This is a genomic window from Kluyvera sp. STS39-E (genome assembly GCF_040932435.1).
In the GTDB taxonomy this organism is placed as follows: Bacteria; Pseudomonadota; Gammaproteobacteria; order Enterobacterales; family Enterobacteriaceae; genus Kluyvera.
This window is the reverse complement of the sequence record NZ_JBFQGA010000013.1, coordinates 57,672-106,403: the sequence shown is the minus strand read 5'-3', so window position 1 is coordinate 106,403 and position 48,732 is coordinate 57,672. Positions and strand designations below refer to the sequence as shown.

Below are 48,732 nucleotides of genomic sequence, written 5' to 3'. Positions count from 1 at the left end.
CGCAGACGCCGATTCTGATGCAGACTCCGACGCGGACGCCGATTCTGATGCAGACTCCGACGCAGATGCCGATTCTGATGCAGACTCCGACGCAGACGCCGATTCTGATGCAGACTCCGACGCGGACGCCGATTCTGATGCGGACGCTGACGCCGATGCGGATTCTGATGCCGATTCTGATGCCGACTCCGACTCAGACGCCGACATTTCTCTCGACGCTAAATTTGACGTTTCGGATGGTACAAAAATCACCCAAGTCAATGGTGGGAGTTCAGATCCTAACGGCTTTGATGTTGATGAAAGCGGCAAGATTATCTCGGTGGGTGAGAACGTTGTGCTTTGGGTTTCGAAGGATGACATCGGAAAATACGTCTCCGAAGATATTCCGAAAGAAAATATCCATATTTATGACCAAGGCAACGCCCAAGGCACGCCGGGCAAATCTGACGTCTTCGTGCTCCACGACAGCAGTACCTACACGCAGAGCGATGGCAAAGAGCATCCGATGAATGCGGTCAACGGTAACCGCGAATCTGCAGGTAGTGACGCGCACGATTATATCTTTGTTGCGGGATCGTCAAACTGGAGCGCGAATGCGGGGTCCGCCAACGTCAATAGCAGCATCAACTATTTCGAAAGCATTTCCGTCACCATCAATGGCAAAACCTACCAGGGCAACAACCGGTTAACGGACGTTATCTCGGGGGACGGTAAAGAGGCGCTAGACCCAGGTCACTCCGATACCAAGACCTCGTGGCAATACGACCTGAATATCGATGCCGACCTTAACGGCGGTGCGGATGGCGACCATATTAAATCCGTTACGCTAAACGGATTGCCTGTCGGCTCGACCGTAAGCTATGTGGATGCGGACGGTAATACGGTGAGTATCGAGGTTAAAGACACTTCAGGTATCACCATTGACGTGGGTACAGATGCCAATCTCGACATGGGCTTAACCGTGACTTCACCGACAGAAATTACCGATTCAGGATCGATCAACATCGATATTACGGTTGAAGTGGGTGGGGAAGATCACAGCGCTGAAAACATCGTTGATGACGATAGTACGCATACTTTCCCGATTGAAAGCGGTGAAGATACGCATACCAACAGCGATGAGATAACGACGCTGGATGCCGAGCACGATGTAGCACATACCGATGTCGATCATACGGATACGGCAGACTCCACCGATAACGCGGAGGAAACTGCCTCTGCCGATCATGCCCAAAGCAGCGATTCGACGGACCCAACAGACAGCAACGCCAACGATAGCCATATTGTGGACGCTGATGAAACTAACCAAGCCGACGGCTCGGAGTCAACGGACGCGACGGAAGAGACCGCGTCCGTTAATGATGATGCATCGTCAGATAATGAGAGCGCCAGCCTGCTGGTTGATCACGATGACCTCGACCTGAGCGGCGTGGATAGCGACACTTCGTCGCTTTCTGTTGCCGAAGAGGGGCCGGAAAATTCACTCAACTTGCTGTTGGATGATATTGATAGCCAGCTCTCCGAGGCGGATAACGCCCAGAGCGCGGAGCCGTCAGCCGATACTTCGCTGGCGACGGCGGCATCGGAGCCCGATCAGCAAAGCGCGCTCGATCTGAGCGATATCATCCATGATGATGACGCAACGGATCTCAGTTCGCTGATTCAGGTTCCTGACGCGACGGAAAATACCGAAACGGTAGCGCAGGTTCAGGATGTACCGGCTGAAGGCGGAGGCGAACAAGGCGGCGAAACTTGGGCGGCTCCGGACGCCGCCGAGCTTGACCACTTAATTGCGCAACCGGATACGGATGCTTAAAACCGAGGGGGGCGGCGAAAGCCGCTCCCGTAAAATAACAACGCTTTTTCTTTTTTTCCAAAAATATTGCCTCTGGTCGACAACGTCATTAGCCAAGGAAATACATGCAAGGAAAGGACGACATCATGAATAAACACATTCGGGTATTAACAGGCATTTCCCTGCCGTTGTTGTTCGCGGGCACGGCAAGCGCCGCCTCGTTGGAACAGGCAGTCAAAGACAGTTTGCTGTGGCATCCTCAGGTGAGCGCTTCGGCCAACAGTCGCCACTCGGCTGACCAAGACTTACGCGCGGCAAAAGGTGGCTATCTGCCATCGTTGGATGTCTCGGCCGGCACCGGCTGGGAACAGACCGATAACGCCAGCACTCGCGCCGCCGACGATCATCGGCGTAACCTGAACCGCAGTGAGTCGAGCATCAACCTGCGTCAGAACGTGTTTAACGGTTTCGCCACCACCAGCGAAGTGGCCCGCCAGACGGCGACCGTCAACTCGCGCGCTTATTCGTTGCTGAACACCAGTGAAGTCACGGCGTTGTCGGCAATCCAAAGCTATCTTGACGTCCTGATGCGCCAGCGTATGGTGAAGCTGGCCGAAGATAACCTGAAGAACCACGAGCGTATTTTCGACCAGATCCGCTTGCGCACCGAGCAGGGCGTAGGGCGTACGGCCGACTATGAACAAGCGCAGGCGCGTCTGGCACAGGCGAAAAATAACCTGCTGACCGAGCAAACCAATCTCGAAGATGCGCGGGCTAACTACTACAGCGTGGTGGGCAAAGAAGCCGATGGGCTTTCCATGCCAATGATCACGAAAATCCCGACTTCTCAGACAGATGCTCGTAAGCAAATGCTGGAAAATAGCCCGTTGCTGAAACAAGCTGACTCGGATGTCGAGGCCACACGCCAACAGTACGAAGCGGCAAAATCACGTTTCTATCCTAGCGTAGATATCGATATTGGACGCCGGATGGATAACAATGTTGACGGCACTCGCGGTCACGACCAAGAGTGGCAGGCGATGGCACGTATGAACTATAACTTGTTCAACGGCGGCAGCGACAAGGCACAACTGTCATCTTATGCCTATAAAATCCAAGAAGCTCAGGACGTCAAACGCAACTCCCTGCGCCAACTGGATGAGGAGCTGCGCCTGTCTTGGAACGCCTGGCAGAACGCTAAGCAACAGGTGCCGATTGCCAAAGATTATGCCGATCGCAGCGCCGTGGTGCGTACCGCGTATCAGGAGCAGTTCAGCATCGGCGAGCGCAGTCTGCTCGATATGCTGGACAGCGAAAACGAAGTGTTCAACGCCCAGCGTCGTTACGTCGAGATGCAGTTCACGGAGATGTTTACCACCTACCGCATCAACGCGCGAATTGGCGATCTGTTAAAGCAGCTGAATATTCAAGCACCGTCAGCGGCACAACCGTTGGAAATGCAGCAAACGGCGCAATCCAGCCTACCTGAACTGAAATAACAGAATTTGGGTCTCCGGGTTATCTCGTCATGAGATGAGATAACCCATTGTATTCTTTTAGACTGCGCGAGCTTTTCGCTGGTATATAAGGTCTGACAATGGCGTCTTATACTGATCCACTTGAGCAAGTCCCCCCCGCAACTGATGAGAGCATCAGACACGATCCCCGTCAAAACCATGACGATCCCCTGCTCGACTCGCTGATGATCGTCTGCAAACTGCATAACATCATCACCAGCCGCAACGTCCTAACCGCAGGATTGCCTTTACAGGCACATCAGTTAACTCTCGGCGCTTTTCCACGGGCAGCGCAACGCGCCGGCCTTAAAGCGCGAGTGCTTCAGCGTCCGCTGGAGAAAATTTCCTCGCTGTCGCTGCCCGCGATAGTGCTGTTAAAAAACGATCAGGCGGCGGTGCTAATAGGCTGGGATGACCAGTCGCGCGCTCGCCTGCTGCCAACGGAAACGGAAGGCGGTGAGATCCTGCTGGAGCGCGAAGCGCTGGCCGAAAGCTACAGCGGTAAGACCATTTTTATTCAGCCGGAGCACGCCTACGACACCCAGCCAACGGCGACAATTCCGCAGACCAAATCCTGGTTTAAGGACACATTGAAGCTGTCGAAGTTTCTCTATCTCGACTCCATTGTCGCCAGCTTTATCATCAACATTATTGCCATCGCCACCCCGCTGTTCGTGATGAACGTTTACGACCGCGTGGTGCCAAACCAGGCAACGGCCACCCTGTGGGTGCTGGCTATAGGGATCTCTATCGCGTTTGTCTTTGACCTGATCCTGAAGATATTGCGCGGTATTTGCCTCGATTTGGCAGGTAAAAAGACCGATCTCATCGTTTCGGCAGCGTTGTTTGAACGACTTCTGGGCATGAAAATGAAGGCTCGCCCTGGCCGGGTGGGCGCCTTCGCGCAGAGCTTCCAAGAATACCAGTCGGTGAGAGAGTTCCTCTCTTCGCTGACGCTCACGGCGCTGATCGATTTTCCGTTTACACTGCTCATTCTGTTGGTTATTGCGATCATCGGCGGCCCGCTCGCCTTTATCCCGCTGCTTTGCTATCCCATCGCACTGCTGGTGAACTGGCTGATTCAAAAGCCGCTGTTGGCTCAGGTGCAAAAAACCTATCGCCTTTCCACCGAGCGCCAAGCCATGTTGGTTGAAACCGTGACCGGCCTTGATGCCATCAAGGTCAATAACGCGCAGAGCGAACGCCAGTATCAGTGGGAACAGATTATCGGCCAGCTCAGCAAGCTTGAGCTGCGGGTGAAATCGCTCTCTTATGTCGCCGTGAACTTTACTGCCTGGCTCCAGAAAATTGGCGGCGTGGTGCTGATTGTGGTCGGTGTTTACAGCATTATTGCGGGTAACCTGAGTATGGGTGGGCTTATCGCCTGCTACCTGCTTAACCGCCGCGCGGTGATGCCTATTGGTCAGTTCTGTAGCCTGATTACTCGCTATCAGCGCGCAAAAATGACCAAGGCCACCATCGACCGCATGATGGATCTTGAGCAGGAGGTGCAGGATGGCGAAGTACCGCTGAAGCGTGAAACGCTCTCTGGCGCCATTGAGTTCCGAGATGTCACATTCCGCTACCCGCAAAACCAGTATCTATCGTTGAACGGCATTTCACTCAAGATTGAGCCGGGTGAAAAAGTGGGGATCATCGGCCGCAGCGGATCGGGCAAAAGTTCGCTGGCTAAACTGCTGGTGGGCTTTTATCAACCGGACGGCGGCACCATTCTGATCGACGGCATTGACGCCCGCCAGCTCGACGTTAACGACGTGCGCCACAACATCGGTTACGCCCCGCAGGACATTCACCTGTTCAGCGGCACGCTACGCGATAACCTGCTCAGCGGTGCGGGCTACGTCGATGATGAAACCATGATTCGGGCCGCCACAATAGCCGGGGTACACGAGTTCGCCCGACGACATCCTTCCGGCTATAACATGCAGGTCGGTGAGCGCGGGATGAATCTTTCCGGCGGGCAGCGGCAGGCAGCAGCCCTTGCTCGTGCGCTGCTGCTCGACCCTCCGGTATTGCTGATGGACGAACCCACCAGCTCCATGGATAACACCAGCGAAGATTTGATAAAAAAAGCACTGACGCCAATGGTGAGCAATAAAACGCTGCTGCTTGTCACGCACCGCGCCTCGTTGCTGTCGTTGGTCGACCGTCTGATCATTCTCGATAACGGAAAAATTATCGCCGATGGTCCAAAAGAAAGCGTGATGACGGCACTGAAAAAAGGACAAATTCATGCGCAACGCTAAATTAAACAGCCTGCTGAAGTGGCTCTTTGGCGACAAAAACGGCGCATCAACGACCGCAAACGAAGTCAACAAAGCACTAATCGACGATTCACCACGGGTCATCCGCATCACCCTGTGGGCCATTCTAGGCTTCTTTATCATCATGATTGCTTGGGCGTCTTTGGCCGAAATTGACGAAGTGACGCGCGGCGATGGCAAGGCAATTCCGTCCTCACGCCTGCAAAAAATCCAGAACCTTGAGGGCGGTATCGTTGCCGAAGTGTTCGTTCATGAAGGGGAAGTAGTCAAAGCGGGCGCACCGCTGCTGCGACTTGATGACACGCGTTTTCGTTCCAATGCCGGAGAATCGGAGGCCGACCGCTATGCGCTGGAGGCTCGTATTCAGCGTCTGACCGCACAGTTGGCCGATAAAGAGTCCCTCACTCTGCCTCCGGATATTGTCGAAAAAGTGCCTGATATTGCCAACGGTGAACTGGAGCTGTTCGCCAGCATCAACAAGCGTATTCAGAGCGAACTGTCAGGGCTTAACGAACAGCTGGTGCAGAAGAAACAAGAGCTACTGGACTATCAGGCGAAAGCCGAACAGTACCGCCGCAGCCTAGGGCTGCTGCAGCAGGAAATCGGCATGTCCGAGCCGCTGGTCGCCAAAGGCGCTATCTCTCGCGTTGAGGTGCTGCGTCTGCGCCGCTCAGAGGTGGAAACCCGTGGCCAGCTGGAGTCGGTCACCCTCGCGGTGCCAAGAGCACAGGCGGCGATTAAAGAGATTGAGAGCAAGGTAGGCGAAACGCGCGGGCGCTACCGTAGCGAAGCGCTATCTCAGCTTAATGAGGCGCGTACCGATCTCAGTAAAATCGAAGCATCAGGTAAGGCCATTGATGACCGGGTAAACCGTACGCTGGTCACCTCGCCGGTACGCGGTATCGTGCAGCAACTGATGGTCAATACCATCGGCGGTGTTATTCAGCCGGGTAACGACCTTGTCGAGATCGTTCCGCTGGACGATACGCTGCTGATTGAGGCGAAGATTCGGCCACAGGATATTGCTTTCCTGCGTCCGGGCCAAGAAGCCATCGTTAAGTTCACCGCCTACGATTACACCATCTACGGCGGCATGAAAGGCAAACTGGAACAGATAAGCCCGGATACGGTGACGGATAAAGACGGCAAAAGTTTCTATGTGATCCGTCTGCGTACCGATAAGAACCATCTCGGTAGCGATGAAAAACCGTTGATTATTATTCCGGGGATGGTGGCGTCGGTCGACATTATTACCGGCAAGAAAACCATTCTGGCCTATCTGTTAAAACCGATTCTGCGGGCAAGAGCGGAAGCCTTCCGCGAGCGTTAAGCATAAAAAAACCCGGCGTTAATTGCCGGGTTTTTCATTTCACCGTAGGCCTGATAAGCGCAGCGCCATCAGGCAACTCGGTTCATCTGCCAGATGACGGCAAGACCTTATCCGTTTTACTCATTAATCTTCGGATGCTGCATCACCAGCTGCGAACGTCGCTCCTGCAATGCCGCAATCTCCGCATCGAGATCTTCAATCTTATGCTCGATGTGGTCGTGATGCTCCTGAAGAATCTCTTTCGCTTCTGCCATATCCGATGCCGCCGGGGTCGCCCCTTTCAGCGGTCGATTTGCAGTCTCTTTCATCATCACACCGGTGATAAGACCAATAACAGCCACCACCATCAGATAATAAGCCGGCATCATCAGATTCTGGGTCGATTCCACCAGCCAAGCGGCCAGGGTCGGCGTCAGACCCGCAATCAGGACCGAAATATTAAAGGCACTTGCCAGCGCGCTGTAGCGGATATGGGTCGGGAACATCGCCGGCAACGATGAGGCCATCACCCCGGTGAAGCAGTTGAGGATCACGGCCAGCAGCAGCAGGCCAGAGAAAATCAGGCCAATAACATCGCTGTTAATCAGCATGAAGGCCGGAATCGAGAATACCAGCAATGCCACGCTGCCAACCATCACAAACGGACGGCGACCAAAGCGGTCACTCAGCAGACCCATGACCGGCTGCACGAACAGCATACCAATCATGATGGCGATGATAATCAGCACGCCGTGATCTTCCGAGTAGTGCAGGTTATGCGACAGGTAGCTCGGCATGTAGGTCAGCAGCATGTAGTAGGTCACGTTGGTTGAGATAACCAGACCGATACAGGCCAGCAGACTACGCCAGTGCTTCGTCGCAATCTCTTTAAACGATACCTTCGGCCCGTCTTGCAGACCCTGGCGATCGCCCTGCTCAAGCTTATCAACGTGCTGCTGGAACGCCGGTGTCTCTTCAAGCGCATGACGCAGGTAAAGACCGATAATCCCTAGCGGTAAAGCAACGAAGAACGGTATACGCCAGCCCCACTCAAGGAATTTGGCCTCACCCATGGCGGTAGAAAGTAGAACAACCAGTCCCGCGCCCATAACAAACCCGGCTATCGAACCAAAGTCCAACCAGCTACCCATAAAGCCACGTTTACGGTCAGGTGAGTATTCGGCAACAAAGATAGATGCCCCGGTATATTCACCGCCTACCGAGAAGCCCTGTGCCATTTTACACAACAGCAGCAGGATAGGTGCCCAGATACCGATAGATGCATAGGACGGAATAAGACCAATACAGAATGTACTGATCGACATAATGATAATGGTGATGGACAGAATCTTCTGGCGACCGTATTTGTCACCCAGCATCCCAAAGAACAACCCACCCAGCGGACGAATTAGGAAGGGAACTGAGAATGTACCCAGCGCGGCAATCATCTGCACGCTTGGGTCGGCATCCGGGAAGAAGACTTTACCTAGGGCGTAAGCCACAAAGCCGTAGACACCAAAATCAAACCACTCCATTGCGTTACCTAAAGAAGCTGCGGTAATCGCCTTGCGCAATTTACCATCGTCGATGATGGTGACGTCACGAATCGTGATCGGTTTTACTTTTTTCCTTTTAAGCATGGTTTTCCTCGTTCAATTTCGCCTTGAACGCACACCCAGTGGCAGCAAACAGCACGATGCCGTTTACGAGGGCGCGTAATGGGAACCGTGGAGATGCTGGTTCCGCTTATCCAAGCGTAGCAGGTTTGCATGTCTCCGCTGGAGCCTGTTTCTCCAGACAACCAAACCTGTTGTGCCTGATGGCGAGTCAGTTAAAAAGGTAACCCTCGAAAAATGACCGCTTGAGGGCTAATCCTATTTACCCTAACAGCGATTAATATTGTGATCAACTTAACAAAACATTGATGCCTGTTACCTGCCTGAAATATTCCCCTGAAATTTACAGGCTGATTTCAGATCTTCCAACCGCTCTTCTATCGCCACTTGCCCCCCCATTTCCCCCCATGAAAGACGATAGTTTCCTCATAACATTTCACAAAACATTCACAGCTTTTTTATTTCTCACCAGATTTCAGATTTCACTTATGAAATATGTGATCCATATAACTAAAACGCCGTTTTATTTTCATTGAATCAATATTCCAGTAAATGCATTATAACGTCCGAAAACGCGTTATTGATGCCAGAAAACGCCGCCCACCACGGGTGATAACTGGGATGAAGACACCAGATGATAGCCATCTAACAGGCTGAAAATATTATACTTAACCTCTTCTATCACCGCATGGTGATACGAAGCGAGGACGCCGCATGAAAATCAAAGCAACTATGGAACGAATTCCCGGTGGGATGATGCTTATCCCGTTACTGTTAGGCGCAGTATTAAATACATTTGCACCAACAACTGGCGAATACTTTGGCTCTTTCACTAAGGGAATGATTGGCGGAACGGTACCTATTCTGGCGGTATGGTTCTTCTGTATTGGGGCATCCATTGATTTACGCGCCACCGGTACGGTATTACGTAAATCCGGCACGCTGGTACTGACCAAAATTGCCGTGGCTTGGGTCGTTGCAATGATTGCTGCAACATTTATTCCAGACACTGGAATTCAGACCGGCTTCTTCGCGGGCCTGTCCGTTTTGGCTATTGTCTCCGCAATGGATATGACCAACGGCGGTCTGTACGCCAGCCTGATGAATCAGTATGGCACCAAAGAAGAATCGGGCGCATTTGTGCTGATGTCTCTGGAATCCGGTCCGCTGATGACCATGGTGATCCTCGGTTCCGCAGGTCTAGCCTCCTTTGAACCACACCACTTTATCGGCGCCGTACTGCCGTTCCTGATCGGCTTTACGCTGGGCAACCTCGACCACGATCTGCGTTCTTTCTTTAGCAAAGCAACGCCGGTTCTGATCCCGTTCTTCGGCTTCGCGCTGGGTAACACCATCAACCTGAACGTGATCCTCGACACCGGTCTGCTGGGTATCGTGCTGGGCGTCGCGGTTATCATCATCACCGGTATTCCACTGATTATTGCCGACCGCGTGATTGGCGGTGGTAACGGAACGGCAGGCGTCGCCGCCTCTTCCGCTGCCGGTGCTGCGGTTGCTAACCCGGTTATCATCGCGCAGATTAACCCGTCATTTGCGCCGGTTGCCGCCTCCGCTACCGCGCTGGTTGCCGCAAGTGTCATCGTCACAGCGATTCTGGTACCGATAATTACCGCGCTGTATGCCAAACGTTACGGGGCGCCAAAACCGGTGGAAACCGAAGAAACAGTCGTGTCACAGGCCGCTCATCACTAATCTTTCGCCCCCCTCGCCCGAGGGGGGTTTACGTTTTGCCCTTCTTCTTCTTCCGCAAGCGTCCGGGATAACACCGACAAATGCAGGGTTTTGTTGTATCATTAAGGCCATTTTCGGCGATTTGCCGTTTTACAGGCCTTTGCCTTTCGCACTGCACTTTTGAGGATACTCCCCATGTCATTACCCCATTGCCCACAATGCAATTCCGAATACACCTATGAAGATAACGGCATGTTTATTTGCCCGGAATGCGCGCACGAGTGGAACGATGCTGAACCCGCGCACGACAGCGATGAGCTGATTGTTAAAGATGCCAACGGCAACCTGCTGGTCGATGGCGACAGCGTCACCGTGGTTAAAGATCTGAAGGTGAAAGGCAGCTCTTCAATGCTGAAGATTGGCACCAAAGTGAAAAACATCCGTCTGGTGGAAGGCGACCACAATATCGATTGCAAAATCGACGGTTTCGGCCAGATGAAGCTGAAATCCGAGTTCGTGAAAAAGAACTGATTGAGTTTGTTGCAGGGCATTGCCGGATGGCGCTTCGCTTATCCGGCCTACAGGATGCACTGCTCGTGGTAGGCCGGATAAGATGCGTAGCGTCGCCATCCGGCAATACTCTCCCCGCCCCGCTTCGCCCCCTGAACCGACACGCACTACACTTAATGAGCACTTCTTACCTGAGGTAACGATCATGCCGTTAAGTCCCTATCTCGCCTTTTCCGGAAACTGCGCCGATGCCATTGCCTATTATCAGCAGGCGCTGGGTGCGGAACTGCGCTACAAAATCACCTTCGGCGAAATGCCGCCCTCATCCATGGATGACGAAGGTGGTTGCCCATCCGGTCTCAAATTTCCTGACAGCGCCATTGCTCACGCGAACCTATTCATCGCGGGCAGCGACATCATGATGAGCGATTCCACTTCGGCCGATGAACTCAGCTATGCCGGCTTTACCCTGGTGCTCGACACCCAAGACGTGAAGGAAGGCAAACGCTGGTTCGATAATCTCGCCGCCAACGGCAAGGTCGAGATGCGCTGGCAAGAAACTTTCTGGGCGCACGGATTTGGTCGCGTCATCGACAGATATGGCGTGCCATGGATGATTAACGTCGTCAAACAACAGGAACCCACCCTGTAATTCCATGGGAGGCCCCGCCTCCCATGCTGTCATCAAATACCCGCCAAGAATTCATCCCGAAGCAACCGTTCTTTAACCGAAACGTCATATTAATTCGCCACGATGGGGCCACTTTTTTGAAGGGGTTCCAGCATGCAAACGATTATTCGCGTTGAAAAGCTCAACAAGACGTTCAATCAGCATCAGGTGCTTCACGACGTCTGCCTGAACGTCCACGCCGGTGAGATGGCCGCTCTGCTTGGGCCATCGGGTTCTGGCAAATCCACCCTCTTACGTCATTTAAGCGGCCTGATTGTCGGTGATAAAACACCGGAGTGTCGCGTCGAACTACTCGGTAACACCGTCCAGCAGGCGGGCCGTCTGGCGCGCGATATCCGCAAAAGCCGCGCCCATACCGGCTACATCTTCCAGCAGTTCAACCTGGTCAACCGCCTGAGCGTGATGGAGAACGTGCTGATTGGCGCGCTCGGCAGCACGCCCTTCTGGAGAACCTGTTTTAGCTGGTTTACCCGCGAACAAAAACAGCGCGCTCTGCAAGCCTTAACCCGCGTGGGTATGGCGCATATGGCCTACCAGCGCGTCTCCACGCTTTCCGGCGGTCAGCAACAGCGCGTGGCAATTGCCCGAGCGCTGATGCAGCGGGCCAAAGTGATCCTCGCCGATGAACCGATAGCCTCGTTGGACCCGGAATCCGCACGCATCGTCATGGATACCCTGCGTGACATTAATCAGACCGATGGCATCACCGTGGTGGTGACGCTGCATCAGGTTGACTACGCGCTGCGCTACTGCGAACGCATCGTTGCGCTGCGTCAGGGACACGTGTTCTACGACGGCAGCAGCCAACAGTTTGATAACGAACGTTTTGACCATCTCTACCGCAGCATTAATCGCGTCGAAGAGAACGCGCAGGCTGCCTGACTCTCCACAATGAGGAATGGAAATGAGCTATAAAACGGTTGCCGCGCTGGCCTTTACCAGCATGTTCAGTCTCAGCACCCTGCTTGCCCCGGCTCACGCCGAAGAGCAGGAAAAAGCGCTGAACTTCGGCATTATTTCGACGGAATCACAGCAGAACTTAAAGCCACAATGGGAACCGTTCCTGAAGGACATGGAAAAGTCGCTGGGCGTCAAAGTTAACGCCTTCTTCGCACCGGACTATGCGGGCATCATCCAGGGGATGCGCTTTAATAAAGTCGATATTGCTTGGTACGGCAACCTCTCCGCCATGGAAGCGGTGGATCGCGCAAACGGTCAGGTATTCGCTCAGACCGTCGCCGCCGACGGTTCGCCGGGTTACTGGAGCGTACTGATCGTCAATAAAGATAGCCCAATCAACAACCTGCAAGACCTGCTTGCCAAGCGTAAAGAGCTGACCTTCGGCAACGGTGACCCGAACTCTACCTCCGGCTTCCTTGTCCCGGGTTATTACGTCTTCGCTAAAAACAACGCTTCCGCCAGCGACTTCAAGCGCACGGTCAATGCCAGCCATGAAACCAACGCCCTGGCCGTCGCCAACAAGCAGGTCGATGTTGCCACCAACAACACTGAAAACCTCGACAAGCTGAAGACCTCCGCGCCGGCCAAGCTCAAAGAGCTGAAGGTTATCTGGAAGTCACCGTTGATCCCAGGCGATCCGATTGTATGGCGTAAAAACCTGTCAGAAGCCACCAAAGACAAGGTGTACAGCTTCTTTATGAACTACGGCAAGACGCCAGAAGAAAAGGCCGTGCTGGAGCGTCTGGGTTGGGCACCGTTCCGCGCCTCCAGCGACCTGCAGCTGCTGCCGATTCGCCAGCTGACGCTGTTTAAAGAAATGCAGACCGTGAAAGGTAACGGCACGCTGAATGATGGCGAAAAAGCCGCGAAGACCGCCGATATTCAAGCGCGTCTGAACGACCTTGACCGCACCACGGCGGCGATCGGCGCGATGACGTCGGTGACCAAAGCAGTGCAGTAATCTTTCCCCCTCTCCCTCAGGGAGAGGGCCGGGGTGAGGGAATATCGGCACGGAGCTGCCCCCTCACCCTAACCCTCTCCCCGCAGGGGAGAGGGTACTCAGGAACTACGGAGCCCAATCATGCAACACACCATCACCGTACCCCCACCCAAGCGCAGCTGGTTCTCGCTGATTAGCTGGGCCATTTTGCTGGCGGTGCTCGTCGTCTCTTGGAAAGGGGCGGAAATGAATCCGGTCACCCTGTTCACCGACGCAGGCAACATGGCGACCTTCGCCGCAGACTTCTTCCCGCCGGACTTTAGCCTGTGGCAGGACTACCTCAAAGAAATGGCCGTGACGTTGCAAATCGCCGTGTGGGGTACCGCGCTGGCGGTGGTTCTCTCTATCCCCTTTGGCCTGATGAGCGCCGAAAACCTCGTGCCGTGGTGGGTATACCAGCCCATGCGCCGCCTGATGGACGCCTGCCGCGCGATTAACGAAATGGTCTTCGCCATGCTGTTCGTCGTGGCCGTTGGGCTAGGGCCATTTGCCGGGGTGATGGCGCTGTTTATTCACACCACCGGGGTGCTTTCTAAGCTGCTGTCCGAAGCGGTAGAGGCCATTGAACCCGGCCCGGTTGAAGGCATTCGCGCCACCGGCGCTAACAAAATTGAAGAGATTATCTACGGCGTCCTGCCGCAGGTGATGCCGCTTTTAATCTCCTACTCGCTGTACCGTTTTGAATCGAACGTCCGTTCGGCCACCGTCGTCGGCATGGTCGGCGCAGGCGGTATCGGCGTGACCTTATGGGAAGCTATTCGCGGCTTTCAGTTCCAGCAAACCTGCGCATTGATGGTGCTTATCATCATCACCGTCAGCCTGCTGGATTTCCTCTCTCAGCGTTTGCGTAAGCACTTTATCTGATTAGCGAGGTCTTGTTGGCTATGCACTTGTCTACACATCCGACCAGTTATCCCACGCGTTATCAAGAGATTGCCGCTCGCTTGGAACAGGAGCTGCGTCAGCACTACCGCTGCGGCGACTACCTGCCCGCCGAGCATCAGTTGGCGGCACGTTTTGAAGTCAACCGCCACACCCTACGCCGCGCCATCGATCAGTTGGTGGAGAAAGGCTGGGTTCAGCGTCGTCAGGGCGTTGGCGTGTTGGTGTTGATGCGCCCATTTGATTATCCGCTGAACGCCCAAGCGCGCTTTAGCCAGAACCTCCTCGATCAGGGCAGCCATCCCACCAGCGAAAAGCTGCTGTCGGTACTGCGTCCTGCCACCGGGCATATTGCCGACGCGCTGGGCATTAGCGAAGGCGACAACGTTATCCACCTGCGCACTCTGCGCCGGGTTAACGGCGTGGCGCTGTGCCTCATTGACCACTACTTTGCCGATCTCTCCCTGTGGTCAACGTTGCAAAGCTTCAGCAACGGTTCGTTGCACGACTTCCTGCGCGAGCAGTCCGGTATTGCGCTTAGCCGCAGCCAGACCCGCATCAGCGCCCGCCGGGCGCAGGCCAAAGAGAGTCAGCGGCTGGAAATTCCCAATATGGCGCCTCTGCTGTGTGTGCGCACCCTGAACCACCGTGAAGGCGATGATCAGGTGATGGAATATTCCGTCAGCCTGACCCGCGCCGACATGATTGAATTTATTATGGAGCACTGAATGCAGGCCAATAACGCTCTCCGTCAGCACTGGATATCGGTGCTATCCCACAGCGACCCCGCAAGCCTCGCGGCAAAAATGGTCGCTCTGAATATCGACGCCGAGTACGACGTCATTCGTCCCGCAGAAACCGGGCTGGTACAGATTCAGGGCCGAATGGGCGGCACCGGCGAACGCTTTTTTGCCGGTGACGCCACGCTCACCCGCGCCGCCGTGCGCTTGCGCTGCGGCACGCTGGGCTACAGCTGGGTACTGGGACGCGATAAGCCGCACGCCGAACGCTGCGCGCTGCTCGATGCCCTGCTCCAGCAGCCCGCGCATTATCAAACATTATTAGAAACCCTCATTACCCCGTTGGAAGCTGACCGCACGACGCGCCTTGCCGCCCGTCAGGCCGAAATCAATACCAGCCGGGTCGACTTCTTTACTCTGGTTCGCGGAGATAACGCATGACCCTGGAAACCGCTTTTTCTCTTCCCGTGCAGGATGCCCAACACAGTTTCCGTCGCCTGTTAAAAGCGATGAGCGAGCCGGGCGTGATTGTCACGCTGCATCAGCTCAAACACGGCTGGCAGCCGCTGAACGTAGCCACCACCAGCGTCCTGCTGACGCTGGCCGACAACGACACTCCGGTCTGGCTGGCTGGCCCGCTGTGTAACGATATCGTCAGCCAGAGCCTGCGTTTTCATACCAACGCGCCGCTGGTCGAACAGCCGCAGTTGGCGACTTTCGCCGTGTCGAACGACGCCATCAGTGCTGAACAGCTTAACGCCCTGTGCGCCGGCAGCACGGTGGCCCCGGAAACCAGCGCCACGCTGATTGTACAGGTCGGAAGCCTCAGCGGTGGACGCATGCTGCGCTTGACCGGTGCAGGCATTCAGGAAGAGAGGATGATTGCCCCGCAGCTACCGAACTGCATTCTGCATGAACTTACCGAACGCCCGCACCCGTTCCCACTCGGAGTGGATCTCATCCTCACCTGCGGCGATCGTCTGCTGGCGATCCCGCGCACCACCCACGTGGAGGTTTGCTGATGTACGTAGCCGTCAAAGGGGGCGAGAAGGCGATTGACGCCGCCCACCAGCTCCAGGAAAACCGACGCCGGGGTGACACCTCGCTCCCCGAGCTGTCCGTCGCGCAAATAGAGCAGCAGCTGAATCTGGCGGTTGACCGGGTGATGACCGAAGGCGGCATTGCCGACCGCGAACTGGCGGCACTGGCGCTCAAACAGGCAAGCGGCGATAACGTCGAGGCCATCTTCCTGCTGCGCGCCTATCGCACGACGCTAGCAAGGCTTGCGGTCAGCGAGCCGATAGATACCCGCAAAATGCGTCTTGAGCGCCGTATTTCCGCCGTCTACAAAGACGTGCCGGGTGGCCAACTGCTTGGCCCAACCTACGATTACACCCACCGTCTGCTGGACTTCACGCTGCTGGCAAACGGCGAGGCGACAACCTTGAAAACCACCGACGCGGAGCAGGTTGCCGCGCCACACGTTTTCAGCCTACTGGCGGCCCAGGGACTGGCAAAAGCCGAAGAGGATAGCGGCGCTACGCCAGACGACATCACCCGCATGCCGCCGGTTTACCCCTGCTCACGCTCGTCCCGCCTGCAACAGCTGATGCGCGGCGACGAAGGCTACCTGCTGGCGTTGGCTTACTCCACCCAGCGCGGTTACGGGCGTAACCACCCCTTCGCCGGTGAGATCCGCAGCGGCTATGTCGATATGGAAATTGTGCCGGAAGAGCTGGGATTTGCGGTGAACGTCGGTGAATTGCTGATGACGGAATGTGAAATGGTTAACGGGTTTGTCGATCCGCAGGATGAGCCGCCCCACTTTACCCGCGGCTACGGCCTGACGTTCGGCATGGGCGAGCGCAAGGCGATGGCGATGGCGCTGGTTGACCGCGCGCTGCAAGCGCCGGACTACGGTGAGCACACCGTCGGCCCAGCGCAGGATGAGGAATTTGTCCTCTCACACGCCGATAACGTCGAAGCTGCCGGTTTCGTTTCGCACCTCAAACTCCCCCACTACGTCGATTTCCAGGCCGAGCTGGAACTGTTGAAACGCCTGCAACGGGAGCACAAAAATGGCTAATCTCAGCGGCTATAACTTTGCCTATCTTGATGAACAGACCAAGCGCACGCTGCGCCGCGCGATCATGAAAGCAGTGGCCATTCCCGGCTATCAGGTGCCGTTCGGTGGCCGTGAAATGCCCATGCCCTACGGTTGGGGCACCGGCGGTATCCAACTTACCGCCAGCGTGATTGGTGAGGCGGACGTGCTGAAGGTTATCGATCAGGGCGCAGATGACACCACCAATGCCGTGTCGATCCGCAACTTTTTTAAGCGCGTGACCGGGGTCAATACCACCGAAGCAACCTGCGATGCCACATTGATCCAGACCCGTCACCGGATCCCCGAAACGCCGTTGACTGAAGATCAGATCCTGATCTTCCAAGTGCCGATCCCCGAGCCGCTGCGTTTCATCGAGCCACGTGAAACCGAAACTCGCACCATGCACGCGCTGGAAGAGTACGGCGTGATGCAGGTAAAGCTGTACGAGGATATCGCCCGCTTCGGCCACATTGCCACCACCTACGCCTATCCGGTGAAGGTCAATGACCGCTACGTGATGGACCCGTCGCCAATCCCGAAATTCGATAACCCAAAGATGGACATGATGCCCGCACTGCAGCTGTTTGGGGCCGGACGCGAGAAACGCCTCTATGCGGTGCCGCCGTATACCCGCGTGGAAAGCCTCGATTTCGATGACCATCCTTTTACCGTGCAGCAATGGGACGAGCCCTGCGCCATCTGCGGTTCAACGCACAGTTACCTCGATGAAGTGGTGCTGGATGACACCGGCAAACGGATGTTTGTCTGCTCCGATACCGACTACTGCCGCCAACAAAGCGAGGCGAAAAACTCATGAGCCAGCCATTACTTTCCGTTGACCGCTTAACCCACCTGTACGCACCGGGTAAGGGTTTTAGCAATGTCTCGTTTGATTTGTGGCCCGGTGAAGTGCTCGGCATTGTCGGCGAGTCCGGCTCCGGCAAAACCACGCTATTAAAGTCCATTTCTGCACGCCTGACGCCGCAAGAAGGCGCTATCCGCTACCAGGACCAGTCGCTGTACACCATGAGCGAGGCCGAACGCCGTCGCCTGCTGCGTACCGAGTGGGGTGTGGTACATCAGCATCCGATGGATGGCCTGCGTCGTCAGGTGTCGGCGGGGGGCAATATCGGCGAACGGCTGATGGCAACCGGCGCACGGCACTACGGCGATATTCGCGCCACCGCCCAACGCTGGCTTGAAGAGGTTGAGATCCCGGCCTCACGCATCGATGACCTACCCACTACCTTCTCCGGCGGGATGCAGCAGCGTTTGCAGATTGCCCGCAACCTGGTTACCCATCCCAAGCTGGTGTTCATGGATGAACCCACCGGTGGGCTGGACGTATCGGTGCAGGCGCGCCTGCTCGACCTGTTACGCGGCCTGGTGGTAGAGCTAAACCTCGCGGTGGTAATTGTGACCCATGATTTGGGCGTCGCGCGACTGTTGGCCGACCGTCTGCTGGTGATGAAACAGGGTCAAGTGGTGGAAAGTGGGTTAACCGACCGGGTGCTCGACGATCCGCATCATCCGTATACCCAACTGCTGGTGTCGTCGGTGCTACAGAACTAACCCACGGAGCCATTGCCGGATGGCGGCTACGCCTTATCCGGCCTACGAAACCGTATCGCTTGCGCCGGATGGCGGCTGCGCCTTATCCGGCCTACGAAATCGTATCGCTTGCGCCTTATCCGGCCTACGAAACCGCGCCATTTGTAGGCCTGATAAGCGAAGCGCCATCAGGCAACCGGGCGCACAAATGTCAAAGAGGCAAAAAATGAACGCGATCCGCGTCGAAAACGTCAGTAAAACCTTTGTTCTGCACCAGCAAAACGGTGTCCAGCTTCCGGTACTGCGCGAAGCCTCGCTCACCGTCAACGCCGGAGAGTGCGTGGTGCTGCACGGGCACTCCGGCAGCGGGAAATCGACCCTGTTGCGCTCGCTATACGCCAACTACCTGCCGGACGAAGGGCATATTCATATTAAACACGGCGATGAATGGGTCGACCTGGTCAGCGCCCCGGCGCGTAAGGTCGTCGAAGTGCGCAAAGCCACCGTTGGCTGGGTAAGTCAGTTCCTGAGGGTGATCCCGCGCATTTCCACGCTGGAAGTCGTGATGCAGCCGCTACTCAACACCGGCGTGCCGCGTGAAGCCTGCGCCGCGAAAGCCGCTCAGTTGCTAACGCGCCTGAACGTGCCGGAGCGCTTGTGGCACCTCGCGCCATCAACCTTCTCCGGCGGCGAGCAACAACGCGTCAACATCGCTCGTGGCTTTATCGTCGACTACCCGATTCTCCTGCTCGACGAACCGACCGCCTCGCTGGACGCTAAAAACAGCGCAGCGGTGGTGGATCTGATTAATGAAGCCAAAGCCCGCGGCGCGGCCATCGTTGGCATCTTCCACGATGAAGCCGTCCGCAACCAGGTCGCTGACCGCCTCCACCCAATGGGTACACCTACATGATTATCAATAACGTAAAGCTGGTTCTTGAGAACGACGTGGTTCACGGTTCCCTAGAGGTACAGGACGGCGAAATTCGCGCCTTTGCCGAAAGCCAAAGCCGCTTGCCCGAAGCGATGGATGGCGAAGGCGGTTGGCTGCTGCCGGGGCTGATTGAGCTGCATACCGATAATCTGGATAAATTCTTTACTCCCCGCCCGAAGGTTGATTGGCCCGCTCACTCGGCGATGAGTAGCCATGACGCGCTGATGGTGGCCAGCGGCATCACCACCGTGCTGGACGCCGTGGCGATTGGCGATGTGCGCGACGGCGGCGACCGTCTGGAAAACCTCGAAAAGATGATCAACGCCGTCGAAGAGACACAAAAACGCGGCGTTAACCGCGCCGAGCACCGTCTGCATCTGCGTTGCGAGCTGCCGCATCACACCACGCTACCGCTGTTTGAAAAACTGGTCAGCCGCGAGCCGGTGTCGCTGGTCTCCTTGATGGACCACTCGCCGGGCCAGCGCCAGTTCGCCAACCGCGAGAAGTACCGGGAATACTACCAAGGCAAGTACTCGCTGACCGACGCGCAGATGCAGCAGTATGAAGAAGAGCAGCTCGCCCTCGCCGCGCGCTGGTCGCAGCCTAACCGCAGCGCCATCGCCGGGATGTGCCGTGAACGCAACATTGCTTTAGCCAGCCACGACGATGCGACCCACGATCATGTCGTCGAATCACATCAGTTGGGCAGCGTGATCGCTGAATTTCCAACGACCTTTGAAGCAGCGGAAGCTTCGCGTCGCCACGGCATGAACGTGCTGATGGGCGCCCCCAATATCGTGCGCGGCGGCTCGCACTCCGGCAACGTTGCAGCCCACGAACTGGCACAGTTGGGGCTGCTGGATATCCTCTCCTCCGACTACTACCCCGCAAGCCTGCTGGATGCGGCATTTCGCGTCGCGGATGACAGCAATAATGCCTTTACGCTTGCGCAGGCCATTGGTCTGGTGACGAAAAACCCGGCGCGAGCGCTTAACCTCCACGACCGCGGCGTCATTGCCGAAGGCAAGCGTGCCGACCTAGTGCTGGCGCATCGTAAAGGTGAGCACATTCATATCGACCACGTTTGGCGTCAGGGAAAAAGGGTGTTCTGATGATGGGAAAACTTATCTGGTTGATGGGGCCCTCCGGCTCTGGCAAAGATAGCCTGCTGGAGGTGTTACGCCAGCAGGAGCACAGCGATCTGCTGGTCGCTCATCGCTACATCACCCGCCCTGCGAGCGCGGGCTGCGAAAACCATATTGCGCTGAGTGAGCAGGAGTTTTTCACCCGCGCTGGACGAAATTTACTCGCGCTAAGCTGGCATGCCAACGGCCTGTACTACGGTATCGGCGTGGAGATTGATGTGTGGCTGCATGGCGGATTTGACGTGGTAGTCAACGGTTCCCGCGCTCATCTGGCGCAGGCAAAAGCGCGTTACGCCAACGCACTGCTGCCGGTTTGTTTACAGGTGACGCCGGAAATTTTGCGCGAGCGGCTACAGGCCCGTGGACGGGAAAGCGGGGCCGAGATTACCGCTCGTCTGGAGCGCGCCGCGCGCTATACCCCCTCGGAATGCCACACGCTCAATAACGACGGAAGTCTGCTACAGTCGGTGGAAAAACTACTCACCCTGATGGGACGAAAGGAGAGAAGCCATGCCTGAGTGTGAACTGCGCCATGCCACATTTGACGATATCGATGATGTCTACGCGTTAATGTGCGAACTCAAACAGGCCGAATTCGACCGTGATGCCTTTTATACCGGCTTCGCCGCGAACCTTGAAGATCGTAATCTGCATTACCAGCTGGCACTGGTTGGCAACAACGTCGTTGGCATGATTAGCCTGCATTTACAGTTTCATCTGCATCACGCCAATTGGATAGGCGAGATCCAAGAACTGGTGGTGATGCCAAAGGTGCGCAGTTCAGGCGTCGGCAGCCAGCTGCTGGCCTGGGCTGAAGCAACGGCGCGTGACAGAGGGGCCGAGATGACCGAGCTATCGACCAGTGCCAAACGAATTAACGCCCATCGTTTTTATCAGCGTGAAGGCTACGCTCCCAGCCACATTCGTTTCACCAAAACCTTATGAGCCTGACACTCACCCTTAGCGGTACCGGCGGCGCACAGGGCGTGCCCGCCTGGGGTTGCCATTGCCCGGCCTGCACCCGCGCCAGACGTGCACCGCAATATCAGCGCAAAGCCTGCAGCGGCGTAGCCCGCTTTAATGACGCAGTGACCCTGATCGACGCCGGACTGCACGATCTCACCGATCGCTGGCCCGCCGGATCATTTCAGCAGTTTTTACTCACCCACTACCATATGGATCACGTGCAGGGGCTGTTTCCGCTGCGTTGGGGCGTGGGCAGCCGCGTTCCAGTCTACGGCCCACCGGACGATCAGGGCTGCGACGATCTCTTTAAGCATCCCGGCCTGCTGGATTTCAGCCATACCGTGGAACCGTTCGTGGTCTTTGATTTACAGGGATTACAGGTCACGCCCGTGCCGCTTGAACACTCCAAGCTCACCTTTGGCTACCTGCTAGAAACGCCGCACAGCCGCCTTGCCTGGCTTACTGACACCGCTGGATTGCCGGAAAAAACGCTGACTTTTTTAAGTAATAATCGCCCGCAGGTCATGGTGATTGATTGCAGCCATGCGCCACAGAAGCAAACGCCCCGCAACCATAGCGATCTTGCGACAATTCAGATAATTAACGACGAGATCCGCTGCCCGCGCGTCATCCTGACGCATATCAGTCACCAGTTTGATGAATGGATGATGACCCACCTGCTGCCACCCGGCATCGAGGCGGGCTACGACGGTATGGAAATCCGTCTGGATTAGCGGTCGTAATCGTCGTCGAGACGGCGCTCATCGTCAGACAATTGACGGCGTTCTTGATCAAGCTGATTTTGCCGATCGTTAAGCTGTCGGCGGCGGTCATCAAGTTGCCGACGACGATCGTTGTATTGTTGGCTGCTCTGCGTGCCGCGCCGATCGTCATAGGCGCGATCGTCCTCATCACGATCGCGACTGGATCGATCGCTATTCGGATTGTAAGCATCGCTGATCGCCTGCTGGATATTGCCGATCGCGTCATCGATGATATCGGCATGGGCGGTCAGCGAAAACAGACAGAATAAACAGACGGTGAAGTAGCGTTTCATAAGCCCATCTCATCGGTAGAGTGGCATTACGTTAATAAATGGTTAAAGCCGACTGTAGTGGAGGAATCTCAAATTCGGTAAGGCCAAGGAACCTCCCTACCTGCTCATCCCCGCCATCATGCCTGTCGCTTTTCCCCTTCGACACGTCAAATATGACGACAGCCTGCTTTTCGTCAGGGTTTTGTCCAAATTTCACCCGTAATATCAGGGAATGACCACAATAAAAAAGTGGCATAAAAGATGCATACTAAGGACGACAGCGCGTATGCGCGATTTGATTAACTGGAGCGAGACCGATGAAAAAAGTCGTCACGGTTTGCCCGTATTGCGCATCAGGTTGCAAAATCAACCTGGTGGTCGATAACGGAAAAATCGTCCGGGCAGAGGCGGCTCAGGGGAAAACCAACCAGGGTACCCTGTGTCTGAAAGGCTATTACGGCTGGGATTTTATTAACGATACCCAGATCCTGACGCCACGCCTTAAAACCCCAATGATCCGTCGCCAACGTGGCGGCAAGCTGGAATCCGTCTCCTGGGACGAAGCGCTGAATTACGTGGCCGATCGCTTAAGCGCTATCAAAGCGAAATACGGCCCTGATGCTATTCAGACTACCGGTTCTTCACGCGGGACAGGTAACGAAACCAACTATGTAATGCAAAAATTCGCGCGCGCCGTTATTGGTACCAATAACGTCGACTGCTGCGCTCGCGTCTGACACGGCCCTTCGGTTGCAGGTCTGCACCAATCGGTCGGTAACGGCGCAATGAGTAATGCGATTAATGAAATTGATAACACCGATTTAGTGTTTATCTTCGGGTACAACCCGGCGGATTCCCACCCTATCGTGGCGAATCACGTGATTAACGCTAAACGTAACGGGGCGAAAATCATCGTCTGCGATCCGCGCAAAATTGAAACCGCGCGCATTGCCGACATGCACATCGCGTTGAAAAACGGCTCGAATATCGCGCTGCTCAACGCCATGGGCCACGTCATTATTGAAGAAAACCTGTACGACAAGGCGTTCGTCGCCAGCCGTACTGAAGGTTATGAAGAGTACCGCAAGATTGTCGAAGGCTATACGCCGGAGTCCGTCGAGGCGATTACCGGCGTCAGTGCGCAGGAAATTCGTCAGGCCGCCCGTATGTATGCGTCGGCTAAAAACGCGGCCATTTTGTGGGGCATGGGTGTAACCCAGTTCTATCAGGGTGTGGAAACCGTGCGTTCACTGACCAGTCTCGCGATGCTGACCGGCAACCTCGGTAAGCCAAGCGTTGGCGTAAACCCGGTTCGCGGCCAGAACAACGTTCAGGGTGCCTGCGATATGGGTGCGCTGCCGGATACCTATCCGGGCTATCAGTACGTGAAGTTCCCGGAAAACCGCGAGAAGTTTGCCAAAGCTTGGGGCGTGGACAGCCTGCCGGAACACACCGGCTATCGCATCAGCGAGCTGCCACACCGTGCAGCGCACGGCGAAGTGCGCGCGGCGTACATCATGGGTGAAGATCCGTTACAGACCGATGCCGAACTCTCTGCGGTTCGTAAAGGCTTCGAAGATCTGGAACTGGTTATCGTCCAAGATATCTTCATGACCAAAACCGCTGCTGCCGCAGACGTTATTTTACCGTCTACGTCATGGGGCGAGCATGAAGGCGTCTTCACCGCCGCTGACCGTGGTTTCCAACGCTTCTTTAAAGCCGTTGAACCGAAGTGGGACCTGAAAACGGACTGGCAGATCATCAGTGAAATCGCCACCCGTATGGGCTACAAGATGCACTACAACAACACCCAAGAAATCTGGGACGAGTTGCGTGGTCTGTGCCCTGATTTCTACGGTGCCACCTACGACAAAATGGGCGAGCTGGGCTATGTGATGTGGCCATGCCGAGATGAGTCTGACGAAGACCAAGGGACCTCGTATCTCTTCAAAGAGAAGTTCGATACCCCGAATGGTCTGGCGCAGTTCTTCACCTGCGACTGGGTTGCGCCTATCGATAAACTCACCGAAGAGTACCCAATGGTACTGTCGACGGTGCGTGAAGTCGGCCACTACTCTTGCCGTTCAATGACCGGTAACTGTGCGGCACTGGCAGCGCTGGCGGATGAACCGGGCTATGCCCAGATCAACACCGCCGATGCCGCGCGTTTAGGCATTGAAGATGAAGCGCTGGTGTGGGTGAACTCCCGCAAAGGCAAAGTCATCACCCGTGCGGCAGTCAGCGATCGGCCGAACAAAGGCGCGATTTACATGACCTATCAGTGGTGGATTGGTGCATGTAATGAGTTGGTAACCGAAAACTTAAGCCCGATTACCAAAACGCCTGAATATAAGTACTGCGCCGTACGCGTCGAGCCGATTGCCGATCAGCACGCCGCCGAGCAGTATGTTATTGATGAGTATACGAAGCTGAAGGCCAGTCTGCGCGAAAGCGCGATGGGTTAAGCGGACTCGTTTCAACGCCCCCACTCGGGGGCGTTTTTTTATCTTCGCTTTATCTTTATACTGCCCTCTTCCTCGACTACCCGCATATATAAATGAAACGAATTTTTGCATTGTTATGGCTGATAGCGCTATCCGTACACGCGGAAGAACCGGGCAGCCAATATCAAAAAGCCGCAGACGCCGGTGACGCGCGCGCGCAATACTTTCTGGCCGATACCTGGTTTAGCTCCGGTGATTTGAGCCAGGCTGAGCACTGGGCGCAAAAATCCGCTGACGGTGGCGACGCAGATGCTTACGCGCTGCTGGCACAGATTAAAATTACCAATCCGGTCAATCTCGATTATCCCGCCGCCAAGGCGCTGGCGGAAAAAGCCGTTAAGGCGGGTAGCAAAGCGGGTGAGGTTATCCTTGCGCGTATACTGCTAAACAGCCAGGCCGGGCAGACCGATTCCCCGCGCGCAATCACGCTCTTAGAGCAGGCTTCAGCCAACGCTGAGAGCGATTTTGCCGTCGATGCGCAGATGCTGCTGGGGCTGGTTTATGCCAACGGCGTCGGCGTGAAAGAAGACGATGAGAAAGCCACGGATTACTTCAAAAATAGCTCCATGCTGTCGCGTACCGGCTACGCCGAATACTGGGCCGGGATGATGTTCCTGGGCGGCGAGAAGGGCTTTATTGTGCCGAACAAACAAAAGGCGCTGCAGTGGCTAAACCTGAGCTGCGTTGAAGGGTTCGATACCGGATGTGAAGAGTTTGATAAGTTAGGCGCACAGTAGGCCGGATAAGGCAACGCCGCCATCCGGCATGGTGCCAAGGTCTGCCTAATAGCGCTGCGCTTATCAGGCCTACGGGCGAGTACAGCAGCCTCGGGAAAAGGCTAAGCCAAAAATAATAACGCCGGGCAAGCCCGCCGTTATTGTTCTTTCTATTATTGATCGGCCGTTTTATCAAACTTGCCGAGCATCTCGCGTTCATACGCGCGCGCTTTTTTGTGGTCGAACTTATGTTCCCACTTAGCAATCACCAGCACCGCCAGCGCGTTACCTACCACATTCAGCGCGGTACGCGCCATATCGAGAATACGGTCAACGCCGGCAATAAACGCCAGACCTTCCAGCGGAATACCTACACTGCCCAGCGTTGCCAGCAACACCACGAAGGAAACACCCGGTACACCGGCGATACCTTTGGAGGTCACCATCAGCGTCAGCACCAGCACGATTTCCTGCCAGATGGACAGGTCGATACCGTAGAGCTGGGCGATGAAGATGGCCGCAATACTCTGGTACAGCGTCGAACCATCGAGGTTGAAGGAGTAGCCCGTCGGCACCACGAAGCTGGTGATTGACGCCGGTGCGCCATACGCTTCCATCTTCTCAATAATACGCGGCAGCACGCTCTCGGAGCTGGCGGTGGAGTAAGCCAGAATCAGTTCGTCTTTCAGAATTCGGATAAGGATCCAAATACTCAGCCCGCAGATTTTCGCCACGATGCCCAGCACCACCAGCGCAAAGAACAGAATCGCAAAGTGAACCAACAGCACCAGCTTCGCCAACGGCCACAGCGAGGCAAAACCGAAGTTCGCCACCGTCACGGCAATCAGCGCAAACACACCGACCGGGGCGTAGCGCATCACCATGTGGGTCACTTTAAACATGGTTTCAGAGATGGAGCGGAACACCGTGACCAGTGGTTCGCGATGCGCAGCAGGCAGCGATGATAGCCCTAAGCCAAACAGCACCGAGAAGAAGATAATCGGCAGCATATCGCCTTTCGCCATCGATGCGACAATGTTAGTCGGCACCAGCGACAGGATTGTTCCCATCAGCCCATGAGAATGGCTTTGCACTTCTGCGGCCGTGCTCTGGTACTTCGAAATATCCACCGCCGCCAGCTGCGACATATCGATCCCAGCACCTGGCTGGAATACATTTGCCATAGTGATACCGATGATAATGGCAATCGTGGTGATGACTTCAAAATAGATGATGGTTTTAGCGCCAAGCCGACCCAACTGCTTTGCGTCACCGACGCCGGCTATTCCCACCACCAGCGTGGAAATAACAATTGGCACAACGATCATTTTTATCAAATGGATAAAAATATCGCCGGCAGGAGATAAGAGATTGATAACCAGCCAGTCCCGGCTATCACTGTGATAATGAAGATAACTACCCAGAATAATACCTAGCACCAAGGCAATGAGAATTTGCCATGCTAGGCTGATTCGTGTTTTTTTCATAACTGCAGACTTCCTCAATGAAAAATACCATACCGAACGGGAATGGTACCCATTTGAAAGGGGGTGATTTGTGTTGCGTTTACTTTTAGAGGTTTTTAACGCGCAGTATCAGTATCATTTGCACGGTGTCCCGCGCAACCCTTTCAGAACAGGGCTTTTCACCACAAAAATCCACATTACTACTGATTTCCACCAGTAATTATTTATAAGTTTTTGTTATAAAAACGAAAATAAATCACTTTTTTCTATAAATCCCCTTCCGTAATTATTTTCGTTCAAAGAATCAAATGAACGTTATTTGAACAATTCCAATAATGCGTGATCTGCCGCGCAAATAGTAAACAAAGCGCCTTTACCCTCTGTTATTAACTTTTTTGAGACATATTATTAACATCTTACATGGAGAAAAAAAGCATGAGCCAAATACACAAACACTCTATTCCTGCAAATATTGCAGAACGCTGCCTGATAAACCCAGAACAATATCTGACCAAATACCACCAATCAGTCACCAACCCAGACGCGTTCTGGGGGGAAGAGGGAAAAATCCTCGACTGGATGCAGCCCTATAGCAAAGTCAAAAACACCTCCTTTGCGCCTGGCAACATCTCGATTAAATGGTACGAAGACGGCACCCTAAACCTAGCGGCAAACTGCCTAGATCGCCATCTGCAAACCCGTGGCGACCAGACCGCCATCATCTGGGAAGGCGACGACGCCAGCCAAAGCAAGCACATTACCTATCGCGAACTGCATCGCGACGTGTGCCGTTTTGCTAACACCCTGCTCTCTTTGGGCGTGAAGAAAGGCGACGTGGTCGCTATCTATATGCCAATGGTGCCGGAAGCGGCGGTGGCGATGCTGGCCTGTGCCCGTATTGGTGCTATCCACTCGGTCATTTTTGGCGGCTTCTCACCGGAAGCCGTGGCGGGCCGCATTATCGACTCTAGCTCACGCTTGGTTATCACCTCTGATGAAGGCGTGCGCGCCGGACGCAGCGTTCCGCTGAAGAAAAACGTCGATGACGCGCTGAAAAATCCGAACGTCAAAACCGTCGACAACGTGGTGGTGCTAAAGCGCACCGGCGGCAACATTGACTGGCAGGAAGGACGTGACCTGTGGTGGCACGATCTGATTGAACAAGCCAGCGACCAGCATCAGCCGGAAGAGATGAAGGCCGAAGATCCGCTGTTTATTCTTTATACCTCCGGCTCCACCGGCAAACCAAAGGGCGTGCTGCACACCACCGGCGGCTATCTGGTGTATGCCGCAACTACCTTTAAATATGTGTTCGACTACCATCAGGGCGATATCTACTGGTGTACCGCCGACGTGGGCTGGGTCACCGGCCATAGCTATCTGCTGTATGGCCCGCTGGCCTGCGGTGCGACCACGCTGATGTTTGAGGGCGTGCCAAACTGGCCAACGCCTGCGCGTATGTGCCAGGTGGTTGATAAACATAAAGTGAATATTCTGTATACCGCACCGACGGCGATCCGCGCGCTGATGGCGGAAGGCGATAAAGCCACCGCTGGCACCGATCGTTCCTCTCTGCGTATTCTTGGCTCCGTGGGCGAACCGATTAACCCGGAAGCCTGGGAGTGGTACTGGAAGCAGATCGGCAACGAGAAGTGCCCGGTGATGGACACCTGGTGGCAGACCGAAACCGGCGGCTTTATGATCACCCCACTGCCTGGCGCAATTGAGCTGAAAGCCGGTTCCGCCAGCCGTCCATTCTTCGGCGTGCAGCCGGCGTTGGTGGATAATGAAGGCCATCCGCAGGAAGGGGCTACCGAGGGCAACCTGGTGATCACCGATTCCTGGCCGGGTCAGGCGCGTACGCTGTTTGGCGATCACGAGCGCTTCGAACAGACCTATTTCTCTACCTTCAAAAATATGTACTTCAGCGGTGACGGCGCTCGTCGTGATGAAGACGGTTACTACTGGATAACCGGCCGCGTCGATGACGTACTGAACGTCTCCGGCCACCGTCTGGGCACCGCCGAAATCGAATCGGCGCTGGTGTCGCATCCGAAGATTGCTGAAGCCGCCGTTGTTGGCATTCCGCACAGCATTAAGGGCCAGGCTATTTATGCTTACGTCACCCTGAACCACGGTGAAGAACCCACGCCTGCACTGTACACCGAAGTGCGTAACTGGGTACGTAAAGAGATTGGCCCGCTGGCGACGCCGGACGTGCTGCACTGGACCGACTCCCTGCCAAAAACCCGTTCAGGCAAGATCATGCGCCGCATTCTGCGCAAGATAGCCGCGGGCGATACCAGCAACCTCGGTGATACCTCAACCCTCGCCGATCCTGGCGTGGTGGACAAACTGCTCGAAGAGAAGCAGTCCATCGCGATGCCGTCATAACCAGAATTTGCCCGGTGGCGCTGCGCTTACCGGGCCTACATCTGTAGGCCCTAAGACGCCAGCTGCCATCCAGCAATAGACAACACAATAACAACAACCCTACCTGTACCTCTGGAGACTCTGTGATGAATGATCAAATTTGTCAGCAGATAGAAGATAGTGCGCATTTCAGGGAACTCGTCGAAAAACGGCAACGGCTTGCCACCTTCTTATCGCTGATTATGTTAGTGGTTTATGTTGGTTTTATTTTACTCATCGCTTTTGCCCCCGGCTGGCTCGGCACGCCGTTGCATCCTGGCACCAGCGTCACGCGCGGTATCCCTATCGGGATCGGCATTATCGTTATCTCCTTTATCCTGACCGGTATCTACGTCTGGCGGGCTAACAGCGAATTTGATCGCCTGAACAAGGCCGTACTGCGTGAGGTAAAAGCATTATGAAGAAGGTCCTGACGGCGCTAGCCGCCACACTGCCTTTTGCGGCGAATGCCGCCGACGCTATCAGCGGTCACGTTGAGCGCCAGCCGACCAACTGGCAGGCCATCATCATGTTCCTGATTTTCGTGCTTCTCACGCTCTATATCACCTACTGGGCCTCCAAGCGGGTCAGATCGCGTAGCGACTACTACACCGCGGGCGGCAACATCACCGGTTTCCAAAACGGGCTGGCTATCGCCGGTGACTTTATGTCGGCGGCGTCGTTCCTTGGGATCTCCGCGCTGGTCTACACCTCCGGCTACGACGGTCTGATCTACTCGCTCGGCTTCCTCGTCGGCTGGCCGATTATCCTGTTCTTGATTGCCGAACGCCTGCGTAACCTTGGCCGCTATACCTTCGCCGATGTTGCCTCCTATCGACTCAAACAAGGGCCGATTCGCATGCTCTCCGCCTGCGGTTCGCTGGTGGTGGTGGCACTGTATCTGATTGCCCAAATGGTCGGCGCCGGTAAGCTTATTGAGCTGCTGTTCGGCCTTAACTACCACGTCGCCGTGGTGCTGGTGGGCGTACTGATGGTGATGTACGTGCTGTTTGGCGGCATGCTCGCCACCACGTGGGTACAGATTATCAAAGCGGTTCTGCTGTTGTTTGGCGCGAGCTTCATGGCCTTTATGGTGATGAAACACGTCGGTTTCAGCTTCAATAACCTGTTCAGCGAAGCGATGGCGGTACATCCGAAAGGCGCAGCCATTATGAGCCCTGGCGGGCTGGTGCAGGATCCGATATCGGCTCTGTCGTTGGGTCTGGGCTTAATGTTTGGTACCGCCGGACTGCCGCATATCCTGATGCGTTTCTTCACCGTTAGCGATGCCAAAGAAGCGCGTAAAAGCGTGTTCTACGCCACCGGTTTTATGGGCTACTTCTACATTCTGACCTTTATCATCGGCTTCGGCGCGATCATGCTGGTTGGGGCGAACCCAGCGTTTAAAGACGCGGCGGGCCAGCTGATTGGCGGCAACAACATGGCGGCGGTGCATCTGGCTGATGCCGTCGGCGGCAACCTGTTCTTGGGCTTTATCTCAGCGGTCGCCTTCGCCACTATTTTGGCGGTGGTCGCAGGCCTGACGCTGGCGGGTGCCTCAGCGGTCTCTCACGACCTGTACGCCAACGTGTTTAAGAAAGGTGCAACCGAGCGTGAAGAGCTGAAAGTCTCGAAAATCACCGTGCTGGTGCTGGGCGTGGTGGCGATTCTGCTGGGCATTCTGTTCGAGAATCAGAACATCGCATTCATGGTGGGTCTGGCGTTCTCCATCGCGGCAAGCTGCAACTTCCCGATAATTCTGCTCTCCATGTACTGGTCGAAACTGACCACGCGTGGCGCGCTAATCGGCGGCTGGCTGGGGCTGTTGACGGCGGTGATTCTGATGATCCTTGGCCCAACCATCTGGGTGAAGATCCTTGGTCACGCCACCGCTATCTTCCCGTATGAGTACCCGGCGCTGTTCTCCATTGCTGTCGCCTTTGTCGGTATCTGGTTCTTCTCTGCCACCGACAACTCAGAGGAAGGTAATCGCGAACGCGAGCAGTTCCGCGCTCAGTTTATTCGCTCACAAACCGGCATTGGTATCGATCAGGGCCGCGCGCACTAAATCCCCCCTCCCCGGCCTCTGGTCGGGGATCACATTTTTTCCCCCTTCAGGTGACGTTTATCACGTCAGCAAAATAAAAAAAGCCGACGCTCATCACAGGCTTTATCTGCGATTCGCCAACATCATCACACTTTTCTCGCTTTCACGCCGTTCCCGACGTTTAGCTCTGCGACGTTTACAGACATTCTGCGCCGCAGTTTTTATGCTTTATTCACGACGACTTACCAAGGCTTGTAGCAAATCGGGTCAATCTTTCCGGGCTTAGCAGCAAAGGGAGGAACAGCGGGCTACCGGCAGGCGGATTCGCCAGCCAGCGTTCTAGGGTATCCGCGTAACGCAGGAGCGACTGCTGATGTTTTGCCAGCGTATCGGCTGGCAGGCTTTGCGGGCCGTAGTGCTCCAGCCACAGGATATCGCTCACAGCCGCGGCAACCCGCGAGAACATCTGGCTGTAGATTTCCGCGCTGCGCCAGGCGGCGAGCAGGATCTCCAGAGAGTCGTTGGGGCAGGAAATACGCGGCATCAGCTCACGCAGGCTCTGTACCGTGTGCGATGCCAAAAAGCAGGAGGCCTCTTTTTCCAGCGCCACCCGCTCGCGTTGCTCCTTGCCAAGCAGCGGAGAATCAGCAGGCATCAACGGCTGCCAGGCGTGCATCCAGTTGGCGCTGCGGGTGTCCATATGCAGCAATTGCTGCGCCTGAGCGACGCTTTCTGGGATCTGGCTTTGGTAGTGAAGCCGTCGCCCGAGGAAGTTAGGCGTTTTACACAGCCAGTCGTAGCTGCCGTGCATGATGGTCGATAGCTGATGTTTGTCCTGCGCCGAGCGAAAACCGAGCTGCTGATGGTCAACCCAGCGCTCAAAGGCTGAGAGCGGCTGCGCATCGGCAGTCTGATTGGCAGCGGAAAGGCCAAACAGGTTGATGGCGTTGGCGGAGTCCATCACCCGGCTATCGGGCAGCCACTGCCAGCTAACCCGCGACGTGATGGCTTCCACTTCGTTGCCGGTAGCGCTGAGCGCCCAGCTTAAACGGCCACTGATTTCATCGGCCAGATAGCACGGCAGTGCGGTCCAGCCGTAGCCGGTGCCAAACAGGTCGTATTCGATCCACTTTTTGTGCCCTGGCAGCGTGGCGATATGGGGATGATTGGCGAAGCCGGGATGATAGTCGAGCTCGGTGGCTTTGACCGAGGCGCGTACGTCGTCCGGCAACGTTGCCAACAGGTTGGAGAGCTGCTGGCGCGGCCAGCTGTCATCAATATAGTCGCGCAGCACCAGCTTTTTACCTTGGGCGCGCAGCAGGCTCCAGACATCGTGCAGGCTTTGCTGCCAGCGGGCAGTTTGAAAGTCCGGCGTGGTCAGGCTGAGAATGATGCCGCTGAGATGCGGCAACGCCGGTAATAACGGTTCTAAGATCGCCGCATAAAAATGCTGCCAGAAATCCGGCGCGCTTTTTTCAGCGAAGGTCAGTTCGGGAAATTTACGCTTAATAATATCGTCACTCGGCGCGGCTTCGCCTTGCAGCCAGAACGATAAATTATTTTCCGCCAGATAACGGTCGACGCGTTTTAAATACTGCAATGCGTAATGTTGTTGATGAATAAGGTTCTCGACGCTGAGTTTTTGACTGAGCGGCGAGGGCGTCGCCAGAAAAGAGAGCAGTTCCTGTTGGTGCAGGATGATGCCGGTGAAACCGTGCTGCTTCGCGCTTGCAACGCCCTGAATAAGCCAGGGCCAATGCCAGATAAAAGTGCTATTCAGCTCCATCAATTGATGCGGAATACGTTTCATTGCCTCGCCCTGCGAATATTTGAATTTCTATATTAATCGAGGATGCCATGAAAAAATATGCTCTGGTCGGTACCGGGGGTCGTGCGGGTTTATATATTTCAGCTATTGCTGGAACCTGGCGCAATAATGCCAGATTGGTTGCCTTTTGTGATACCAACCAGACGCGCATGGACTACGCCAATCAGCTATTAAAAAATGAAGGTGCCGAGCCGGTCTCTACCTGGAAAGCGGCGCAGTTCGAGGAGATGATCCGCGAAACGCGGCCGGATATTGTTATCGTCACCACCATGGATCGCACCCACGATGACTATATTGTTCGCGCGTTACACGCCGGCTGCGATGTGATCACCGAAAAACCGATGACCATCGATGAAAATCGCGCCCTGCGCATTCTCGACGCTATCGAAGAAACCGGCCATACCGTCCGCGTGGCCTTCAACTACCGCTATGCGCCACACCATAGCAAAGTGCGCGAACTGCTGATGCAGGGCGTGATTGGCCGCGTTACGTCGGTGCACTTCGAGTGGTTGCTCAATACCGAACACGGCGCTGACTACTTCCGTCGCTGGCACCGTGAAAAACGCAACAGCGGCGGCCTGCTGGTGCATAAATCAACCCACCACTTCGACCTGATGAACTTCTGGCTGGGCAGTTATCCGGAGCGCGTTTACGCCGAGGGTAGCCTGCAGTTCTACGGCAAAGAAAACGCCGAAAAGCGCGGCGTAAGCCAGTTCTACCCACGCGCGCACGGTTATGCAGAAGCCCAAAACGACCCGTTTGCGCTGCATATGGCGGAGAACCCACAGCTTAAAGCGCTGTATCTCGATGCCGAGCACGAAGATAACTATTTCCGCGACCAAAGCGTGTTTAGCGACGGCATCACCATCGAGGACACCATGTCGGTGCTGGTGAAATACCAAAACCAAGTGCAACTCACCTACTCGCTCAACGCATATCTGCCGTGGGAAGGATTGAACGTGGTGTTTAACGGCACCGAAGGGCGTCTGGAGATGAAGATCATCGAGAAATCCTACGTTAACGCCGGAGGAGAGCGAGAAAACGAAGGCAGCCTAGAGCACTGTGATATCACCGTGTTCCCGATGTTTGCCGAGCCGTGGAAAGCGCAATTCAATCTCGGTGAAGGCGGTCACGGCGGCGGTGATAACGCCATGCTGGCGGATCTGTTCGGCGAGCCGGGCCACGATCCGCTCAAGCGTGCCGCTGACCATCGAGCGGGCGCCATGTCTATTCTCACCGGCATCGCGGGCAACATCTCGATGCAGCAGCAGCGTCCAGTGAACTTTAAAGAATTTGAGCTGGTTTCTCGGTTAGCGAAATCCTAACCCCCCCACCCGGTGCGGCAGGAGGCCGCGCCGGAACCGTTGGTCAGTATTATGTCGTTACTCACCTGTTTAATAACAAAATTTGTGCCTCTATCGCGGAGACAATAATGAATAAACTTGCATCAGGTGTTATCGCATCACTGTTATTTTCCTGTACCTCGGTCTGGGCGCAGCAGCCCGTTGAGTTACGCATGTCATGGTGGGGCGGCAACAGCCGTCACCAAGCCACGCTGAAGGCGCTGGAAGCCTTTGAGAAAACCTATCCCGATATCAAAGTGAAGGCTGAATATACCGGCTGGGACGGTCACCTTTCGCGTCTCACCACCCAAATGGCCAGCGGCACCGAGCCGGATGTGATGCAAACCAACTGGCCGTGGCTGATTCTTTTTTCCAAAAACGGCGCGGGGTATTACGACCTCAACAAGCTGAAAGATGTGCTGGATTTGAGCCAATATCAGGCCAAAGATCTGCAATCTACCACCATTAATGGCAAGCTCAACGGCCTGCCGATTTCGGTCAATGCCCCAGTGTTCTACTACAACGACGTCAGTTGGAAAAAAGCCGGTCTGGCCTATCCGAAAACGTGGGATGAATTTTTTGCCGCCGGCAAAGTGTTCCAAAGCAAACTCGGCAACCCATATTACCCGTACGCCATGGTCGATCAGGACGTTATCTTGCTGCTCAACGCCTACATGATGCAGAAATATCAGAAGCCGATGTTTGCCAGCGACGGCAAGTTCACGTGGAATGAGGCGCAGTGGAATGAAGCATTTAGCTTCGTGAAGCGTCTGAGTGACGATCATGTCGTCCCCTCACCGAAAACCTACTCCTCTTACGGCAAGGGCAATTTATACGAGATGAAGCCGTGGATCGCCGGAGAATGGGGCGGGACATTCACATGGAATATTTCCATTCGAATGTACATCAACAACCTCACGCCACCGGCGAAGCTGGTGCTGGGCGATTATGTGATGCAGCCGGGTAGCGAGGAATCTGGCGTCTATTTTAAAACGGCGCAGATGTTCTCGGTGGCGAAGTCCAGCAAGCATCCACGAGAGGCAGCGATGCTGGTGAATTTCCTGCTTAACGATCCGCAAGCGGTTCAAGCGATGGGGCTGGAGCGCGGCATTCCACTGAGCAAAGCCGCCGAGACATTGTTAATCGACAAGGGAGTCATAGACCCGAACGATCCAGTGGTTGCCGGTCTGCGTCAGGCGCAGAACCTGCACACTACGGCGGTCGCGACGCCGTATATTGAGGATTTGCAGGTGGTCGATCAGTTTATGTCGGCCCGCGAAAAGCTTGACCAAGGCAAGCTGACACCTGCCGAAGTCGCCGCGGATTTCCGTCAGCAGGTGGAGCGGATTGTGCGTCGGTTGAATCGTTAGCATTGCACTGCCTGATGGCGCTAGCGCTTATCAGGCCTACAAACCGCACCATCGTGTAGGCCGGGTAAGCGCTAGCGCCACCCGGCATAACCGACGGCTCAAAACATCAACCATCCAACCAACGGTGCCACCAGCACCATCACCACGCCGGAAAGCATCATCACTAAGCTGGCGACAACCCCTTCCTGCGGCCCCAATTCATACGACCGCGCGGTTCCCGCCCCGTGCGAGGCGGCGCCAAATCCCGCGCCTTTCGCCATGCCTTCACGAATCGCCAGACGTAAGAACAGCACGTCGCCAATCGCCATACCAAATACCCCGGTCACCACCACGAACAGCGCCACCAGCTCCGGCTGGCCGCCGAGCGATTTTGCCGCCGCCAGCGCAAACGGCGTGGTAATGGAGCGCACTGCGAGGCTACGTTGAATTTCATCAGACAAGGTAAACAAGCGAGCCAGCCACACTGAACTGGTGACCGCCACTACCGTCGCCGTAATCACACCGGCGGAAAGCGACATCCAGTGGCGTTTGATTATCGCCAAGTTGTCGTACACCGGAACGGCAAACGCAATGGTTGCCGGGCCCAGCAGCCACAGTAGCCAGTGGGCTTCACCCATGTAGTTTTGATAAGAGATATGGCCGAACACCAGCAATAGCACCAGTAGAACCGGCGTCAGCACCAACGGCATCAGCGGCAGTTTGCGAAAGCGGCGATACAGGCGTTTGTTGGCAAAATAGAGCACCAGCGTGACAACCAAACAGGCGACGCTCAGCTGAAAGTTAGTCATGGCGCATCCGTTTCATTTCAAAGCGATACACTTTATCGACCACCCAGGCCGTCGCACCCAGCACCATCATGGTGCTTAGCGCAATCACCAAGAAAATACGCCAGCCATCAATCATCAGTAATTGCGCGTAGTTCACCACCGCCACCACCGCCGGAACGAAAAACAGCAGCATCTCTGCCAGCAACCAGCGCGACCCGGCGCGAACCCACTTCAGCGGCACAATGTGGCAAACAATCAGCGCCAGCAGCAGCACCATCCCCACCAGATTGGCGGGCAGCGGCAAATGCCACCAGCTCACCAGATATTCGGCAAATACAAACAGTCCCGCATACAGCACAACCTGTACCGGTACCTGTAGACGGTTCAAAACGGAGGGCACTACGCGCCCTAAGGCCTCAGCCATGGAGGGATGTCCAGAAAAAATCACAGGCGCACAGTATAGTGAGGCCGCGATGATGACAGAAATGAATTAAACTCATCGGTAGCATAGTTTAGAGGCATACTTATGGACATCAGAACGCTGCGCTACTTTGTCGAAGTCGTTCGCCAGCAGAGCTTTACCCGCGCGGCGGAGAAGCTTTTCGTCACCCAACCCACCATCAGCAAGATGCTCAAAAACCTAGAAGATGAGCTGAACTGCACGTTGCTTATTCGTGACGGGCGCAAGCTACTGATGACCGATACCGGGCAGGTGGTGTTTGAGCGCGGGCTGGCGATCCTTGATGAATTTCGCCAGCTTGAAGCCGAACTTAGCGATATCAATCATCTCAACAAAGGCGTGCTGCGGCTGGGCATTCCACCGATGGTCGGCATGCTGATGGCCGGGCCGATTGGTCTGTTTCGCCAGCGCTATCCCGGCGTAGAGCTAAAAATTTCCGAGTTTGGCGGCTTAACGGTGCAGCAGGCGGTGATGAACGGCGAGCTGGATATCGCCATGACCGCGCTGCCGGTCGAGGAAGAGAGCGCGCTCACCACCCTACCGCTGTTCAGCCATCCGTTATGCGTGCTGGTGCCACGCTCCGGCGACTGGCTGGAGCAAACCACGGTGTCACCGCAGCAGTTAGCGGCTCATCCTTTGCTGATTTATAACGAAGATTTTGCCCTGAGCCGCCAGCTGATGCAGCTGTTCGCCCGTCATGATGTGAAACCACGGATTGCGGTGCGCAGTGGGCAATGGGATTTTCTCGCCGCTATGGTGCAGGCGGGCGTCGGCGTGGCGATTTTGCCGGAGCCGATTTGCCGACGTCTGGATGCCAAAACCCTACGCTGGCTGCCGCTGGAAAGCGAACTGCGCTGGCAGTTGGGGATGATCTGGCGCGAGGGAGTGTATATGTCGCACAGCGCCCAAGCGTGGCTGAAATGCTGCGAGGGGTTTACGTTGCCGGAGTAGAAATTTAGGCACGGTGCGCTCCCTCTCCCTTTTTAAGGGAGAGGGTTGGGGTGAGGGTTTATGCTCCGAGCCATCCCCCTCACCCTAGCCCTCTCCCCATTGGGGAGAGGGGACTGAACGGCGCACGCTTTATCCGTATTACGCATCTTCAATCAACAGCGCTTCCAGCAGGTCGAGATCATGCAGCAGCTTCTGCAAAGTCTCGTTGCTGATTTGCCTTGTTGCGCGCAGGTGGTATAGCTCGCCGCGTTCCGAACGCAGCGCGGCCAGGCGGAAGCGGCGTTCGAGCTGCTCTTCCAGCATCGACGTTTCGACATCATTACGCCCATCCACTCGACGACGCAGGTTACCGATGACGCGGGAGCTGACCTCGGTCAGCAGCTGGTTATCGATATTCTCTTCCGTATCCGCCGCCAGACGCTCCTCCATTTTCTGGATAGCGACAATCGCCACGTCCGCCGTCGCTGCGCGCGCCAGACGCTCTTCTTTACGCTGCTGGACGTTATCGGTGGATTCGATATGACGCAGCAAAATCGGCAGCGCAATCACGCCGACAAACAGCGAGAACAAAATCACCCCGGCGGCAAGGAACACCAGCTCATAGCGCGCAGGGAACACATCACCGGACGGCAACAGCAGTGGTATCGATAGCACACCGGCTAGCGTAATCGCCCCGCGCACACCCGCCACCGAGGAAATCAGCAGCTCACGGGTGGTCCAGGAGCCAAACTCCATCGGTTTCTTTTTCAAGAAGCGCTGGCTCAATTTGCGCATCGTCCACAGCCAGCCAAAACGCACCAGCATCAGCGCCGCGTAAATCAGGATGATATCGGTAAACAGCATCCAGGTTTCCACGTTCGGATCGGCTTCCGCCGCCACCAGCGAGCTTTGCAGAATGTCCGGTAACTGCAGGCCCAACAGCAGGAACACCATGCCGTTAAACACAAACTCCAGCATCGCCCAAGTGCTGTTGGCACGCAGACGCATCGCCAAAGGCGCAGTGCGCATCACGCCTGAACGAGTGATGGTCATCCCCGCCGCCACCGCCGCCAGGATACCGGAAACACCGATATGTTCAGCAATCAGGTAAGAGGCGAACGGCAGGAGGAACAGCAGGACAATTTGCGTGGCTGGCTCATCGCCGCCCCAACGGCTGAGAAAGCGCATTGAGCGACCATACGACCAACTGACCACGAAGCCCGCTAAGATGCCGCCAATCGCCACTTTGAGGAACTCAACCGTGGCCCCGCCGACGGTAAAGACCATCGTCCCCATCGCCACCGCGACGGCAAACTTCAACGACACCAGGCCTGAGGCGTCGTTCATCAGCGCCTCGCCCTGCAAAATGCCCATGATTTTTTTCGGAATGCGGCCTTCACCCACAATCCCCGAGAGCGCCACGGCATCGGTTGGCGAGAGCACCGCCGCCAGCGCGAACGCTGGAATGAGCGGAATGCCTGGGACAATCCAGTAAATCAGGAAGCCAATCCCCACTACCGTCACCAGCACTAACGCCAGCGCCAGCCCGAGGATCTCCCTGCCGTGCTCAATAAACTCACGCGTTGGCGTCTTCCAGCCATCGGCGAACAGCAGCGGCGGGATGAACAGGACGAGGAACAGCTCCGGATCAAATTCGACGTGCAGACCGAAGGTCGGCCAGGCGAGCATCGCCCCGATGGCGATTTGCATTAACGGTAGTGGAACTTGGAAGGGCAGTACGCGTGTAACCACCCCAGAGAGCGAAACCACGAGGGTCATGATGAGTATGGTAAAGAAGATTTCCATGCGATCCCTGTTTACAGCGTTGTCTTATTATTCAAAACGTGAAGCGTCGTGCTTCTTATTATACGGATACCAGAGTAACGCAAAAGGAAACGAGTCGTGGCTGAAAATGGAAAAAAAGTGCCAGCCCGCCTTTGTGCCTTTCGTCTTGCCAAGGCACAAACAACAAACCCGCCATTAGGCGGGTTTGTTGTGCTGCAGAGGTGCGATTAAATCGCCCAGCCGCCTGCATAGAAGATAACCAGCGCCGCAGCGATAACCACAGTGCCGATATTCAGCTTACGCCATTCGCCGGAAACCACGCGGCCAATCACCAAGGTCGCGAAGCCAATCATGATGCCGGTTACGATGTTACAGGTCAGGACAATCATCACCGCGGTGATGAGGCCGGACATGGCATCAACGAAATCGTTGAAATCAATACGCGCCACGTTGCTCAGCATCAGCAGACCGACATACATCAGCGCAGGCGCAGTAGCATAACCTGGGACCAAGTAGGAAAGCGGAGAGAGGAACAGAATCAGCAGGAACAGCACGCCAACGGTCACCGCGGTTAAACCGGTTTTACCACCTGCCGCAGTACCCGCTGCCGACTCAATGTAGACCGCCGCAGGAGCTGCACCCACTACCGCCGAGAACACGCTGCTCAGGGAGTCAGTGGTCAGCGCTTTGCCGCCGTTAATGATCTGACCGTCTTTATCCAGCAGGTTTGCCTGACCGGCTACCGCACGGATAGTCCCGGTGGCGTCAAACACCGCCGTCATCACCAGCGCCAGTACGCTTGGCAGAACCACAGGGTTCAGCGCCCCCATGATATCCAGGCTACCAATCAGCGAGTGGCCGTTTTCATCGCTCAGCGATGGCATCGCAAAAACACCGGAGAAGTGCACGTTCGGGTCAAAAATCAGACCGACGATAGACACGCCGATGATGGTCAGCAGAATGCCGCCCGGCACCTTCATTTTTTCCAGACCGATAATCATCGCCAGCCCCACCAGCGTCATGATGACCGGGAAGCTATCGAATTTACCCAGCGCAACCGGCAAACCTTCAATCGGGTTTTTCACAACCATGCCGACGCCGTTGGCGGCAATCAACAGCAGGAACAGGCCGATACCAATGCCTGTGCCATGCGCAATGCCCTGCGGCAAATTGCGCAAAATCCAGCTACGGATACCGGAAGCGGAGATGACGGTAAACAGCACGCCCATCAGGAATACTGCGCCGAGGGCAACCGGAATGCTGATTTGCTGGCCGAGCACCAAGCTAAACGCGGTGAAGGCGGTCAGTGAAATGGCGCAACCGATGGCCAAAGGCAGGTTCGCCCACAGACCCATCACGATAGAGCCAACGCCTGCAACCAGACAGGTGGCGACGAATACCGCAGCAGGAGGGAAACCGGCTTTGCCAAGCATGCTCGGCACGACGATAACCGAGTACACCATCGCGAGGAAGGTCGTAAGACCGGCGACAATCTCCTGACGAACAGAGCTACCACGTGAAGAAATTTTAAACCAAGCGTCTAACGAACCGCCGGTACGCGCTGAAGGCGTAGACATAGAAAACATCCCCTGAGAGTTTTTATCATTCGTTCGTCTGCGTGGTGGAACATCCACTGCCAGCTAAGCGTCATCTCCATGTGCTACGTTGCGGCAATAGGGGAGCCACAAAAAAGCAAACGATTAACTCCGCGCAGACAATACAAGAATCGGAATACCTCATTTACGCGGGTGCGTAATAAGGTGAGCCTGGTCATTTTCGCCGCCAAAAGCGGTCGAAAATTCAAGGCAAACGATTATCTGGCTTTTACACCCTCTTTTTCAACTGAAGTTTGCCTGGGTTTATCAAAATTAACGATTGCCGATGAAGAATTGCTCAACCCATGCGCAAACGTTATCGTGAATGCGCAATCTGGCAACAATTCTGTGGTAAAAATCGTCACATCTTTGAGGGGATTGTTATTTGTAGCCCGATAAGGCGAAACTGCCATCGGGCATCATGCAAAACCGCCGGATGGCGCTGCCGTTTATCCGGCCTACGGTTATTCTTCTTCCAGCAAACGCGCCCCGGTGCCCTCTTCGCCCAGCTTGTCGCCAGGGTTACGCAACGGGCAGTCGCGCAGCGACATACAGCCACAGCCGATGCAGCCGTTTAACTGATCGCGCAGCGCCTCCATTGCATGAATACGTTTATCCAACTCTTCACGCCATTGAGTGGTGAGATGCTTCCAGTCCTTCGCCCCCAAAGTGTGGTTTTCAGGCAAAACGCTGAGAGAGTCACCGATGGTTGCCAGCGGAATGCCCAACCGTTGGGCAATTTTAATAATCGCCACGTAGCGCAGCACATCGCGCTTATAGCGCCGCTGATTGCCACTATTTCTTGTGCTACGAATCAGCCCCTTGCTTTCATAAAAGTGTAGCGCTGATACCGCAACGCCAGTTCGTTTCGCTACTTCACCGGGTGAAAGCAACGTTTTTATGCGTGTCGATTTTTTTTCCATTATCCGCTTTACCTCAAGTTAACTTGAGGAATTATACTCGCCAGCAGAACAGAAATCGACGCAAAAATAGACAACGGGGAGTGCCTTATGTCCCATCGGGAAATTATTCAAACGCTAATTGAATGGATTGATGAACATATCGAGCAACCGCTTAATATCGATATCGTGGCGAAAAAATCCGGCTATTCGAAGTGGTACCTGCAGCGTATGTTCCGCGCAGTGATGCATCAGACACTGGGAGATTATATTCGTCAACGACGCCTGCTGCTGGCGGCGGAAGCGCTGCGCACCACCCAGCGGCCAATTTTTGATATCGCGATGGATCTGGGGTATGTCTCGCAGCAGACCTTCTCTCGCGTGTTCCGCCGCGAGTTCGACAGCACGCCGACGGCCTATCGTCACCAAATCTCCGCTTAGGTTTTCCTCTTTGCTGTCGTTGCGCTCAGCGCGACAGCAACATTTCCATACTATTAATATGGTTAATGTGTTGACAAAAATCCTGCACCTCCCTCTGGTGAATAAAGCAACAAATGTGATATAGTTCACAAAATAGATTGAAACAGAAACGGTGTTTCATCTCAATTTTGACTGCCCCCAGATAGCCAGAGTGCCTTGAGCCTCATTAAACAATGCGCTGTCAGGGCACTGTATTGTTTATCTCCGAGGATAAGGTCTCATGGTTTCAATTACCGCGGGCGTCGCGTTGTTACGCTGGCCGCTAACCAGCGCGGTGCTGATGTTTATCGCCAGTACCCTTAAGATTCAACTTCGTAAATCAGACTACGCCGGGCTGGCGGTCATCAGCGGCATGCTCGGTGTGGCAGCAGCCTGTTGGTTTGCGACCGGTTTACTGGGCCTTACGTTGGTAGACATTTCGACCATTCTGAACAATATCAAAGATGTGATGGTTGAGGTCATGAGCCACGCGCCGCCGGAATGGCCTGTTGCAATGTACTAAGCGCCACAACGAATACATGAGCCCCGATTTATCGGGGTTTTTTATTGCCTGAAACCCTAGATAGCCCCCGCTCAGAAAGCCTCTCTTTTAGCGCCGCTCGACTAAAATAAGAAGATGTGCCCTGCGGAGTGCCGCACCATGAACGCCATCCCTTTCCATCACCTTCTGATCCCCTGTCTTAGCGCTCTGATGCTTTCCTTCACGGTATATGCCGCCCCGGCAAAAAACGAGGCGCCCGATACGCTGGAGGTTAATACTGAAACCATCATGCAGCCGTGGAAAGGCGATCTTTCCGGCATGCTCGACCGACGGGTGATCCGGGTATTGACGACCTACAGTAAGACTTTCTTTTTTATCAATAAAGGCCAACAACGTGGGGCAACGCACGATATTTTTGCCGCCTTTGAGCGCAGCCTGAATGAGCAACTGGCAAAAGAGAACAAGCTCAAGCAACGACACCTCAAGGTACGGATCATCTTCGTCCCGGTCACGCGGGATACCCTTTTTACGGCGCTTAACGAAGGCAAAGGCGATATTGCCGCGGCCAATCTCACCATCACGCCTTCGCGGCAAAAAGAGGTCACCTTTGCCGACCCACTCTATACCGGGATCCAAGAACTGTTGGTCTCAGGCCCCGCCTCTCCACTGGTCAAAAGCCTAGACGACCTCAGCGGCAAAACGGTATTCGTGCGCCTCTCATCAAGCTATTACGAGAGCCTGCTCGCTCAGAATGTCCGCTTGAAAAAAGAACAACGGCCACCGATCGTTATCAAACCGGCCCCCGAAGTGCTGGAGGATGAAGATCTGTTGGAGATGCTCAACGCTGGGCTAATCCCGCTGATCGTTGTCGATCGCCACAAGGCCATATTCTGGAAACAGATGTTTCCAAAAATCAGCGTGCATGAAGATATAGTGCTGCGCGATAACGGCAGCATCGCTTGGGCGGTGCGTAAAGATAATCCGCAGTTATTGGCCGCGTTGAACGGTTTTGTGAAAGACCACCGCCAGGGCAGTACGCTGGGGAATACGCTGCTGCTGCGCTATCTCAAGAGCGCAGACTACGTTAAAAACGCCGCCGCCGAGAAAGAACGACGCAAGTTTTTAAAAATGGTCGAAGTCTTCAGAAAGTATGGCGATCGCTACGATGTCGACTGGCTGCTGATGGCGGCGCAGGGATATCAGGAGTCGAAGCTCGATCAATCTGTGCGTAGCCACGTTGGGGCAATCGGCGTCATGCAGGTCATGCCGAAAACCGGCAAAGAATTGCAGGTTGGTGATATCAAACTGTTGGATCCAAACATTCACGCTGGAGTGAAATATATGCGCTGGATGATCGATCGCTACTACAGCGACGAGCCAATGACGCAGCTAGATAAAGCCCTGTTCTCATTCGCCTCTTATAACGCAGGCCCGGCGCGCATTGCCCGGCTACGTGCAGAAACGCTAAAGCGCGGTTTTGATCCTAACATCTGGTTTGGCAACGTTGAGAACCTCGCCGCCGAGAAAATTGGTGCCGAAACGGTGACCTACGTGAGCAATATCTATAAGTACTACATCGCCTACCGGCTGATTCTCGATGAGATGAACCGCAAGCGGGCGGCGACGGGCAAGCCGCCGACGCTCCCAGAGATAGAAAAACGGACCTGACGCAGCGCTATCAGCGTATTTGTGTCGCTCGAACGCCCTGCAAGCGTCGCAGGGTGATCGTACTGGCACCTTTATAAGCATCGGTAATATGAGCAGAAATGAGCGCCACCGCCCTTTCTTCATCCCGTTGCTCTATCGCCTCTAGCAGCTCAGCATGCTCCTTATAGGTCTGCGCGACACGCGTTTCATACTCAAAATCGAGCCGTCGCATAATACGGATACGGTTGGTGATATTCGTCAGGATATTGGCCAGCTCGCGGTTACCGGCAGCCTCCGTCAGGGCAATATGGAACTGCTCATCCAACGACGCAATATCGTCGCATGCCAAAAGCTGGGCCTGGGGCGCAACCTGCCAGATGGCCTTGAGGCTAACCAACACCTCACGGTTCACCTTTGGCGAGGTTGAACTGCACAAACTCCTGACCGAATTCACCTCAATCAGCGCGCGGGTCTCATAGAGATCTTCGTACACATCAAAATCAATGGGAAAAACTTCCCAGCCGTTACGTAAGCAGCGCCGCAGCAGGCCTTCATTTTGCAGCAGTAGCAGCGCTTCTCGAACCGGCGTGCGGGAGCATCCTAGGCGACGGGCAATGTCCACCTCCGTAAAGCGGTCACCGGGCAGGAGGACGAACTGGTAAATCTCCTGCCGTATCTGCAGATAAACACGTTCCGAATGCGCAAGCAGCGGCGTGGGTTCAGATGTCATTGCCGTCATGGAAAACTCCGCTATTAGCTATGTTGGCGGATAAACCGCGCACGCCAAGGTTTTAACACACACAGTGCCAGCCCGGCCGTAATGAAATCAAGCGCTATTGCGCAGCCGAAGACCACGTGCCATCCCTGCGTATGTTGATACAGCAGCGCCGCCAACGGGCCGCCGAAAATCGAGCCAATGCCCTGTGAAATATACAGCCAGCCGTAGTTCGATGCGGCGTGTTCGCTGCCAAAGGTATCGGTTAACGTGGACGGGAACAGGGAGAAAATTTCGCCCCAGCCGAAAAACACCACCCCCGAGAGCAATACGAAAAGCAGGGGATCTTCACGGCACGCCAGCCACAACGTCATGGCGCAGCCTTCCAGTGCAAAGGCGATAAACATGGTTTTCTCACGGCCATAACGGTCGGAGATAAAACCAAACAGCGGGCGTGTTAGACCGTTGGTAAATCGGTCAATGGTTAATGCCAACGGAAGCGCCGCCATCCCGAAAACTACCGCCTTGCTGATCCCAAAATCTTCGGCAAATACCGCCATCTGCGAAGTCACCATCAACCCAGAAGTCGACATCATCGCCATCATGGCAAACATCAGCCAGAACAGCGGTTGGCGTAGCATTTCCCGGGAGGTGAACTGGCGCGTACTCTGCGCCACTTTATGGCTAACCGACCGTGCCGTCATGTTTGGCGGCAAACTCAAACCTTGGCTTGCCAGCAGCCCCACGGCGGCAAAGATAAGGCCAAACACAGTCATGGTCTGCTCGAGGCCGTAGTTGCCAAGTGAGATGGCAATTGGGAAGGTGGTTAAAATCGCCCCCATTCCATATCCCGCTGCCACAGCCCCCGCCGCAAAGCCACGGTTTTGCGGGAACCATTTCACCATTAGCCCCACCACCCCAATATAGACAATCCCGGTCCCCAAACCGCCGATGCAGCCATACACGATATACAGCGCCACCAGACCATTAATATGCGCCGACAGCACCCAACTCAGCCCCGCCATCACGGTGCCAATGGAAATCAAAAGACGCGGACCAAACCGCTCAACCAGACGCCCTTGGAACGGTGAAAAAAAGGTCTGCAGAATGATAAGCAGAGAGAATGTTACCTGCAGTTCCGGCAGCCCCACGCCCAGCTTTTCAGTCAGCGGTTTGGTTAATAACGTCCAGACATACTGCGGGCTGGAAATAGATGCCATGCAGATAAGCCCGAGGACAAGCTGCGTCCATTTGCCAAATTTTGGTGTCACCAACGGTTCTCTGAGAACGGTCATATTACGCTCCAATAGACGAAAAAATGCCGCCAGAATGCGCAACGCCTTTGTGCGTCGCGGCATTCTAGGAATGTTTCTTTTGGAAAATGCTGGCGTTACCAGCGGGCTACGCCGCCGTCACTTCGCGGGTCGCTGCCGCCTTCCAGCATGCCGTTGCGATGCCGAAGTATTGCTCCGGCATGCCCCATGAGGTCGTCATAAGGGGGGTAAATCTCGACGTCATGGCCGTACTGTTTGAGGGTGTCGGTAGTCTCCGCTCTAAGGCGGCTTTCTATCTTGAGAGTGTCGCTGCTTTCACCCCAAGTGCGGCCTAATAGCCAGCGCGGGGCGGTAATAGCCGCCTGAGGCGTCATGTTCTGGTTAACGATACGGTCAAAAACCGCCGCCAGCGTTTGCGGTTGTCCATCGCCGCCCATGCTGCCGTAAACCAGCAGCCCACCGTCTGTCAGGCGAGCCAGCGCGGGGTTGAGGGTATGAAACGGCAAGCGCCCCGGCTGAAGCGGATTGGTTGCTTTTGGATCCAGCGAGAAGCTGCTGCCACGGTTTTGCCAGATAACGCCGCTGTCCGGCAGAATCACCGCGCTGCCGAATTCGTGGTAAATGCTCTGGATAAAACTCACCGCAGTGCCCGAACCATCGATAACGCCCATCCAGATGGTATCTGCAGGGCCGCGCCCTTTTCCCCACGGCAGCGCGCGGTCTGCGGCTATCTGGGAACTTAGATCGGCAATGTTTTCGGCAGTAAGTAAGCACTGCGGATCAAGCGTCATGTGGGCCGGATCGGTGATATGGCGATCCCGTAGATTGAACGCCAACTTGGTCGCTTCGACGCAGTGGTGCACAAAGTCGGCCTCATCGCGGATAACGCCCTTTTTCCGCTGCTGCTCAAGAATGCCGGTGATCAGCAATGACACCAGCCCCTGCGACGGCGGCGGCAGGTTATATACCGTGCCCGCGTCCGTGTGCAGCGCCAGCGGCTTGACCTGTGAAGCACTAAACCGGTCGAGATCGTTAAAGCGCAGTAGGCTGCCCGCAGCTTCCAGCTCAGCGCTCATCAGGCGTGCGGTTTCACCGTGATAGAAATCGCCAAGCCCGTTGCCAGCCAACCTTTCAAGGGTATTTGCTAGGGCTGGCTGGAACAGTAATTCATTTACGCCCAGTGCCTCACCCGCCGGGGCAAACAGACCGCTAAAACCAGGATACTGGCGCAGTTGTTCCAAACGCGAGGCAATTTGTTGGTGCAGGCCCGGCGAGAC

General features: G+C 55.3%; 45 protein-coding genes (1 of these 45 cut by a window edge). 33 read left to right on the top strand and 12 right to left on the bottom strand.

All coding sequences use genetic code 11. The features are described from left to right. The 4 genes from AB4K05_RS22925 to AB4K05_RS22910 all read left to right on the top strand — a co-directional run. Positions 1-1,816 (top strand): hypothetical protein (locus AB4K05_RS22925; RefSeq protein WP_368482008.1); only part of this gene is annotated, 1,816 nt, incomplete at its 5' end. Between the two features lie 125 nt (positions 1,817-1,941). Beyond that, positions 1,942-3,294, top strand: a complete 1,353-nt coding sequence (locus tag AB4K05_RS22920; protein ID WP_368482007.1) for a TolC family outer membrane protein — start codon at positions 1,942-1,944, stop codon at positions 3,292-3,294. Positions 3,295-3,392: 98 nt separating this feature from the next. Continuing rightward, positions 3,393-5,579 carry a type I secretion system permease/ATPase gene (locus AB4K05_RS22915; RefSeq protein WP_368482006.1) on the top strand — a complete coding sequence of 729 codons (2,187 nt, stop codon included), beginning with the start codon at positions 3,393-3,395 and terminating at the stop codon, positions 5,577-5,579. Next, positions 5,566-6,927 (top strand): HlyD family type I secretion periplasmic adaptor subunit, encoded by a 1,362-nt coding sequence (locus AB4K05_RS22910; protein ID WP_368482005.1) that lies wholly within the window; start codon positions 5,566-5,568, stop codon positions 6,925-6,927. Before AB4K05_RS22915 ends, AB4K05_RS22910 begins: the two co-directional genes overlap by 14 nt. 116 nt (positions 6,928-7,043) lie before the next feature. Here the strand turns inward: AB4K05_RS22910 and proP are convergent, their stop codons facing one another. After that, complete coding sequence (gene proP / locus AB4K05_RS22905; protein ID WP_368482004.1) at positions 7,044-8,546, bottom strand: glycine betaine/L-proline transporter ProP; 1,503 nt, start codon at positions 8,544-8,546, stop codon at positions 7,044-7,046. 690 nt (positions 8,547-9,236) lie between these two features. Here proP and kdgT point away from each other — a divergent pair. From kdgT to phnP, 17 genes are all read left to right on the top strand, one after another. Continuing rightward, positions 9,237-10,235, top strand: coding sequence for a 2-keto-3-deoxygluconate transporter (gene kdgT / locus AB4K05_RS22900; protein WP_368482003.1), 999 nt, complete (start codon positions 9,237-9,239; stop codon positions 10,233-10,235). 174 nt (positions 10,236-10,409) lie between these two features. Beyond that, complete coding sequence (locus AB4K05_RS22895) at positions 10,410-10,745, top strand: zinc ribbon domain-containing protein YjdM (protein ID WP_035891906.1); 336 nt, start codon at positions 10,410-10,412, stop codon at positions 10,743-10,745. Between the two features lie 184 nt (positions 10,746-10,929). Then, positions 10,930-11,376: a VOC family metalloprotein YjdN gene (gene yjdN, locus AB4K05_RS22890; RefSeq protein WP_368482002.1), complete on the top strand. Its 447-nt coding sequence runs from the start codon at positions 10,930-10,932 to the stop codon at positions 11,374-11,376. 132 nt (positions 11,377-11,508) lie between these two features. Then, positions 11,509-12,297 (top strand): phosphonate ABC transporter ATP-binding protein, encoded by a 789-nt coding sequence (gene phnC, locus AB4K05_RS22885; protein ID WP_368482001.1) that lies wholly within the window; start codon positions 11,509-11,511, stop codon positions 12,295-12,297. A gap of 22 nt (positions 12,298-12,319) precedes the next feature. Continuing rightward, on the top strand, positions 12,320-13,336 hold the full coding sequence (gene phnD, locus AB4K05_RS22880; protein ID WP_368482000.1) for a phosphonate ABC transporter substrate-binding protein: 1,017 nt from the start codon (positions 12,320-12,322) through the stop codon (positions 13,334-13,336). A 120-nt stretch (positions 13,337-13,456) separates the two neighbouring features. Further along, positions 13,457-14,239, top strand: a complete 783-nt coding sequence (gene phnE / locus AB4K05_RS22875) for a phosphonate ABC transporter, permease protein PhnE (RefSeq protein ID WP_368481999.1) — start codon at positions 13,457-13,459, stop codon at positions 14,237-14,239. 20 nt (positions 14,240-14,259) lie between these two features. Further along, on the top strand, positions 14,260-14,985 hold the full coding sequence (phnF, locus tag AB4K05_RS22870; protein WP_368481998.1) for a phosphonate metabolism transcriptional regulator PhnF: 726 nt from the start codon (positions 14,260-14,262) through the stop codon (positions 14,983-14,985). Continuing rightward, a complete protein-coding gene (phnG, locus tag AB4K05_RS22865) occupies positions 14,986-15,438 on the top strand; it encodes a phosphonate C-P lyase system protein PhnG (RefSeq protein WP_368481997.1) in 453 nt (150 codons plus the stop codon). It begins immediately after the preceding gene. Beyond that, a complete protein-coding gene (gene phnH, locus AB4K05_RS22860) occupies positions 15,435-16,019 on the top strand; it encodes a phosphonate C-P lyase system protein PhnH (protein ID WP_368481996.1) in 585 nt (194 codons plus the stop codon). The genes phnG and phnH overlap by 4 nt, the downstream gene beginning before the upstream one ends. Then, on the top strand, positions 16,019-17,083 hold the full coding sequence (locus tag AB4K05_RS22855; RefSeq protein ID WP_368481995.1) for a carbon-phosphorus lyase complex subunit PhnI: 1,065 nt from the start codon (positions 16,019-16,021) through the stop codon (positions 17,081-17,083). Before phnH ends, AB4K05_RS22855 begins: the two co-directional genes overlap by 1 nt. Further along, positions 17,076-17,921: an alpha-D-ribose 1-methylphosphonate 5-phosphate C-P-lyase PhnJ gene (gene phnJ / locus AB4K05_RS22850; RefSeq protein WP_368481994.1), complete on the top strand. Its 846-nt coding sequence runs from the start codon at positions 17,076-17,078 to the stop codon at positions 17,919-17,921. Before AB4K05_RS22855 ends, phnJ begins: the two co-directional genes overlap by 8 nt. Next, positions 17,918-18,676: a phosphonate C-P lyase system protein PhnK gene (gene phnK / locus AB4K05_RS22845; RefSeq protein WP_368481993.1), complete on the top strand. Its 759-nt coding sequence runs from the start codon at positions 17,918-17,920 to the stop codon at positions 18,674-18,676. Before phnJ ends, phnK begins: the two co-directional genes overlap by 4 nt. Before the next feature lie 205 nt (positions 18,677-18,881). After that, a complete protein-coding gene (gene phnL / locus AB4K05_RS22840; protein WP_368481992.1) occupies positions 18,882-19,568 on the top strand; it encodes a phosphonate C-P lyase system protein PhnL in 687 nt (228 codons plus the stop codon). Continuing rightward, positions 19,565-20,701 carry an alpha-D-ribose 1-methylphosphonate 5-triphosphate diphosphatase gene (phnM, locus tag AB4K05_RS22835; RefSeq protein ID WP_368481991.1) on the top strand — a complete coding sequence of 379 codons (1,137 nt, stop codon included), beginning with the start codon at positions 19,565-19,567 and terminating at the stop codon, positions 20,699-20,701. Before phnL ends, phnM begins: the two co-directional genes overlap by 4 nt. Then, positions 20,701-21,252 carry a ribose 1,5-bisphosphokinase gene (gene phnN, locus AB4K05_RS22830; protein WP_368481990.1) on the top strand — a complete coding sequence of 184 codons (552 nt, stop codon included), beginning with the start codon at positions 20,701-20,703 and terminating at the stop codon, positions 21,250-21,252. Before phnM ends, phnN begins: the two co-directional genes overlap by 1 nt. Further along, positions 21,245-21,679 carry an aminoalkylphosphonate N-acetyltransferase gene (gene phnO, locus AB4K05_RS22825; RefSeq protein WP_368481989.1) on the top strand — a complete coding sequence of 145 codons (435 nt, stop codon included), beginning with the start codon at positions 21,245-21,247 and terminating at the stop codon, positions 21,677-21,679. Before phnN ends, phnO begins: the two co-directional genes overlap by 8 nt. Then, the gene (phnP, locus tag AB4K05_RS22820) at positions 21,676-22,434 is read left to right on the top strand and encodes a phosphonate metabolism protein PhnP (protein WP_368481988.1); all 759 of its coding nucleotides are present in this window, start codon (positions 21,676-21,678) and stop codon (positions 22,432-22,434) included. The genes phnO and phnP overlap by 4 nt, the downstream gene beginning before the upstream one ends. Here phnP and yjdP read toward each other — a convergent pair. Continuing rightward, positions 22,431-22,757, bottom strand: a complete 327-nt coding sequence (gene yjdP, locus AB4K05_RS22815; RefSeq protein ID WP_368481987.1) for a DDRRRQL repeat protein YjdP — start codon at positions 22,755-22,757, stop codon at positions 22,431-22,433. The two genes, phnP and yjdP, sit on opposite strands and share 4 nt — an antisense overlap. Before the next feature lie 296 nt (positions 22,758-23,053). On the opposite strand from yjdP, the gene fdhF reads away from it, so the two are divergent. Together fdhF and AB4K05_RS22805 are read left to right on the top strand one after the other, a co-directional pair. Continuing rightward, the gene (gene fdhF / locus AB4K05_RS22810; RefSeq protein WP_368481986.1) at positions 23,054-25,201 is read left to right on the top strand and encodes a formate dehydrogenase subunit alpha; all 2,148 of its coding nucleotides are present in this window, start codon (positions 23,054-23,056) and stop codon (positions 25,199-25,201) included. 92 nt (positions 25,202-25,293) lie between these two features. Beyond that, the gene (locus AB4K05_RS22805) at positions 25,294-25,977 is read left to right on the top strand and encodes a tetratricopeptide repeat protein (protein ID WP_368481985.1); all 684 of its coding nucleotides are present in this window, start codon (positions 25,294-25,296) and stop codon (positions 25,975-25,977) included. 152 nt (positions 25,978-26,129) lie between these two features. Here AB4K05_RS22805 and gltP read toward each other — a convergent pair whose 3' ends face one another. Beyond that, on the bottom strand, positions 26,130-27,443 hold the full coding sequence (gltP, locus tag AB4K05_RS22800; RefSeq protein WP_368481984.1) for a glutamate/aspartate:proton symporter GltP: 1,314 nt from the start codon (positions 27,441-27,443) through the stop codon (positions 26,130-26,132). A 414-nt stretch (positions 27,444-27,857) separates the two neighbouring features. Between gltP and acs the strand changes: the two genes are divergently transcribed. The 3 genes from acs (at position 27,858) to actP (ending at position 31,902) form a co-directional block, all read left to right on the top strand. Next, entirely contained in the window at positions 27,858-29,816 is a 1,959-nt protein-coding gene (gene acs / locus AB4K05_RS22795) for an acetate--CoA ligase (protein WP_368481983.1), read from the top strand. A gap of 125 nt (positions 29,817-29,941) precedes the next feature. After that, positions 29,942-30,256: a DUF485 domain-containing protein gene (locus AB4K05_RS22790; RefSeq protein WP_368481982.1), complete on the top strand. Its 315-nt coding sequence runs from the start codon at positions 29,942-29,944 to the stop codon at positions 30,254-30,256. Continuing rightward, complete coding sequence (actP, locus tag AB4K05_RS22785; RefSeq protein WP_368481981.1) at positions 30,253-31,902, top strand: cation/acetate symporter ActP; 1,650 nt, start codon at positions 30,253-30,255, stop codon at positions 31,900-31,902. The genes AB4K05_RS22790 and actP overlap by 4 nt, the downstream gene beginning before the upstream one ends. 211 nt (positions 31,903-32,113) lie before the next feature. Here the strand turns inward: actP and AB4K05_RS22780 are convergent, their stop codons facing one another. After that, the gene (locus tag AB4K05_RS22780) at positions 32,114-33,691 is read right to left on the bottom strand and encodes a hypothetical protein (RefSeq protein WP_368481980.1); all 1,578 of its coding nucleotides are present in this window, start codon (positions 33,689-33,691) and stop codon (positions 32,114-32,116) included. A gap of 47 nt (positions 33,692-33,738) precedes the next feature. Between AB4K05_RS22780 and AB4K05_RS22775 the strand changes: the two genes are divergently transcribed. Both AB4K05_RS22775 and AB4K05_RS22770 read left to right on the top strand, forming a co-directional pair. Continuing rightward, positions 33,739-35,034 (top strand): Gfo/Idh/MocA family protein, encoded by a 1,296-nt coding sequence (locus tag AB4K05_RS22775; RefSeq protein WP_368481979.1) that lies wholly within the window; start codon positions 33,739-33,741, stop codon positions 35,032-35,034. A gap of 107 nt (positions 35,035-35,141) precedes the next feature. Beyond that, a complete protein-coding gene (locus tag AB4K05_RS22770; protein WP_368481978.1) occupies positions 35,142-36,422 on the top strand; it encodes an ABC transporter substrate-binding protein in 1,281 nt (426 codons plus the stop codon). 98 nt (positions 36,423-36,520) lie between these two features. Here AB4K05_RS22770 and AB4K05_RS22765 read toward each other — a convergent pair whose 3' ends face one another. Both AB4K05_RS22765 and AB4K05_RS22760 read right to left on the bottom strand, forming a co-directional pair. Further along, positions 36,521-37,210 carry an LrgB family protein gene (locus AB4K05_RS22765; protein WP_368481977.1) on the bottom strand — a complete coding sequence of 230 codons (690 nt, stop codon included), beginning with the start codon at positions 37,208-37,210 and terminating at the stop codon, positions 36,521-36,523. Then, the gene (locus AB4K05_RS22760) at positions 37,203-37,613 is read right to left on the bottom strand and encodes a CidA/LrgA family protein (RefSeq protein WP_368481976.1); all 411 of its coding nucleotides are present in this window, start codon (positions 37,611-37,613) and stop codon (positions 37,203-37,205) included. The genes AB4K05_RS22765 and AB4K05_RS22760 overlap by 8 nt, the downstream gene beginning before the upstream one ends. A 102-nt stretch (positions 37,614-37,715) precedes the next feature. Here AB4K05_RS22760 and AB4K05_RS22755 point away from each other — a divergent pair, with 102 nt between their 5' ends. Then, entirely contained in the window at positions 37,716-38,600 is an 885-nt protein-coding gene (locus AB4K05_RS22755) for a LysR family transcriptional regulator (protein WP_368481975.1), read from the top strand. Between the two features lie 138 nt (positions 38,601-38,738). Here the strand turns inward: AB4K05_RS22755 and AB4K05_RS22750 are convergent, their stop codons facing one another. Both AB4K05_RS22750 and AB4K05_RS22745 read right to left on the bottom strand, forming a co-directional pair. Continuing rightward, complete coding sequence (locus AB4K05_RS22750; protein ID WP_368481974.1) at positions 38,739-40,385, bottom strand: Na+/H+ antiporter; 1,647 nt, start codon at positions 40,383-40,385, stop codon at positions 38,739-38,741. A 206-nt stretch (positions 40,386-40,591) separates the two neighbouring features. After that, positions 40,592-41,941, bottom strand: coding sequence for an NCS2 family permease (locus tag AB4K05_RS22745; RefSeq protein WP_368481973.1), 1,350 nt, complete (start codon positions 41,939-41,941; stop codon positions 40,592-40,594). Positions 41,942-42,124: 183 nt separating this feature from the next. On the opposite strand from AB4K05_RS22745, the gene AB4K05_RS22740 reads away from it, so the two are divergent. Beyond that, positions 42,125-42,358: a hypothetical protein gene (locus tag AB4K05_RS22740; protein WP_368481972.1), complete on the top strand. Its 234-nt coding sequence runs from the start codon at positions 42,125-42,127 to the stop codon at positions 42,356-42,358. Between the two features lie 65 nt (positions 42,359-42,423). On the opposite strand, the gene soxR is transcribed toward AB4K05_RS22740, so the two are convergent. Next, the gene (gene soxR / locus AB4K05_RS22735; protein ID WP_368481971.1) at positions 42,424-42,882 is read right to left on the bottom strand and encodes a redox-sensitive transcriptional activator SoxR; all 459 of its coding nucleotides are present in this window, start codon (positions 42,880-42,882) and stop codon (positions 42,424-42,426) included. Positions 42,883-42,969: 87 nt separating this feature from the next. Here soxR and soxS point away from each other — a divergent pair, with 87 nt between their 5' ends. From soxS to AB4K05_RS22720, 3 genes are all read left to right on the top strand, one after another. Next, complete coding sequence (gene soxS, locus AB4K05_RS22730) at positions 42,970-43,299, top strand: superoxide response transcriptional regulator SoxS (RefSeq protein ID WP_368481970.1); 330 nt, start codon at positions 42,970-42,972, stop codon at positions 43,297-43,299. Positions 43,300-43,558: 259 nt separating this feature from the next. After that, positions 43,559-43,840, top strand: a complete 282-nt coding sequence (locus AB4K05_RS22725; RefSeq protein WP_368481969.1) for a YjcB family protein — start codon at positions 43,559-43,561, stop codon at positions 43,838-43,840. Positions 43,841-44,029: 189 nt separating this feature from the next. Further along, positions 44,030-45,487 (top strand): transporter substrate-binding domain-containing protein, encoded by a 1,458-nt coding sequence (locus tag AB4K05_RS22720; RefSeq protein ID WP_368482011.1) that lies wholly within the window; start codon positions 44,030-44,032, stop codon positions 45,485-45,487. A 10-nt stretch (positions 45,488-45,497) separates the two neighbouring features. Here the strand turns inward: AB4K05_RS22720 and AB4K05_RS22715 are convergent, their stop codons facing one another. The 3 genes in view from AB4K05_RS22715 to AB4K05_RS22705 are tightly spaced (at most 32 nt apart) and all read right to left on the bottom strand, a layout consistent with a single transcriptional unit that may run on beyond the window. After that, the gene (locus AB4K05_RS22715) at positions 45,498-46,205 is read right to left on the bottom strand and encodes a GntR family transcriptional regulator (RefSeq protein ID WP_368481968.1); all 708 of its coding nucleotides are present in this window, start codon (positions 46,203-46,205) and stop codon (positions 45,498-45,500) included. A gap of 14 nt (positions 46,206-46,219) precedes the next feature. Then, on the bottom strand, positions 46,220-47,539 hold the full coding sequence (gene oxlT, locus AB4K05_RS22710) for an oxalate/formate MFS antiporter (RefSeq protein WP_368481967.1): 1,320 nt from the start codon (positions 47,537-47,539) through the stop codon (positions 46,220-46,222). 32 nt (positions 47,540-47,571) lie between these two features. After that, positions 47,572-48,732 carry the 3' portion of a gamma-glutamyltransferase family protein gene (locus AB4K05_RS22705; RefSeq protein ID WP_368481966.1) on the bottom strand. Its footprint extends 447 nt past the window's final position, so 1,161 of the gene's 1,608 nt are visible here — the last part of the coding sequence; its start codon lies off the right edge, out of view — the gene reads right to left on this strand; it ends in the stop codon at positions 47,572-47,574.

Bases quoted from the DNA above. Each gene is read 5' to 3' on its own strand.
- AB4K05_RS22920 (WP_368482007.1), top strand. From the start codon at position 1,942: ATGAATAAACACATTCGGGTATTAACAGGCATTTCCCTGCCGTTGTTG.
- AB4K05_RS22915 (WP_368482006.1), top strand. From the start codon at position 3,393: ATGGCGTCTTATACTGATCCACTTGAGCAAGTCCCCCCCGCAACTGAT.
- AB4K05_RS22910 (WP_368482005.1), top strand. From the start codon at position 5,566: ATGCGCAACGCTAAATTAAACAGCCTGCTGAAGTGGCTCTTTGGCGAC.
- proP (WP_368482004.1), bottom strand. From the start codon at position 8,546: ATGCTTAAAAGGAAAAAAGTAAAACCGATCACGATTCGTGACGTCACC.
- kdgT (WP_368482003.1), top strand. From the start codon at position 9,237: ATGAAAATCAAAGCAACTATGGAACGAATTCCCGGTGGGATGATGCTT.
- AB4K05_RS22895 (WP_035891906.1), top strand. From the start codon at position 10,410: ATGTCATTACCCCATTGCCCACAATGCAATTCCGAATACACCTATGAA.
- yjdN (WP_368482002.1), top strand. From the start codon at position 10,930: ATGCCGTTAAGTCCCTATCTCGCCTTTTCCGGAAACTGCGCCGATGCC.
- phnC (WP_368482001.1), top strand. From the start codon at position 11,509: ATGCAAACGATTATTCGCGTTGAAAAGCTCAACAAGACGTTCAATCAG.
- phnD (WP_368482000.1), top strand. From the start codon at position 12,320: ATGAGCTATAAAACGGTTGCCGCGCTGGCCTTTACCAGCATGTTCAGT.
- phnE (WP_368481999.1), top strand. From the start codon at position 13,457: ATGCAACACACCATCACCGTACCCCCACCCAAGCGCAGCTGGTTCTCG.
- phnF (WP_368481998.1), top strand. From the start codon at position 14,260: ATGCACTTGTCTACACATCCGACCAGTTATCCCACGCGTTATCAAGAG.
- phnG (WP_368481997.1), top strand. From the start codon at position 14,986: ATGCAGGCCAATAACGCTCTCCGTCAGCACTGGATATCGGTGCTATCC.
- phnH (WP_368481996.1), top strand. From the start codon at position 15,435: ATGACCCTGGAAACCGCTTTTTCTCTTCCCGTGCAGGATGCCCAACAC.
- AB4K05_RS22855 (WP_368481995.1), top strand. From the start codon at position 16,019: ATGTACGTAGCCGTCAAAGGGGGCGAGAAGGCGATTGACGCCGCCCAC.
- phnJ (WP_368481994.1), top strand. From the start codon at position 17,076: ATGGCTAATCTCAGCGGCTATAACTTTGCCTATCTTGATGAACAGACC.
- phnK (WP_368481993.1), top strand. From the start codon at position 17,918: ATGAGCCAGCCATTACTTTCCGTTGACCGCTTAACCCACCTGTACGCA.
- phnL (WP_368481992.1), top strand. From the start codon at position 18,882: ATGAACGCGATCCGCGTCGAAAACGTCAGTAAAACCTTTGTTCTGCAC.
- phnM (WP_368481991.1), top strand. From the start codon at position 19,565: ATGATTATCAATAACGTAAAGCTGGTTCTTGAGAACGACGTGGTTCAC.
- phnN (WP_368481990.1), top strand. From the start codon at position 20,701: ATGATGGGAAAACTTATCTGGTTGATGGGGCCCTCCGGCTCTGGCAAA.
- phnO (WP_368481989.1), top strand. From the start codon at position 21,245: ATGCCTGAGTGTGAACTGCGCCATGCCACATTTGACGATATCGATGAT.
- phnP (WP_368481988.1), top strand. From the start codon at position 21,676: ATGAGCCTGACACTCACCCTTAGCGGTACCGGCGGCGCACAGGGCGTG.
- yjdP (WP_368481987.1), bottom strand. From the start codon at position 22,757: ATGAAACGCTACTTCACCGTCTGTTTATTCTGTCTGTTTTCGCTGACC.
- AB4K05_RS22805 (WP_368481985.1), top strand. From the start codon at position 25,294: ATGAAACGAATTTTTGCATTGTTATGGCTGATAGCGCTATCCGTACAC.
- gltP (WP_368481984.1), bottom strand. From the start codon at position 27,443: ATGAAAAAAACACGAATCAGCCTAGCATGGCAAATTCTCATTGCCTTG.
- acs (WP_368481983.1), top strand. From the start codon at position 27,858: ATGAGCCAAATACACAAACACTCTATTCCTGCAAATATTGCAGAACGC.
- AB4K05_RS22790 (WP_368481982.1), top strand. From the start codon at position 29,942: ATGAATGATCAAATTTGTCAGCAGATAGAAGATAGTGCGCATTTCAGG.
- actP (WP_368481981.1), top strand. From the start codon at position 30,253: ATGAAGAAGGTCCTGACGGCGCTAGCCGCCACACTGCCTTTTGCGGCG.
- AB4K05_RS22780 (WP_368481980.1), bottom strand. From the start codon at position 33,691: ATGAAACGTATTCCGCATCAATTGATGGAGCTGAATAGCACTTTTATC.
- AB4K05_RS22775 (WP_368481979.1), top strand. From the start codon at position 33,739: ATGAAAAAATATGCTCTGGTCGGTACCGGGGGTCGTGCGGGTTTATAT.
- AB4K05_RS22770 (WP_368481978.1), top strand. From the start codon at position 35,142: ATGAATAAACTTGCATCAGGTGTTATCGCATCACTGTTATTTTCCTGT.
- AB4K05_RS22765 (WP_368481977.1), bottom strand. From the start codon at position 37,210: ATGACTAACTTTCAGCTGAGCGTCGCCTGTTTGGTTGTCACGCTGGTG.
- AB4K05_RS22760 (WP_368481976.1), bottom strand. From the start codon at position 37,613: ATGGCTGAGGCCTTAGGGCGCGTAGTGCCCTCCGTTTTGAACCGTCTA.
- AB4K05_RS22755 (WP_368481975.1), top strand. From the start codon at position 37,716: ATGGACATCAGAACGCTGCGCTACTTTGTCGAAGTCGTTCGCCAGCAG.
- AB4K05_RS22750 (WP_368481974.1), bottom strand. From the start codon at position 40,385: ATGGAAATCTTCTTTACCATACTCATCATGACCCTCGTGGTTTCGCTC.
- AB4K05_RS22745 (WP_368481973.1), bottom strand. From the start codon at position 41,941: ATGTCTACGCCTTCAGCGCGTACCGGCGGTTCGTTAGACGCTTGGTTT.
- soxR (WP_368481971.1), bottom strand. From the start codon at position 42,882: ATGGAAAAAAAATCGACACGCATAAAAACGTTGCTTTCACCCGGTGAA.
- soxS (WP_368481970.1), top strand. From the start codon at position 42,970: ATGTCCCATCGGGAAATTATTCAAACGCTAATTGAATGGATTGATGAA.
- AB4K05_RS22725 (WP_368481969.1), top strand. From the start codon at position 43,559: ATGGTTTCAATTACCGCGGGCGTCGCGTTGTTACGCTGGCCGCTAACC.
- AB4K05_RS22720 (WP_368482011.1), top strand. From the start codon at position 44,030: ATGCTTTCCTTCACGGTATATGCCGCCCCGGCAAAAAACGAGGCGCCC.
- AB4K05_RS22715 (WP_368481968.1), bottom strand. From the start codon at position 46,205: ATGACGGCAATGACATCTGAACCCACGCCGCTGCTTGCGCATTCGGAA.
- oxlT (WP_368481967.1), bottom strand. From the start codon at position 47,539: ATGCCGCGACGCACAAAGGCGTTGCGCATTCTGGCGGCATTTTTTCGT.